Source organism: Phyllobacterium sp. MT110, assembly GCF_058792715.1.
The window spans coordinates 282,641-337,560 of the sequence record NZ_JBXAFE010000002.1; the positions used below are offsets into that span (position 1 = coordinate 282,641).

59 protein-coding genes (2 of these 59 running past the window's edge) are annotated in these 54,920 nt (G+C 59.0%); 38 read left to right on the forward strand and 21 right to left on the reverse strand.

What is annotated here, in order from left to right:
• Window positions 1-746, reverse strand: the 5' portion of a protein-coding gene (curA, locus tag AC1Q5O_RS12935) for an NADPH-dependent curcumin/dihydrocurcumin reductase (protein ID WP_492563478.1). It extends 271 nt beyond the left edge of the window; 746 of the gene's 1,017 nt are visible here — the first part of the coding sequence; the start codon lies at window positions 744-746; the stop codon falls past the left edge of the window.
• A 70-nt stretch (window positions 747-816) separates the two neighbouring features.
• Window positions 817-1,623 (reverse strand): siderophore-interacting protein, encoded by an 807-nt coding sequence (locus AC1Q5O_RS12940; protein WP_492563479.1) that lies wholly within the window; start codon window positions 1,621-1,623, stop codon window positions 817-819.
• A 336-nt stretch (window positions 1,624-1,959) separates the two neighbouring features.
• Between AC1Q5O_RS12940 and AC1Q5O_RS12945 the strand changes: the two genes are divergently transcribed.
• The 12 genes from AC1Q5O_RS12945 (at window position 1,960) to lpdA (ending at window position 15,408) form a co-directional block, all read left to right on the forward strand.
• Entirely contained in the window at window positions 1,960-2,511 is a 552-nt protein-coding gene (locus AC1Q5O_RS12945; protein WP_464663138.1) for a protease inhibitor Inh/omp19 family protein, read from the forward strand.
• Between the two features lie 63 nt (window positions 2,512-2,574).
• Window positions 2,575-3,756, forward strand: coding sequence for a cell division protein ZapE (gene zapE, locus AC1Q5O_RS12950; protein ID WP_492563480.1), 1,182 nt, complete (start codon window positions 2,575-2,577; stop codon window positions 3,754-3,756).
• A 292-nt stretch (window positions 3,757-4,048) separates the two neighbouring features.
• Window positions 4,049-5,011: a malate dehydrogenase gene (mdh, locus tag AC1Q5O_RS12955; RefSeq protein ID WP_130271272.1), complete on the forward strand. Its 963-nt coding sequence runs from the start codon at window positions 4,049-4,051 to the stop codon at window positions 5,009-5,011.
• 65 nt (window positions 5,012-5,076) lie between these two features.
• A complete protein-coding gene (gene sucC, locus AC1Q5O_RS12960; RefSeq protein WP_223613895.1) occupies window positions 5,077-6,270 on the forward strand; it encodes an ADP-forming succinate--CoA ligase subunit beta in 1,194 nt (397 codons plus the stop codon).
• Window positions 6,271-6,281: 11 nt separating this feature from the next.
• Window positions 6,282-6,767, forward strand: a complete 486-nt coding sequence (locus AC1Q5O_RS12965) for a DUF1579 family protein (RefSeq protein WP_492563482.1) — start codon at window positions 6,282-6,284, stop codon at window positions 6,765-6,767.
• 12 nt (window positions 6,768-6,779) lie between these two features.
• Window positions 6,780-7,694, forward strand: coding sequence for a succinate--CoA ligase subunit alpha (gene sucD / locus AC1Q5O_RS12970; RefSeq protein ID WP_105734202.1), 915 nt, complete (start codon window positions 6,780-6,782; stop codon window positions 7,692-7,694).
• Between the two features lie 182 nt (window positions 7,695-7,876).
• Complete coding sequence (locus tag AC1Q5O_RS12975) at window positions 7,877-10,879, forward strand: 2-oxoglutarate dehydrogenase E1 component (protein WP_492563483.1); 3,003 nt, start codon at window positions 7,877-7,879, stop codon at window positions 10,877-10,879.
• 47 nt (window positions 10,880-10,926) lie between these two features.
• A complete protein-coding gene (gene odhB, locus AC1Q5O_RS12980) occupies window positions 10,927-12,207 on the forward strand; it encodes a 2-oxoglutarate dehydrogenase complex dihydrolipoyllysine-residue succinyltransferase (RefSeq protein ID WP_346306098.1) in 1,281 nt (426 codons plus the stop codon).
• A 119-nt stretch (window positions 12,208-12,326) separates the two neighbouring features.
• Entirely contained in the window at window positions 12,327-12,776 is a 450-nt protein-coding gene (locus tag AC1Q5O_RS12985) for a VOC family protein (RefSeq protein WP_464661865.1), read from the forward strand.
• A gap of 2 nt (window positions 12,777-12,778) precedes the next feature.
• Window positions 12,779-13,429 (forward strand): LysE family translocator, encoded by a 651-nt coding sequence (locus AC1Q5O_RS12990; protein WP_492563485.1) that lies wholly within the window; start codon window positions 12,779-12,781, stop codon window positions 13,427-13,429.
• An 8-nt stretch (window positions 13,430-13,437) separates the two neighbouring features.
• Entirely contained in the window at window positions 13,438-13,968 is a 531-nt protein-coding gene (locus AC1Q5O_RS12995) for a hypothetical protein (RefSeq protein WP_464661862.1), read from the forward strand.
• A gap of 33 nt (window positions 13,969-14,001) precedes the next feature.
• Window positions 14,002-15,408 carry a dihydrolipoyl dehydrogenase gene (gene lpdA, locus AC1Q5O_RS13000; protein WP_492563488.1) on the forward strand — a complete coding sequence of 469 codons (1,407 nt, stop codon included), beginning with the start codon at window positions 14,002-14,004 and terminating at the stop codon, window positions 15,406-15,408.
• Window positions 15,409-15,476: 68 nt separating this feature from the next.
• Here the strand turns inward: lpdA and AC1Q5O_RS13005 are convergent, their stop codons facing one another.
• The 3 genes from AC1Q5O_RS13005 to AC1Q5O_RS13015 form a co-directional block, all read right to left on the reverse strand.
• The gene (locus tag AC1Q5O_RS13005; protein WP_492563489.1) at window positions 15,477-15,722 is read right to left on the reverse strand and encodes a hypothetical protein; all 246 of its coding nucleotides are present in this window, start codon (window positions 15,720-15,722) and stop codon (window positions 15,477-15,479) included.
• 139 nt (window positions 15,723-15,861) lie between these two features.
• Complete coding sequence (locus tag AC1Q5O_RS13010) at window positions 15,862-16,929, reverse strand: TraB/GumN family protein (RefSeq protein WP_492563490.1); 1,068 nt, start codon at window positions 16,927-16,929, stop codon at window positions 15,862-15,864.
• A gap of 245 nt (window positions 16,930-17,174) precedes the next feature.
• Entirely contained in the window at window positions 17,175-18,131 is a 957-nt protein-coding gene (locus AC1Q5O_RS13015) for a tyrosine recombinase XerC (RefSeq protein ID WP_492563491.1), read from the reverse strand.
• A gap of 154 nt (window positions 18,132-18,285) precedes the next feature.
• On the opposite strand from AC1Q5O_RS13015, the gene rimM reads away from it, so the two are divergent.
• From rimM to leuC, 7 genes are all read left to right on the forward strand, one after another.
• Window positions 18,286-18,864, forward strand: coding sequence for a ribosome maturation factor RimM (rimM, locus tag AC1Q5O_RS13020; protein ID WP_492563492.1), 579 nt, complete (start codon window positions 18,286-18,288; stop codon window positions 18,862-18,864).
• Window positions 18,861-19,577: a tRNA (guanosine(37)-N1)-methyltransferase TrmD gene (gene trmD / locus AC1Q5O_RS13025; RefSeq protein ID WP_492563494.1), complete on the forward strand. Its 717-nt coding sequence runs from the start codon at window positions 18,861-18,863 to the stop codon at window positions 19,575-19,577. Before rimM ends, trmD begins: the two co-directional genes overlap by 4 nt.
• Before the next feature lie 13 nt (window positions 19,578-19,590).
• Window positions 19,591-20,118, forward strand: a complete 528-nt coding sequence (locus AC1Q5O_RS13030; protein WP_492563497.1) for a GNAT family N-acetyltransferase — start codon at window positions 19,591-19,593, stop codon at window positions 20,116-20,118.
• 193 nt (window positions 20,119-20,311) lie between these two features.
• Window positions 20,312-20,764 carry a 50S ribosomal protein L19 gene (gene rplS / locus AC1Q5O_RS13035; RefSeq protein ID WP_105734617.1) on the forward strand — a complete coding sequence of 151 codons (453 nt, stop codon included), beginning with the start codon at window positions 20,312-20,314 and terminating at the stop codon, window positions 20,762-20,764.
• 206 nt (window positions 20,765-20,970) lie between these two features.
• Window positions 20,971-21,765, forward strand: a complete 795-nt coding sequence (locus AC1Q5O_RS13040; RefSeq protein ID WP_492563499.1) for a basic amino acid ABC transporter substrate-binding protein — start codon at window positions 20,971-20,973, stop codon at window positions 21,763-21,765.
• A gap of 8 nt (window positions 21,766-21,773) precedes the next feature.
• On the forward strand, window positions 21,774-22,592 hold the full coding sequence (locus tag AC1Q5O_RS13045) for an amino acid ABC transporter permease (RefSeq protein WP_492563500.1): 819 nt from the start codon (window positions 21,774-21,776) through the stop codon (window positions 22,590-22,592).
• A gap of 183 nt (window positions 22,593-22,775) precedes the next feature.
• Entirely contained in the window at window positions 22,776-24,185 is a 1,410-nt protein-coding gene (gene leuC, locus AC1Q5O_RS13050; protein WP_464661852.1) for a 3-isopropylmalate dehydratase large subunit, read from the forward strand.
• A gap of 93 nt (window positions 24,186-24,278) precedes the next feature.
• Here the strand turns inward: leuC and AC1Q5O_RS13055 are convergent, their stop codons facing one another.
• The 6 genes from AC1Q5O_RS13055 to AC1Q5O_RS13080 all read right to left on the reverse strand — a co-directional run bounded on the left by AC1Q5O_RS13055 (window position 24,279) and on the right by AC1Q5O_RS13080 (window position 27,467).
• Window positions 24,279-24,704, reverse strand: coding sequence for an OsmC family protein (locus AC1Q5O_RS13055; RefSeq protein ID WP_492563502.1), 426 nt, complete (start codon window positions 24,702-24,704; stop codon window positions 24,279-24,281).
• A gap of 25 nt (window positions 24,705-24,729) precedes the next feature.
• Window positions 24,730-25,164, reverse strand: coding sequence for a preQ(1) synthase (queF, locus tag AC1Q5O_RS13060; RefSeq protein ID WP_374042705.1), 435 nt, complete (start codon window positions 25,162-25,164; stop codon window positions 24,730-24,732).
• Window positions 25,165-25,187: 23 nt separating this feature from the next.
• Window positions 25,188-25,574 carry a 6-pyruvoyl trahydropterin synthase family protein gene (locus AC1Q5O_RS13065; protein WP_464661848.1) on the reverse strand — a complete coding sequence of 129 codons (387 nt, stop codon included), beginning with the start codon at window positions 25,572-25,574 and terminating at the stop codon, window positions 25,188-25,190.
• 54 nt (window positions 25,575-25,628) lie between these two features.
• Window positions 25,629-26,288, reverse strand: a complete 660-nt coding sequence (queE, locus tag AC1Q5O_RS13070; RefSeq protein ID WP_492563504.1) for a 7-carboxy-7-deazaguanine synthase — start codon at window positions 26,286-26,288, stop codon at window positions 25,629-25,631.
• Window positions 26,285-26,995 (reverse strand): 7-cyano-7-deazaguanine synthase QueC, encoded by a 711-nt coding sequence (queC, locus tag AC1Q5O_RS13075; protein WP_223613873.1) that lies wholly within the window; start codon window positions 26,993-26,995, stop codon window positions 26,285-26,287. The genes queE and queC overlap by 4 nt, the downstream gene beginning before the upstream one ends.
• Window positions 26,996-27,062: 67 nt before the next feature.
• A complete protein-coding gene (locus AC1Q5O_RS13080; protein ID WP_492563507.1) occupies window positions 27,063-27,467 on the reverse strand; it encodes a hypothetical protein in 405 nt (134 codons plus the stop codon).
• A gap of 192 nt (window positions 27,468-27,659) precedes the next feature.
• Between AC1Q5O_RS13080 and AC1Q5O_RS13085 the strand changes: the two genes are divergently transcribed.
• The 5 genes from AC1Q5O_RS13085 (at window position 27,660) to AC1Q5O_RS13105 (ending at window position 31,954) form a co-directional block, all read left to right on the forward strand.
• Window positions 27,660-28,133 carry a GNAT family N-acetyltransferase gene (locus AC1Q5O_RS13085; protein WP_105734225.1) on the forward strand — a complete coding sequence of 158 codons (474 nt, stop codon included), beginning with the start codon at window positions 27,660-27,662 and terminating at the stop codon, window positions 28,131-28,133.
• Window positions 28,134-28,514: 381 nt separating this feature from the next.
• Window positions 28,515-28,913, forward strand: coding sequence for a succinate dehydrogenase, cytochrome b556 subunit (gene sdhC / locus AC1Q5O_RS13090; RefSeq protein ID WP_464661840.1), 399 nt, complete (start codon window positions 28,515-28,517; stop codon window positions 28,911-28,913).
• A 13-nt stretch (window positions 28,914-28,926) separates the two neighbouring features.
• Window positions 28,927-29,310, forward strand: a complete 384-nt coding sequence (gene sdhD / locus AC1Q5O_RS13095; RefSeq protein WP_223613870.1) for a succinate dehydrogenase, hydrophobic membrane anchor protein — start codon at window positions 28,927-28,929, stop codon at window positions 29,308-29,310.
• 2 nt (window positions 29,311-29,312) lie between these two features.
• On the forward strand, window positions 29,313-31,160 hold the full coding sequence (gene sdhA / locus AC1Q5O_RS13100; RefSeq protein WP_492563511.1) for a succinate dehydrogenase flavoprotein subunit: 1,848 nt from the start codon (window positions 29,313-29,315) through the stop codon (window positions 31,158-31,160).
• A gap of 14 nt (window positions 31,161-31,174) precedes the next feature.
• Window positions 31,175-31,954 (forward strand): succinate dehydrogenase iron-sulfur subunit, encoded by a 780-nt coding sequence (locus AC1Q5O_RS13105; protein WP_105734229.1) that lies wholly within the window; start codon window positions 31,175-31,177, stop codon window positions 31,952-31,954.
• A gap of 78 nt (window positions 31,955-32,032) precedes the next feature.
• On the opposite strand, the gene AC1Q5O_RS13110 is transcribed toward AC1Q5O_RS13105, so the two are convergent.
• Window positions 32,033-32,470, reverse strand: coding sequence for an OsmC family protein (locus tag AC1Q5O_RS13110; RefSeq protein ID WP_346306078.1), 438 nt, complete (start codon window positions 32,468-32,470; stop codon window positions 32,033-32,035).
• A gap of 292 nt (window positions 32,471-32,762) precedes the next feature.
• Here AC1Q5O_RS13110 and AC1Q5O_RS13115 point away from each other — a divergent pair, with 292 nt between their 5' ends.
• Window positions 32,763-33,800, forward strand: coding sequence for an aldo/keto reductase (locus AC1Q5O_RS13115; protein ID WP_492563513.1), 1,038 nt, complete (start codon window positions 32,763-32,765; stop codon window positions 33,798-33,800).
• Between the two features lie 15 nt (window positions 33,801-33,815).
• On the opposite strand, the gene AC1Q5O_RS13120 is transcribed toward AC1Q5O_RS13115, so the two are convergent.
• Window positions 33,816-35,069, reverse strand: coding sequence for a ubiquinone biosynthesis hydroxylase (locus tag AC1Q5O_RS13120; protein WP_492563514.1), 1,254 nt, complete (start codon window positions 35,067-35,069; stop codon window positions 33,816-33,818).
• 121 nt (window positions 35,070-35,190) lie between these two features.
• Here AC1Q5O_RS13120 and tesB point away from each other — a divergent pair, with 121 nt between their 5' ends.
• The 6 genes from tesB (at window position 35,191) to AC1Q5O_RS13150 (ending at window position 42,716) form a co-directional block, all read left to right on the forward strand.
• Window positions 35,191-36,060 (forward strand): acyl-CoA thioesterase II, encoded by an 870-nt coding sequence (gene tesB, locus AC1Q5O_RS13125; protein ID WP_288192798.1) that lies wholly within the window; start codon window positions 35,191-35,193, stop codon window positions 36,058-36,060.
• Window positions 36,061-36,313: 253 nt separating this feature from the next.
• Window positions 36,314-36,652 carry a P-II family nitrogen regulator gene (locus AC1Q5O_RS13130; protein ID WP_105734234.1) on the forward strand — a complete coding sequence of 113 codons (339 nt, stop codon included), beginning with the start codon at window positions 36,314-36,316 and terminating at the stop codon, window positions 36,650-36,652.
• Window positions 36,653-36,678: 26 nt separating this feature from the next.
• A complete protein-coding gene (locus tag AC1Q5O_RS13135; protein WP_492563515.1) occupies window positions 36,679-38,055 on the forward strand; it encodes an ammonium transporter in 1,377 nt (458 codons plus the stop codon).
• 218 nt (window positions 38,056-38,273) lie between these two features.
• The gene (locus AC1Q5O_RS13140; protein WP_492563517.1) at window positions 38,274-40,901 is read left to right on the forward strand and encodes a DNA translocase FtsK; all 2,628 of its coding nucleotides are present in this window, start codon (window positions 38,274-38,276) and stop codon (window positions 40,899-40,901) included.
• A gap of 210 nt (window positions 40,902-41,111) precedes the next feature.
• Window positions 41,112-41,780: an outer membrane lipoprotein carrier protein LolA gene (locus tag AC1Q5O_RS13145; RefSeq protein WP_464661831.1), complete on the forward strand. Its 669-nt coding sequence runs from the start codon at window positions 41,112-41,114 to the stop codon at window positions 41,778-41,780.
• Window positions 41,781-41,909: 129 nt separating this feature from the next.
• Window positions 41,910-42,716, forward strand: coding sequence for an exodeoxyribonuclease III (locus tag AC1Q5O_RS13150; RefSeq protein ID WP_403180097.1), 807 nt, complete (start codon window positions 41,910-41,912; stop codon window positions 42,714-42,716).
• A 15-nt stretch (window positions 42,717-42,731) separates the two neighbouring features.
• Here the strand turns inward: AC1Q5O_RS13150 and AC1Q5O_RS13155 are convergent, their stop codons facing one another.
• Both AC1Q5O_RS13155 and AC1Q5O_RS13160 read right to left on the reverse strand, forming a co-directional pair.
• On the reverse strand, window positions 42,732-43,190 hold the full coding sequence (locus AC1Q5O_RS13155; RefSeq protein ID WP_464661827.1) for a cyclic nucleotide-binding domain-containing protein: 459 nt from the start codon (window positions 43,188-43,190) through the stop codon (window positions 42,732-42,734).
• A gap of 38 nt (window positions 43,191-43,228) precedes the next feature.
• Window positions 43,229-43,912 (reverse strand): response regulator transcription factor, encoded by a 684-nt coding sequence (locus tag AC1Q5O_RS13160; protein WP_091879514.1) that lies wholly within the window; start codon window positions 43,910-43,912, stop codon window positions 43,229-43,231.
• A gap of 129 nt (window positions 43,913-44,041) precedes the next feature.
• On the opposite strand from AC1Q5O_RS13160, the gene AC1Q5O_RS13165 reads away from it, so the two are divergent.
• On the forward strand, window positions 44,042-44,575 hold the full coding sequence (locus tag AC1Q5O_RS13165; RefSeq protein WP_492563518.1) for a L,D-transpeptidase family protein: 534 nt from the start codon (window positions 44,042-44,044) through the stop codon (window positions 44,573-44,575).
• Between the two features lie 7 nt (window positions 44,576-44,582).
• Here AC1Q5O_RS13165 and AC1Q5O_RS13170 read toward each other — a convergent pair whose 3' ends face one another.
• The 5 genes from AC1Q5O_RS13170 to tsaD are packed head-to-tail and all read right to left on the reverse strand — an operon-like array spanning window position 44,583 to window position 48,084.
• Entirely contained in the window at window positions 44,583-45,254 is a 672-nt protein-coding gene (locus AC1Q5O_RS13170; protein ID WP_492563519.1) for a class I SAM-dependent methyltransferase, read from the reverse strand.
• Between the two features lie 9 nt (window positions 45,255-45,263).
• Window positions 45,264-45,692: an EVE domain-containing protein gene (locus AC1Q5O_RS13175; RefSeq protein WP_105734242.1), complete on the reverse strand. Its 429-nt coding sequence runs from the start codon at window positions 45,690-45,692 to the stop codon at window positions 45,264-45,266.
• An 8-nt stretch (window positions 45,693-45,700) separates the two neighbouring features.
• A complete protein-coding gene (locus AC1Q5O_RS13180) occupies window positions 45,701-45,991 on the reverse strand; it encodes a YciI-like protein (RefSeq protein ID WP_223613856.1) in 291 nt (96 codons plus the stop codon).
• Between the two features lie 30 nt (window positions 45,992-46,021).
• Window positions 46,022-47,008 carry an NAD(P)H-dependent glycerol-3-phosphate dehydrogenase gene (locus tag AC1Q5O_RS13185; RefSeq protein ID WP_492563522.1) on the reverse strand — a complete coding sequence of 329 codons (987 nt, stop codon included), beginning with the start codon at window positions 47,006-47,008 and terminating at the stop codon, window positions 46,022-46,024.
• A complete protein-coding gene (gene tsaD, locus AC1Q5O_RS13190; protein WP_492563523.1) occupies window positions 47,005-48,084 on the reverse strand; it encodes a tRNA (adenosine(37)-N6)-threonylcarbamoyltransferase complex transferase subunit TsaD in 1,080 nt (359 codons plus the stop codon). Before tsaD ends, AC1Q5O_RS13185 begins: the two co-directional genes overlap by 4 nt.
• 96 nt (window positions 48,085-48,180) lie before the next feature.
• On the opposite strand from tsaD, the gene hemC reads away from it, so the two are divergent.
• The 6 genes from hemC to AC1Q5O_RS13220 all read left to right on the forward strand — a co-directional run bounded on the left by hemC (window position 48,181) and on the right by AC1Q5O_RS13220 (window position 54,343).
• The gene (hemC, locus tag AC1Q5O_RS13195) at window positions 48,181-49,110 is read left to right on the forward strand and encodes a hydroxymethylbilane synthase (RefSeq protein WP_492563524.1); all 930 of its coding nucleotides are present in this window, start codon (window positions 48,181-48,183) and stop codon (window positions 49,108-49,110) included.
• Window positions 49,110-49,835: a uroporphyrinogen-III synthase gene (locus AC1Q5O_RS13200; RefSeq protein WP_492563526.1), complete on the forward strand. Its 726-nt coding sequence runs from the start codon at window positions 49,110-49,112 to the stop codon at window positions 49,833-49,835. The genes hemC and AC1Q5O_RS13200 overlap by 1 nt, the downstream gene beginning before the upstream one ends.
• Window positions 49,836-49,926: 91 nt before the next feature.
• Window positions 49,927-51,261 (forward strand): COG4223 family protein, encoded by a 1,335-nt coding sequence (locus AC1Q5O_RS13205; RefSeq protein WP_492563528.1) that lies wholly within the window; start codon window positions 49,927-49,929, stop codon window positions 51,259-51,261.
• 6 nt (window positions 51,262-51,267) lie between these two features.
• Entirely contained in the window at window positions 51,268-52,959 is a 1,692-nt protein-coding gene (locus AC1Q5O_RS13210) for a heme biosynthesis protein HemY (RefSeq protein ID WP_492563530.1), read from the forward strand.
• Between the two features lie 162 nt (window positions 52,960-53,121).
• A complete protein-coding gene (locus tag AC1Q5O_RS13215) occupies window positions 53,122-53,598 on the forward strand; it encodes a tellurite resistance TerB family protein (protein ID WP_492563532.1) in 477 nt (158 codons plus the stop codon).
• A 10-nt stretch (window positions 53,599-53,608) separates the two neighbouring features.
• Entirely contained in the window at window positions 53,609-54,343 is a 735-nt protein-coding gene (locus AC1Q5O_RS13220) for a glutamine amidotransferase (protein WP_492563534.1), read from the forward strand.
• Window positions 54,344-54,348: 5 nt separating this feature from the next.
• Here the strand turns inward: AC1Q5O_RS13220 and AC1Q5O_RS13225 are convergent, their stop codons facing one another.
• Window positions 54,349-54,920: the final stretch of an MFS transporter gene (locus AC1Q5O_RS13225; protein ID WP_346305184.1), read on the reverse strand. It continues 670 nt past the right edge of the window; the window shows 572 of its 1,242 coding nt (coding positions 671-1,242); the start codon falls outside the window, past its right edge; the stop codon is at window positions 54,349-54,351.

Here is a 54,920-nt window from a genome sequence, read left to right on the forward strand (position 1 = left end):
GCGATCAGGCCGCAGACCGGCACGCGCGCGAAGGTGTTGAGCAGCGGGAAAACCGCGTCCCAGACCGCACCGCCGACATTTTCAAAATAAACGTCGATACCAGACGGGCAGGCCTGTTGCAGCTGTTCGGCAAAATCGGGTGCGCGGTGGTCAATCGCGACATCGAACCCCAGTTCGTCGCGGACGAATGCACATTTGTCTGCGCCACCGGCAATACCGACCGCCCGTGCGCCCTCGATTCGGGCGATTTGGCCGACCGTCGATCCCACCGGTCCGCTGGCCGCGGCGACGACGACGGTTTCCCCTGGCTTGGGCTGGCCGATGGTCAGGAGTCCCGCATAGGCGGTAAAACCCGGCATGCCGAGAATGCCGACAGCCGTTGACAGCGGCGCGGCATCCGGATCGAGCTTGCGCAGACCGGCACCATCGGAGAGGGCATAGCTCTGCCAGCCGGAATGGGAAAGAACGATATCGCCGGGCTGGTAGCCGGGATGTTTGCTCTCGATTACCTCCGCAACGGTTCCGCCTTCCATGACCCCGTCAACGGCAACCGGGGTCGCATAGGACACAGCGTCGTCCATACGGCCGCGCATATAGGGATCGAGAGACAGGAACAGAATCTTGAGCAGGATCTCGCCGTCGCCAGGCGCGGGAACCGGTACGGCTTCGATGCGGAAATTGCCCGGTTTTACCGGTCCTTGCGGCCTGGATGCGAGGACGATGCGCGTGTTTTGCGGCTGAGACATGTTGTTGATCCTTATGGGGAGGGCATAAACCCTACCCCAGCGCCGTCAGACCGGCAACGCAAAGATGATGTCAGTGGGGTTCGTGCGCGTCCGCCACGCCGCGCAACCAGTAACCGGCCGCTTTCACCCATTCGCCGTTGAAGCCGCGCTGCTCGACCAGATGGGTTCGGATGGATTTGGATATGCTGCTTTCGCAGGCGATGAAAGCGTAGCAATCACCCTCGGGCAAGGTCAGGCTTTCAATCGTTCGCAGCAACAGGTCATTGTTGCCGGCTTCCGCACCATTGCGGTGAACCCAGACAATTCCGGCGTTGGCGCTGGTCTTGATTTCCTGTTCTTCGGCTTTGTCCTCAACCTCGATCACCGCGACGACGCGGGCCGTGGCCGGCAGTTCTTCGAGGCGGCGCCCGATAGCGGGGAGGGCCGTTTCATCGCCTGCCAGAAAATACCAGTCATAGGCATCGGGAATGATCATCGAGCCGCGTGGTCCGCCAATGACAATCTGCTGACCGGGCTTAGCCTGTGCTGCCCATGTGGATGCGGGGCCATCGCCATGCAGCACGAAATCGACATCGAGGGTTTTGGATGCTGCATGATAGTTGCGCGGTGTGTAGTCCCGCATTTCCGGACGCGGCGTGTCTTCCGGAAAACTGATCCCATCGGGGCCGAGAACGGGAACAATCGGCCCGCTTCCGGCAGGCGGAAAGAAAATCTTGATGTGATCGCCATAACCGGCGCTGACAAAACCTTCCAGCTGGTCGCCGGCAAGGGTGACGCGCACCATGCGCGGTGTCAGATGTTTGACGTCCTGCACATCGAGGAGGCGCAGGCGGGTTTCGTGGCGAATTCGTTGAGGTGTTTTATTTATGAGTGTCATGCTCAAGAAATATCCTTGCCGTTGACGGACTTCAATGGGGCGCCTCACACATTTCCGTCATTACCGCGTATCGCCATCATAAGACTTTATTCACCTTAAAATGGTTGACTTGCGCAAGGTTATGGCTTCCAGCCAAACGGGAACGGCTCTGGATAGTGTGGCGATATTGCCAGTTCAGGGAGTTTTCGATGCTTCTGCCGCGGCGGCAGGCCGGAAACAGGCTTGTTTTGCCGCCTGGCGGGTTGAAATTTCGCCGCGATATCCTTTGTATCGTGGGTAACAATGCCAAGTCGAATCGCATTTTTTCTGTTGGATGCGTAGATGGAGAGTAAGACTATGGGGACTTTGAACGTCAATTTGCTGGCCGTTGCCGCTGTCGGCATGGTTCTGGCAGGCTGCCAGAGTACGCGCTTTGACAATGACGGTATGGACCGCGTTACGCCCCGGCCTGCGCCCTTGCAGTCTGCGCCGTCCGGATCCGTGACCCAGAGCCAATTGCCGCCACCCGGCGGAGCCAATCAGTTTCCGACCGCACCAACCACCGGTAGCGGTGCTGCGCCTACTGGCCAAGGCACGCAGGTCGCGTCGCTTCCGCCGGCAAACGCTCCTGACGTCACCGCCGGCAGTGTTGCCGGTGTCTGGAACGCCTCACTGGCCGGTCAGTCCTGCAAGATCGCTACGCCGCAGACCAAGTTCGGTCAGGGTTATCGCGCCGGTCCATTGCGTTGCCCGGGTGAACTGGCAAATCTTTCGTCCTGGGCCGTGAGCGGCAAGCAGCTCACCCTGTACGATGCAGCAGGCGGCACGGTTGCCCGGCTTTACTCCTCAGGGTCTTCGCGCTTTGATGGCCAGACCTCCGGCGGGCAGAATCTGAGCCTGTCACGTTAAGCCTGAAAGGGGAGTGTGCAGCGCGAATCCAGCTGCTGCACACATCCGGAGACTGCAATCCGCATGTCGCACGATAATCTGAAAGTGTTTCCCTCCGTGCGCGAGCGCTACGATTCGCTGGTGCAGGCGGGGGATATTGCTGTCGATCCGGCACAGGAGCAGCTGGCGGATCGTTTCGACCGGCTGATACGCGAGCTTGCGACAAAGCGGCTTGCCACCAAGTCGAGTGCGCTGGGCTGGCTGTTCAGCCGCCGCTCGCCGCGGCATGAAGTGATCAAAGGTCTCTATATCTTTGGCGAGGTCGGGCGCGGCAAGACCATGCTGATGGACATGTTTCACCAGCTTGTCCCGGCCAAGCGCAAGCGCCGGGCACATTTTCTCGATTTCATGGCTGATGTGCACGAGCGCATCAATGCGCATCGCAAAGCGCACAAGAACGGTGAGACGAAGCAGGACGATCCGATCCCGCCCGTTGCCGATGCTCTGGCGGAGCAGGCTTGGGTTTTGTGTTTCGATGAGTTCACTGTCACAGATATCGCCGATGCGATGATCCTGTCGCGCTTGTTCAGGGCGCTGTTCGAGCGTGGTGTCGTGCTCATTGCCACATCCAACGTGGAACCGGACGATCTTTATCGCGATGGTCTCAACCGCCAGCTGTTCCTGCCGTTCATCGACCTGCTCAAGACCCATGTCGATGTGGTCAATCTAGATGCCCGCACGGATTACCGGCTGGAGAAGCTCAACCGCATGCCGGTTTACCTCTCGCCTTTGTCCGACGATACAAAGCAGAAAATGGATGAAGCATGGCATACGGCAACCGAAGGTGCCGCCGTTTCAGAGGAGCATTTCAAAGTCAAAGGCCACAATGTGGTGGTGCCGCGGGCAGCACGGCATGTCGCGCGTTTCGGTTTTGCCGATCTCTGCTCAAAGCCTTTGGGTGCGCTGGACTATGCGGCCATCATTTCGCGCTACCAGACCATCTTTATCGATGATGTGCCGATTCTCGATTATGCCAGACGCAACGAGGCCAAGCGTTTCATTATCCTGATCGATATTTTGTACGATCATCATGTGCATGTGGTGATTTCCGCGGCAGCATCACCGGACAAGCTTTATGAAGCCAAGCGGGGTACCGAAGCTTTCGAATTTGACCGCACCGCATCCCGGCTTTTTGAAATGCAGAGCGAGGAGTACCTGGCTGAGGCAGCGCAGGCGCAGGAAATGCCGATATCCTCGGAAGCCTGAATGGCTATCAAATGACTGTGATACGGGTCGCCCTTATTTCATCATTTTGATATGTTGCCTATGTTAGATAATGCCAGAAAAACCTTCCCCAAGCTAAATTCAATTGACGTTTACGTAAATCCCATCAAATCTAAACGATTGAATTTATTGAGGGGAAAATTTTTGGTTGAGTTATTTTTGAAAGAGGAATATTCGAACGTCCCAACGCAAAGGCGCATGATCGCGGGCTCTGCCCGACGTCGTCGATGTCCTTTGGCGTCCGTCCAGACTTCAGATCAGGGAAGTAACCAGCATGGCACGTAACAAAATCGCCCTCATCGGTTCAGGCATGATCGGTGGCACATTGGCACATTTGATCGGGCTCAAGGAGCTCGGTGACATCGTGCTCTTCGACATCGCAGAAGGCATTCCTCAGGGCAAAGGGCTCGATATTGCCCAGTCGTCACCGGTTGACGATTTTGACGCCAAGCTCGTCGGCGCCAATGATTATTCGGCGATCGAGGGGTCGGATGTGGTCATCGTGACCGCCGGCGTACCGCGCAAGCCCGGCATGAGCCGTGACGATCTGCTCGGCATCAACCTCAAGGTCATGGAACAGGTTGGCGCGGGCATCAAGAAGTATGCACCCAACGCCTTCGTCATCTGCATCACCAACCCGCTCGACGCGATGGTCTGGGCATTGCAGAAATTCTCCGGCCTGCCGAAGAACATGGTCGTCGGCATGGCCGGCGTTCTCGACAGCGCCCGCTTCCGCTACTTCCTTGCTGACGAGTTCAAGGTTTCGGTGGAAGATGTTACCGCCTTCGTTCTCGGCGGCCATGGCGATTCGATGGTGCCGCTTGCCCGTTATTCGACCGTTGCCGGCATTCCGCTGCCGGACCTCGTCAAGATGGGCTGGACCAGCCAGGAAAAGCTCGACCAGATCATTCAGCGCACCCGTGACGGCGGCGCGGAGATCGTTGGCCTGCTGAAGACCGGTTCGGCCTTCTATGCCCCGGCATCTTCCGCCATCCAGATGGCTGAAGCCTTCCTCAAGGACAAGAAGCGCGTCCTGCCTGTCGCAGCGCACCTCTCCGGCCAGTACGGCGTCAAGGACATGTATGTCGGCGTGCCTGTCATCATCGGTGCCGGCGGCGTCGAGCGCATCATCGAAATCGATCTCAACAAGACCGAAGAAAAGGCGTTCGAAAACTCGGTGGCCTCTGTCGCCGGTCTTTGCGAAGCCTGCATCGCCATCGCGCCGAATCTCAAGTAATTCGGCCTGAACGTTCTGAAACGATCCCGTGCACGCACCGGATTTTTCGTAGAGGAAGTTAACTGATGAATATTCACGAATATCAGGCCAAGCGCCTGCTCCACTCCTTCGGTGCGCCCATTGCCAATGGCGTTGCCGTCTATTCCGTCGAGCAGGCGGAAGAGTGGGCGAAGACGCTGCCCGGTCCGCTTTATGTGGTGAAAAGCCAGATTCATGCGGGCGGCCGCGGCAAGGGCAAGTTCAAGGAACTCGGCCCCGATGCGAAGGGCGGCGTCCGCCTTTCCAGGTCGGTCGAAGAAGTTGTTGCCAATGCCAAGGAAATGCTCGGCAACACGCTCGTGACCAAGCAGACCGGCCCGGCCGGCAAGCAGGTCAACCGTCTCTACATCGAAGACGGTGCGGACATTGATCGCGAGCTCTATCTGTCGATCCTCGTCGACCGCACGGTTGGCCGTCCGGCTTTCGTGGTATCCACAGAAGGCGGCATGGACATCGAAGCTGTCGCGCACGACACACCGGAAAAGATCATCACCGTGGCGATCGATCCCGAAAAGGGCGTGACCGCAGATGATGTAAAGAAGATCAATGACGCTTACGGTCTGACCGGCGAAGCCCGGACCGACGGTGAATCGCTGTTCCCGATCCTGTACAAGGCTTTCACCGAGAAGGACATGAGCCTGCTCGAGGTCAACCCGCTGATCGTCATGACCAATGGCCGCCTGCGCGTTCTCGACGCCAAGGTTTCCTTCGATGGCAATGCGCTGTTCCGTCATCCTGATGTGGTCGAGCTGCGTGACACCACGGAAGAAGATGCCAAGGAAATCGAAGCTTCCAAGTATGACCTTGCCTATGTTGCTCTCGACGGCAACATCGGCTGCATGGTCAATGGTGCAGGTCTTGCCATGGCAACGATGGACATCATCAAGCTGTATGGTGCTGAGCCTGCGAACTTCCTCGACGTTGGCGGCGGCGCCAGCAAGGAGAAGGTGACGGCCGCATTCAAGATCATCACGGCCGATCCGGCGGTTGAAGGCATCCTGATCAACATTTTCGGCGGCATCATGAAATGCGATGTGATCGCCGAAGGTGTGATCGCTGCGGTCAAGGAAGTGGGCTTGAAGGTTCCGCTGGTTGTCCGTCTTGAAGGCACCAATGCCGAGCTCGGCAAGAAGATCATCAATGAAAGCGGCCTCAATGTCGTTTCCGCCGATGATCTCGATGACGCCGCTCAGAAGATCGTCAAGGCAGTCAAGGGCTAAAGAGCACGCCGATGACAACCCCATCGCCCCTTCGACCGGAGCATCAGCGCCTTCAGGCCCTTCTGGGTTCGTTTGAAGGCGAAGAGCAGGTTTCGGCGACGCCCTGGACACGTGCCGGGGCGGCGAAGGGATATCTTTCCGCCGAGAGCGATCTCGGCGGATTGTTTCTGAACCAGACCTATCGTCAAGTTCGCGATGGCCAGACGACATTCGAAGCCCGGAACATTTTCGGCTTCGATGTCAATGACGGCACCTACAAGCTGTATCAGTTCGATACCGTCGGCTTTGTCCCGCCCGCTCCGGCGACGGGGACGTGGTCCGGCGATGAACTGGTTCTGGAAAAGTCGTCACCGCGCGGCAGGGCCCGCAGCCGCTATCAATTCGAAGATCAAGACCGGTTCCGGTTGCGTGTGGAATTTGCACCGGCCGGAAGCGACATCTGGCAGGACGTTGTCAGCGGTATTTACCGCCGCATCGTGCCCGTCGATCACCAATAGAAAAGGTCTCGTATGTCCATTCTCGTCAACAAAGACACCAAGGTTCTCGTGCAGGGCCTGACCGGCAAGACCGGAACATTCCACACCGAACAGGCTCTGGCCTATTACGGTACCCAGATGGTTGGTGGTATCCACCCGAAAAAGGGCGGCGAGACCTGGGAAGGCAAGTTGCCGACCGGTGCCGGTGCCCAGCTCCCGATCTTTGCCTCGGTTGCCGAAGGCAAGGATCGCACGGGCGCCAACGCCTCGGTCATCTATGTGCCGCCGGCAGGTGCTGCCGAAGCCATCATTGAAGCGATCGATGCGGAAATCCCGCTGATCATCTGCATCACCGAAGGCATTCCGGTCATCGACATGGTTCGCGTCAAGGCCCGCCTCGAGCGTTCCGCCTCACGCCTGATCGGCCCGAACTGCCCTGGTGTCCTTACCCCGGAAGAATGCAAGATCGGCATCATGCCGGGCAATATCTTCCAGAAGGGTTCGGTGGGTGTTGTATCCCGCTCCGGCACACTTACCTATGAGGCAGTGTTCCAGACAACGAATGAAGGCCTTGGCCAGACAACCGCAGTCGGTATCGGCGGCGATCCTGTAAAGGGCACCGAGTTCATCGACATCCTGGAAATGTTCCTGGCTGACGAAGCAACCAAGTCGATCATCATGATCGGCGAAATCGGTGGCTCGGCCGAGGAAGATGCAGCTCAGTTCATCGCGGATGAAGCCAAGCGCGGCCGCAAGAAGCCAATGGCCGGTTTCATTGCCGGACGTACGGCTCCTCCCGGACGCACAATGGGCCATGCCGGCGCGGTTATCTCCGGCGGCAAGGGCGGTGCGGAAGACAAGATCGCTGCCATGGAAGCAGCTGGCATCCGTGTGTCGCCATCGCCGGCGCAGCTCGGCAAGACATTGGTTGAAGTCCTCAAGGGCTAATACCCAAGCGGGCGGATTTCCGCCTGTGGCAAAGACCAAGACGGATCGGGGCGGCTGTTCGCCCTGATCAATTCAGGGGGATTTCCCGGCAAGGGCCGGAAACCTCAACCCAGAGTGTTCCGGGGCACGATGTCCTGGACGCTCTCATCAAGGGAGACGGAGCGGGTGCTCCGGTCACACACATGGCACGTCAAGAACAGGCCAACGACATTTTCGCGCTCACATCATTTCTCTATGGTGGCAATGCTCACTATATCGAGGAACTGCATGCGCAGTATGAGCAGGATCCGAATTCGGTCGGTCCCGAATGGCAGGAATTTTTCGCCAATCTCAACGACAGCAAGGCCGATGTCATCAAGAATGCGCAGGGCGCGTCCTGGGAGAAGCCGAACTGGCCGATTGCCGGCAACGGTGAACTGGTTTCGGCGCTCGACGGCAACTGGGGTGAGGTCGAAAAGCACATCACCGACAAGCTGAAGGCAAAGTCGGCCAACGGCGCGGCTGCACCAGTTGCCAAGACTGCTTCCGATGCGGACATCATTCACGCCGCCCGCGACTCGGTGCGCGCCATCATGATGATCCGCGCCTACCGCATGCGCGGCCACCTGCATGCCAAGCTTGATCCGCTGGGCCTGGCCGAGGTCAAGGAAGATTACAACGAGCTGTCGCCCGAGAGTTACGGTTTCTCGCCCGCCGACTATGACCGCAAGATATTCATCGACAATGTGCTGGGTCTCGAATATGCGACGATCCCGCAGATGCTCGACATCCTGCAGCGCACCTATTGCTCGACCATCGGCGTCGAGTTCATGCACATTTCTGATCCCGTGGAAAAGTCATGGATCCAGGAACGCATCGAAGGCCCGGACAAGGGCGTCGCATTCACGCCTGAAGGCAAGAAAGCCATCCTTTCCAAGCTGGTCGAGGCCGAAGGTTTCGAACAGTTCATCGACGTCAAGTACAAGGGCACGAAGCGTTTCGGCCTTGATGGCGGCGAATCGCTGATTCCGGCCCTCGAACAGATCGTCAAGCGTGGCGGATCGATGGGCCTCAAGGAAATCGTTCTCGGCATGGCCCATCGTGGCCGCCTGAACGTGCTCAGCCAGTTCATGGCTAAGCCGCACCGCGCCATTTTCCATGAATTCAAGGGCGGCTCCTATACGCCTGACGACGTCGAAGGTTCGGGCGACGTGAAGTACCATCTGGGTGCGTCGTCGGACCGCGAATTCGATGGCAACAAGGTGCATTTGTCGCTGACCGCCAATCCCTCGCACCTCGAAATCGTCAATCCGGTTGTCATGGGCAAGGCGCGTGCCAAGCAGGATCTCCTCGCCGGTCGCGAACGTGATGATATGGTGCCTTTGTCCGAGCGCGCCAAGATCATGCCGCTGCTGCTGCATGGCGATGCTGCCTTTGCCGGCCAGGGTGTGGTTGCGGAATGTCTTGGCCTTTCCGGCCTGCGCGGACACCGCGTTGCCGGCACGGTGCATTTCATCATCAACAACCAGATCGGCTTCACCACCAATCCGCGCCTGTCGCGTTCCTCGCCCTATCCGTCCGATGTGGCGAAGATGATCGAGGCGCCGATTTTCCACGTGAATGGCGACGATCCGGAAGCCGTGGTCTACGTGGCAAAGATTGCCACGGAGTATCGCATGACGTTCCACAAGCCCGTGGTCATCGACATGTTCTGCTACCGCCGCTTCGGCCACAATGAGGGCGACGAGCCTGCGTTCACGCAGCCGCTGATGTACAAGACGATCCGCGGCCAGAAGACCACCGTACAGCTCTATTCGCAGAAGCTGATCGATGAAGGTCTGGTCAATCCGGCGGAAGTCGATGCCATGCGTTCCGCCTGGCGCGAAAAGCTCGAACAGGAATTCGAAGCCGGACAACACTACAAGCCCAACAAGGCCGACTGGCTGGATGGCGCCTGGAGCGGTCTGCGTACGGCCGACAATGCCGACGAGCAGCGCCGGGGCAAGACCGGGCTCCCGTTGAAGACAGTCAAGGAAATCGGCAAGAAACTGTCCGAGGTTCCCGGCGGTTTCAATGTGCACCGGACGATCCAGCGTTTTCAGGACAACCGCGCCAAGATGATCGAGTCGGGCGAAGGGTTCGACTGGGCAATGGCCGAGGCTCTTGCCTTTGGTTCGCTGGTCATCGAAGGCCACCCGATCCGTCTTTCCGGCCAGGATGTGGAACGCGGTACGTTCAGCCAGCGTCATTCGGTTCTCTACGATCAGGAAACCGAGCAGCGCTACATCCCGCTCAACAACCTGCAGAAGGGTCAGGCCATCTACGAAGTCATCAATTCGATGCTTTCGGAAGAAGCCGTGCTTGGTTTCGAATACGGCTATTCGCTGTCCGATCCGCGCGCGCTGACCCTGTGGGAAGCCCAGTTCGGCGATTTCGCCAACGGCGCCCAGGTGGTGTTCGATCAGTTCATCTCGTCGGGTGAGCGCAAGTGGCTGCGCATGTCCGGTCTCGTCTGCCTGCTGCCGCATGGCTACGAGGGTCAGGGTCCGGAACATTCGTCGGCCCGCCTCGAGCGTTATCTGCAGCTCTGTGCGGAAGACAATATGCAGGTGGCGAACTGCACCACGCCTGCCAATTACTTCCACATCCTGCGCCGCCAGATGAAGCGTGACTTCCGCAAGCCGCTGATCCTGATGACACCGAAGTCGCTGCTGCGCCACAAGCGTGCCGTGTCTTCCATCAGCGATTTCACCGGCGATTCTTCGTTCCACCGTCTGCTGTGGGACGATGCGCAGCTGCTGAAAGATCAGCCGATCAAGCTGCAGAAGGACTCCAAGATCCGCCGTGTCGTGCTCTGCTCGGGCAAGGTCTACTACGACCTCTACGAAGAGCGCGAAAAGCGCGGCATCGATGATGTCTACCTGCTGCGCGTGGAACAGCTGTATCCGTTCCCGGCCAAGGCGCTGATCACGGAACTGTCGCGTTTCCGCAATGCGGAGATGGTCTGGTGTCAGGAAGAACCCAAGAACATGGGTGCCTGGGCCTTCATCGACCCCTATCTGGAATGGGTTCTGGCGCATATCGATGCCAAGCATCAGCGTGTCCGCTATACCGGACGTCCTGCCGCTGCATCGCCTGCAACGGGCCTCATGTCCAAACACCTTGCACAGCTCGAAGCATTCCTTGAAGATGCCCTCGGCGCCTAAACCACAACAAACAGAAGTCATCTGAAGATCAACGGAAGAGCAAGATCATGGCAACCGAAATCCGCGTCCCAACGCTGGGCGAATCCGTTTCCGAAGCGACCATTGGCAAATGGTTCAAGAAAGTCGGCGATGCGATTGCCGTCGACGAGCCTTTGGTGGAACTCGAGACCGATAAGGTAACAATCGAGGTTCCGGCCTCCGCTGCCGGTTCCCTTGAGGAAATCACCGCCAAGGAAGGCGATACGGTCGAGGTTGGTGCCTTGCTCGGCATGATTGGCGGCGCCGGTGCCGCTTCTGCGAAAAAGGAAGAGGCCAAGCCCGAAGCCATTGCCCAGGCATCGGGTGCCGCCGGTGCGTCGTCAACGGCAGAAGCCGAGGACAAGGCTGCTCAGGTTGCCGGCAACACGCCGATCACAGAACGCAAGGAGAGCGAGATGCCTGCGTCCCCCGCAGCATCAAAGCTGCTGGCAGAAAAGGGCGTTTCGGTCTCGCAGGTCGAGGGTTCGGGCAAGCGCGGCCAGGTTCTCAAGGGCGATGTGCTTGATGCTGTCGCCAAGGGCATTGCCGCACAGCCTGCCGCTGCTCCTGCCCCGCAGGCAGCGCGTCCCGCCTCTTCGGCTGATGATGCATCGCGCGAAGAACGCGTGAAAATGACCCGCCTGCGCCAGACCATTGCGCGCCGCCTCAAGGATGCCCAGAGCACGGCAGCGATGCTGACCACTTACAATGAAGTGGACATGTCGGCCGTGATGGACCTGCGCAACCGCTACAAGGAAATCTTCGAGAAGAAGCACGGCGTCAAGCTCGGCTTCATGGGTTTCTTCACCAAGGCGGTCACCCACGCACTGAAGGAAATCCCGGCGGTCAATGCCGAGATCGATGGCACTGACATCATCTACAAGAACTTTGCCCATGTCGGCGTTGCCGTCGGTACGGACAAGGGCCTCGTCGTGCCGGTCGTGCGCAATGCCGACCAGATGTCGATTGCGGAAATCGAGAAGGACATCGGCCGCCTCGGCAGAGCTGCCCGCGATGGCGCGCTGTCCATGGCCGATATGCAGGGCGGTACGTTCACCATTTCCAATGGCGGCGTCTACGGTTCGCTGATGTCTTCGCCGATCCTCAATGCGCCGCAGTCCGGTATTCTCGGCATGCACAAGATCCAGGATCGTCCGGTTGTCGTTGGCGGCCAGATCGTTATCCGTCCGATGATGTATCTTGCCCTCAGCTATGATCATCGCATCGTTGATGGCAAGGAAGCTGTGACCTTCCTCGTGCGGGTCAAGGAAAGCCTGGAAGATCCGGAACGTCTGGTTCTCGACCTGTAAGATTGCGAAGAACGGCCTTGCCGGCAAGGCGGGGCCGTTTTTGCAGTGTGGTGAATTGCACCGGATTGACTTAGTCTTGCGGCCCAATCACAAAATGACGTGATGAAAGGCGATTCAAAATGGCTTTTGCACCGAATTTCCCACCTGTCGAACCCCATATCTGCGTGAAAGGCGGCCTCGAGGCGATCGCCTTCTACGAAAAGGCCTTTGGTGCCGAAAATACCTTCAAGCAGCTGACCGAGGATGGCAAACGCGTGCTGCATGCCAATCTGTCGCTGTTTGGCGGCTCGATCATGCTGCACGACGAATTCCCCGAGTACAAAAACCCGGACGGTGAGAACGATGTCATGTCGCCGGTCACCCGCGGCGGGGCGAGCATTGCGCTGAACATCAATCTCGCCAGGCCTGCCGATGTCGATGCGGCGGTGAACCGTGCGGTGGCGGCCGGTGCGGCACTGATCATGCCCGTCGAGGATACGTTCTGGAATGCCCGCTATGGCCGTATTCGTGATCCCTTCGGTCATGTCTGGGCCTTCAACGCCGCGCTTGAAGCGCCTGCCGGAGAATAAGCATGTCACACTACATGTATGAGTTCCTCGGCCTGATGGCCGTCTTCTCGATCATGATCGTCTCGCCGGGCGCTGACTTTGCCATTGTTGTGCGGCAGAGCATCGTGCATGGCCGCCGCAGTGCCATCATGACCAGCTTCGGCATCGGTGCCTCTTTGCTCTTCCATATCAGCTATACCATTCTTGGCCTTGGCCTCCTGGTGTCCAAATCGCTGTTTCTCTTCGGCATGCTGAAATGGGCCGGCGCTGCCTATCTCTTTTATCTGGGCATCAAGGCTCTACGCGCTCCCGGCATGGAAGCATCTGGGGAAGCACCGGGAGATATCTTGGAAGACGCCGCGGAAAAGAACATTTCCGACTGGCGTTGCTTTCTCACGGGATTTGTCACCAATGCGCTCAACCCCAAGCCGGTTCTTTTCTTCCTGTCGCTGTTTTCAGCGCTGGTTAGCCATGAAACCCCGGCGCTGGTGCAGGCGACCTATGGCCTGTTCATGGCAACCGCGCTGATTGCCTGGTTTGTTGCCGTATCGACGTTCTTCACCATGCAATCCGTACGGGATCGCTTTGTTGCGTGGGGACGCTGGTTCAACCGCGTGACCGGTCTGGTTTTCATCGGCCTTGGTATCAAGCTTGCTACCCAGCAGGCGAGTTAGGAATACCGATGACCGCGTTGCTTCGCCTCCGTCCCGCAAAAAGTGTCACCCTGCTTGCAGCACTCGGCATCATCCTGTCGTCGCCAGCTTTCGCGGCGTGTTTGCAGGACCATGCGGTCTATACGGATCGGGACGATGATTACACGCTGACCTTCAAAAGTGTTCCCGACGATGGCGCAGCGGTCACCTCCGATGAATTCACGATCAAGATGAATGACAGCGATCTGAAGATGGATGGTGTTGTCATGTGGGACAAGGATGGCGGTAGGCCCAATGCCACCATCAGATACAAATGCCCGGCGGGCGATGCGACAGGTGCAGAGCTGCAACAATGCACGGTCTGGAAAGGTGTGGTTTATGCCTTGAAGGAAGGTGCCGATGCCGAGCTCCTGCCAAAGGCCAAGGAGCCTTCGGCCCAGGCATTGCTCTTGCCGGATTTTTCCGGCGCCATGAGCAGCTTCAATTTCAAACTTGAAAAACCCTTGGAGGCTTTCCCGTGGGAAGTCTTCCGTTTCAAAGAATGCGTGCCCGAACAATAGTTTCGCGTTGCGTCAGAACAGAAGGATTGAATCATGTCATATGACGTCGTCATCATCGGAACAGGCCCTGGCGGCTATGTCTGTGCGATCAAGGCTGCACAGCTCGGCCTGAAGACTGCGGTGATCGAAAAGCGCGATACATTTGGCGGCACCTGCCTCAATATCGGTTGCATTCCCTCCAAGGCATTGCTGCATGCTTCGGAAGTCTTCCATGAGGCTGGCCACACCCATGCAAAACTGGGCGTCGAGGTTGGTACGCCAAAGCTCAACCTGAAGGCGATGCTTGCCCATAAGGACGCAACGGTTGAGTCCAATGTCAGCGGCGTGGCCTTCCTGTTCAAGAAGAACAAGATCGACACCTTCAAGGGAACCGGCAAGGTTGTGGCAGCGGGTAAGGTGTCCGTCACCGGCGACGATGGTAAGGTGCAGGAAATCGAGGCGAAGAACATTGTCATCGCCACCGGTTCCGATGTCGCCGGCATTCCGGGTGTCGATGTCAAGTTCGATGAAAAAATCATCGTATCTTCGACCGGCGCGTTGGATTTCGACAAGGTTCCGGAAAATCTGATTGTTGTTGGCGGCGGTGTCATCGGGCTTGAGCTGGGCTCGGTCTGGGCACGCCTCGGCGCCAAGGTTACCGTTGTCGAGTATCTCGACAAGATTCTCGGACCGATGGACGGTGAAGTGTCGCGCCAGTTCCAGCGCATGCTGGAAAAGCAGGGAATCGCATTCAAGCTTGGCGCCAAGGTGACGGGCGTCGAAAAGTCCGGCAACGGAGCCAAGGTGACGTTCGAGCCGGTCAAGGGCGGTGAAGCCCAGACCATCGCGGCTGATGCCGTTCTCGTATCCACCGGCCGCCGCCCCTACACGGACGGTCTGGGGCTCAAGGAAGCCGGCGTTGCCGTCGATGATCGCGGACGGGTGGCAATCAACGAGCATTGGCAGACTAACGTCGCGGGTATCTACGCCATCGGCGACGTCGTCCAGGGCCCGATGCTGGCGCACAAGGCCGAAGACGAAGGCATTGCCGTTGCCGAGATTCTGGCCGGACAGGCGGGACATGTGAATTTCGATGCCATTCCGAGTGTCGTCTATACGCAACCGGAAGTGGCTTCGGTCGGAAAAACTGAAGAAGAGTTGAAGGCAGCCGGCATCGAGTACAAGGCCGGAAAGTTTCCGTTCACAGCCAATGGCCGTGCCCGCGCCATGCTGCAGGCCGATGGCTTTGTCAAAATCCTCGCTGATAAGGCGAGCGATCGTGTGCTTGGCGTTCACATTGTCGGCTTTGGCGCCGGCGAAATGATCCACGAAGCAACGGTCCTGATGGAATTTGGCGGTTCGTCAGAGGATCTGGCACGGACAACCCATGCCCATCCGACAATGTCCGAAGCCGTCCGCGAAGCTGCCCTGGCAACCTTCGCCAAGCCAATTCACATGTAATCTCCAAGCACGAAAATGAGAAAAGGCCCGAAATTTCGGGCCTTTTTGGTTTCCAAAGTACTTTGGAACTAGTTGTTGCTTGGGGCCGAATTGGCGGGAGCAGGCGCTGCAGGTGCTGGCGCCTGCGTTGTTGGTGCTGCCGGTTCCGGGCCATCCATGGTCGAACTGTTGTTCAGATAATAATAACCGCCGATAATCAACGCTGCGATCAGAATACCTGCAATCAGAAAGCCGCTGCCGCCCGATGGAGTTGCGTTGGGCTCACGATCGGACTGGGTATCCACCGGACGCTGCAAATTGGGATCATAGGTCATCATGTCCTCCGTCACACTCTTTGCATTCAGAATGATAAACGGCTCAGAACAGCCTAGGTTCCGAAATCGCCCATCATCTGGCTGACCAGCCTTATATAAGGGCTTGGAATCACTCTGCCAGATGTGACAAAATTTAAGGTTATTGCGCCTCGACCGTAAAGCCCTTGCTGCGCAGCAGAGACACCAGCCCCTTTTCTCCGGGAAGATGCAAGGCTCCCACCGCTATAAAGGCATTGCCCTTGTCGATGATGGGAACCGCATGTTCCGCCATGACGCGGTTGCGAGCATTGACCATCTTTTCCTCGAACGCGGCATAGTTTTCGCCGCTCGTCGTGCCATCGGGAGAGATGGACCGTATCACCGGGAAAATCATGGCTATGTCGCCCCGGGTGTAAAGCAGGGTCATGGTTTCAAACATGTCGGGCAGTTTCGGGGCAAGTGTCAGTGTCTCGACAAGTCCCTCGACATGGAATTTCAGCGGCAGGGATGCCATGGCGCTGAGCTGATCCTTGATGGTTTCAAGCCCCGTGACCGTCTTGCCCTGTGCCTTGGCGTCCTGGGCGAGCTTGACGTCGAGGAAGGCTGTGCCGCTTTTACTGCGCGTCAGCTCGCAGGGAGGCATGGCCAGCATGCTTGTCACGATCCATGGCTGCATCTTGTTGAGCGCCGTCAACGACAGGCCGCGTGCGGCGAGGCCCGCTTTCACATCCTCGAGCTTGTCAGCTGGAATGAGCTTCTCCAGCGTGTTCTCGTCGGTGAACATCATCAATCCCGGATCCTGCGCCATGACTTTCAAGGGCGCTTTTGGATCAAGCACCTCGTCGGTTTCAATGACGACCGTTGCCGCGCCCTGATAGGCTGTTTGAGCCGCGTCTGAAAGCTTGAGCACGCGCGGATCCGTCAAATGCATGGTGCCAAAGAGCCAGGAAGGTTTGGTTCCCGGCTTTCCGATCTTCCAAAGGATGCCTTTGCCGTTCACCGTTGCGGCTGCTTCCTTGCGCAAGGCGGCCAGCTTTGCAGGGTCCGACTTGGCCATTTCGGCGACGAGATCGCGTCCGCCACAGGAGGCATCCTCCGCACGGGCCCGGGTTGCGCCAAACGCCACGACAAGAAATGAGGCGAGCAGAATCCAGCTCAGGAAAGCCAGGAGCCTCAGTGCGCTCTCAGCAATGCGATCAAGAGAAGTGGTGGGGCCGGAATGGGTCATCATCAATGCATATATGGGGTTTGACAAAAAGGCGTTAAAGCTAGTGGAACGAATTTGACATTCGCATCTCATTTGACATCACGCGCAACAAGCGAATGTCAAATTCAAAGTTCCACTAGAATTATATGCTTGCTAGTGGTCCTTTGATTCTGACATTTGCCTGAATGGCTTGTATCGAAGGGATGCAAATGTCAGAATCGGACCACTAGTTTGCAGATTGTTTGTAACAATCAATATGGGACCGTTCAGGCGCGGGGATGTGCCTTGTCGTAGATTTCCATCAGTCTGTCGGTATCAACGCCGGTATAGACCTGCGTCGTTGACAGGCTTGCATGGCCGAGCAGTTCCTGGATCGTACGCAAATCGCCGCCGCGCCCGAGCAAATGGGTCGCGAAGGAATGGCGCAGGGCATGCGGCGTCGCGGTCCCCGGCAGGCCGAGCGCGCCGCGCATTTTCTGCATGTCGCGCTGGATGATGGCCGGATGCAGTTCACCGCCTCGCGCGCCGCGAAACAGCGGCTTGCCCGCTTCCAGTTCGTATGGGCAAAGCGTGCGGTATTCCTCGACCGCCCGGTGCACTATCGGCAGGAGCGGCACCATGCGTGTCTTGCCGCCCTTGCCTGTGATGGGGATGGAACGCGCCGAGGCATCGCGCAAGGCGGCGCCGTCCAGGTTAAGTGCTTCGGAAATGCGCAGGCCGCAACCGTAGAGCAGGGTCAGCACCGCCGCATTGCGCGCGGCAATCCAGGATTCCTCATTGAGCTGTTCGCCTTTTTCCACCACGCGGCGTGCATCGACGGTCGTCAGCGGCTTTGGCAGGGATTTCGGCTGCTTCGGCGCGCGCATGGCAATGGAAGCTGCTGCATTGGCCATGCCCTGCTTTTCCAGATGGCGCAGAAATGAACGAATGCCCGCAAGACCACGCCCGAGCGTGCGCGCGCCGGCACCGTCATTCCGCCGCCGCGCCAGGTAGGATCGCAGATCGGCAATCCGCAAGGTTGCCACGTCCTTCAGGGACGGCGGCTCAGCGAGATGACCGGTGAGAAACTGGAAGAACTGACGGGTGTCGCGCTCATAGGCTTCCAGCGTGTTGGCCGCCAGACGCCGGGTGCTTTTCAGTGATCTGAGCCATTCTTCCCGCGCCGCGATGAGGTCTGGCCGGGCCGAAACAAGAAACTCGGCATTCTGGGGCTGCGCCACCATTGCCATACTCCTTACCGTGTATCGGAGTAGACCATGCCACGACAGTCCTTACGGAGTCGTTTCGCTTTCCCTTGGGGGCTGATCCTTCGCACTTGGCGTTTGGCCAAAGACAGAGTAATTCGTCGGGAAGAGAAGATAGGAATGGAACAGCCCGATGGCAAAATTGAATGATCCAGTGCAACTCGCCGTTATCGGTGCAGCACACGGAACGCGCGGCGAAGTGCGGGTCAAGACGTTTACCGGTGATCCGCTGGCGCTTGCCGATTATGGCCTGCTTTACGATGTGACCGGCAGAAGCTTCGAGATTCTGGCTATCCGCCCGGCCAATACGGTTGTCGTTGTGCGGTTCCGCGGGGTCAATGACCGTAACATGGCCGAAGCGCTGAACGGCACGACGCTGTTCATTGACCGCTCGCAGCTGCCGGAAGAGCTTGAGGAAGATGAGTTCTATCATGCGGACCTGATCGGGCTCGATGCCGTCGACGCAGCAGGCAATCCCTATGGCAAGGTTTCGGCCATGTTCAATTTCGGTGGCGGTGATCTCATCGAGCTGACAATACCGGGGCGCCGGCCGATGCTGATTCCGTTCACCCAGGCCGCCGTGCCACATATCGACATCAAGGCTGGACAGGTCGTTATCGATCCCGCGGCCGCCGGGCTTATTCCTGACGAGAACGAAGAAGAAGACCGGCGCAGGCAGCTGGGTGGTGATGGCGGGAAAGAGCGGCCATGAGCGGCAAGGCTGCCGGTTTCCGGGCGACGGTGCTGACGCTCTATCCGGAAATGTTCCCCGGGCCGCTCGGCGTCTCTCTTGCCGGAAAGGCATTGGCCGATACGGCATGGTCGCTTGAAACAGTACAGATTCGCGATTTCGCCACGGATCGGCACCGCATGGTGGACGACACGCCAGCCGGCGGCGGGGCTGGTATGGTGATGAAGGCAGATGTCCTGGCGCGTGCCGTCGATGCGGTGGCGGATGAGCGGCCGCGGCTCTTCATGAGCCCCCGCGGCAAGCCGCTGAGCCAGGATCGCGTGCGCGAACTTGCTGCGGGCCCCGGTGCAATCATTCTGTGCGGCCGGTTCGAAGGCGTCGACGAACGGTTGATCGAAGCGCGCGGCTTTGAAGAAGTTTCAATCGGCGATTACATCCTTTCCGGCGGCGAGACGGCAGCTATCGTTGTTCTCGATGCGATCGTTCGCCTCTTGCCCGGTGTGATGGGCAATGCCCAGTCGGGCGAAACGGAGAGTTTTGAGACCGGGTTGCTGGAGCATCCGCAATACACCAAGCCGCAGGAGTGGGAAGGGCGCCGCATTCCCGACGTGCTTCTCTCCGGAAACCACGGGGCCATTGAGAAATGGCGCAGGGCCGAAGCGGAAAAACTGACGCAGGAACGGCGTCCGGACCTGTGGGATCGTCATCCGCAGGCCAGGAAGCCGCGTAAATAACAGGATCAGGACAATGCAGTTTCGCAGCGGTGATGCAGGGGATGTGCCTGCTGTCCAGGCCATTGAACGGGCCTCCGCGGTGCGGTTCCGCGCGGTCGGCATGGAAGACATCGCCAATGACGATCCTACATCCGCGTCCCTTCTGCTTGAACGGATAAGTCAGAATCGCCTTCTTGTTGCGGTTGACAAACGGCCGGTCGCCTTCGTGATTTTTGATGTGGTTGATGATCATCTCTATATCGAACAGGTCGATGTGGATCCGGCCCATGCCGGCAAACGCATCGGATCGGCACTGATCGGGCTGGTGGAGGATCGCGCCCGGAACGAGGCCAGGATGGGGCTGCTGTTGTCCACGTTCCGGGATGTTCCGTGGAATGCGCCCTATTACCGGCGGCTTGGATTCACCGATGTTCCCGACGATGCTCTCAGTGCTGCGCTGTTGCATATCCGCCTGGATCACATCGAAAGGGGCCTTGACGAGACACAGCGGGTCTTCATGCGGAAACCGCTTCGTCTCGACTCGGGTGGCAATCGGCGCTAAAAAGAATCGCTGCCAGAGGTGACAAACGGACTTTTATGGTGTATCTGGCCGCGAACTCGGGAAAATCCCAAGTCCGATAATCAATGGATGGTGAATTCGCTCCTGCCTCCTCAGAGGCATAGACATGCGGCCAGGATGCTGCATTGCAAGTGTTGAGCGCTCTGGCTGTTTGAAAAAGAAAAGGATGAAGACGATGACCGTCGATATTATTCGTCAGCTCGATCTCGAACAGAGAGCAAAAATCGAAGCCAAGCGCGTGCTTCCGGATTTCAAGCCAGGCGACACAGTCCGCGTTAATGTTCGCGTGACGGAAGGTACACGTACCCGCGTTCAGGCTTATGAAGGCGTCTGCATTGCCCGCAACGGCGCTGGCATCAACGAGAACTTCACAGTTCGCAAGATTTCCTACGGCGAAGGCGTTGAACGCGTATTCCCGATCATTTCCCCGCTGGTTGAAGGCGTAGAGATCGTCCGTCGCGGCAAGGTTCGCCGCGCGAAGCTCTACTACCTGCGCGGCCTGACCGGTAAGGCTGCCCGCATTGTCGAAAAGAAAGACAACCGCAAGGGCAAAGCCGCTGTTCCGGTCACCGGTACAGCCGAAAAGGTAACGGAAGAAACCGTTGCTAAGGCACCCGCTGCTGAATAAGCGCGATTGTTTTGAGTTTGAAAAGGCGGTCTTCGGACCGCCTTTTTTGTTTCGGGCAAGGCTGTTTCCATTTCCTTGCCCGGTTGAAAAAATCGTGCTTGCGCGATAGCGAATAAAGCAGTTGCATGCCGTTCGGGGATTGACGGGGCCTTCATAAAATGAAATTTGTGCTTCGCTTGATCAAAACGCAATATTAGAGGTCTGACATGAATTTGCGATCCGTTTTTCTTGCGGGGCTTGCACTCGCCATGGTTCCATTTTCCGCGTTGGCGGCTCCCCTTCCCGACCTTGGCGGCAAGAAAGTTGCGGTTGTGACGGAGAATGCCTATCCGCCGCTGCAATTTGTCGATCCCAAAACCGGCAAGCCGGTCGGCTGGGAATATGATGCCATGAACGAAATCGCCAAACGGTTGAATTTCAAAGTGGAATATCTGAATACCAGCTGGGATGCGATGATTCAGGCCGTGGCCGACAATCAGTACCAGATCGGCATGACCGGCATCACCATCAATGACGAGCGCAAGCAGAAGGTGGATTTTTCCGAACCCTACATGCGCTCAGAGCAATTCATGCTGGTTCGCGCTGATGAAAAGCGCTTTTCTGATGCAAAGACCTTTGGTGAAATAAAAGACGGTCTCGTCGGCGCCCAGCCGGGTACGACCAATTTCTACGTGGCCGTCTACAATCTGCTTGACGGTAACGAGCAAAATCCGCGTATCAAGCTGTTCGAAACGTTTGGCGCGACGATCCAAGCTCTCAAGACCGGCGACGTTGACGTGGTCTTGACTGACAGTACGGCAGGCAAAGGCTATGTGGATGCGTCCGGCGGCGCGCTGAAGCTCGTTGGCGGCCCGTTGGGTGCTGAGGATTTCGGTTTCATCTTCGCCAAGGGCTCGGATCTCGTCGGTCCGGTGAATGCCGCCATCGAAGTCTTGAAGGCCGACGGCACGTTCGACGCCCTCAACAAAAAGTGGTTCCTCGACTACAAGCTCGGCCAGTAGGCGGCCGGTTGTCAGTTCCCTCACAGAACAGAAGTCCTTTCGTCAGGAAGGACTTCCCCTGGTGGTTGGCCGTTGCCGCGGCCATCGCTGTTGTGCTCGGCATAGCCATCCTGGTCAGCGATATCTACGGGCAGGTGTTCTCCACGGTCTCGCAAGGCATCTGGATCACCGTCTGGGTCTCGCTCCTGGCATTCCTGCTCGCATCGGGGCTCGGCCTTCTGCTCGCGCTGATGAGCCTCTCGGAACATATCGTCCTGCGGCAGACCGCCCGGTTCTACGTCGAAATCGTTCGCGGAATTCCTCTGCTGGTTCTCCTGTTCTACATCGCCTTTGTTGGTGCGCCGGCAGTTGTCGCCCTGTGGAATTTCCTCACCCATCCGCTTCAGAGCGCCGGCCTGTTCGAGCCCTTGCAGGTGCGGGACTTTTCGCTTCTGTGGCGGGCGATCATTGCCCTGACACTTGCCTATGCGGCATTTCTGGCGGAAATTTTTCGCGCGGGGATCCAGGCCGTCGATGCGGGACAGATCGAGGCGGCCAAGGCACTCGGGCTGAAACGGTTCCAGCGCTTCCGGCTGATCGTGATGCCGCAGGCATTGCGCACCATTCTGCCACCCTATGGCAACGACTTCATCTCGATGGTGAAGGATTCGTCGCTCGTATCGGTGCTTGGCGTTGTCGACGTGACGCAAATGGGCAAGGTCTACGCCTCGGGTTCGTTCCGCTTTTTCGAAACCTATTCCGTCGTTGCCTATGTCTACCTGATCCTGACGATCAGCCTGTCCCTGAGCCTGCGTTGGCTTGAAACGCGGCTGAATGATCGGACATGAGCTGCGCGTGGCTCATAACGATGCCGGGAGAATCGCCTCAAAATCATGGAGAATCGGGTGCCGGTCGCGGCGCTTTGTCGCCGAAATATTACTTTTATCGCTTGTTTCTTGACGTAAGTGGGCACCGAGTGCATATGTCCACGACATAATCTTACAGCACCTACCATTGCCGAGGATATCGCGATGACTGCGCCACGTACACTCTATGACAAGATCTGGGATGATCATCTGGTTGATCAGCAGGCCGATGGCACCTGCCTTCTCTATATTGATCGTCACCTTGTGCATGAAGTGACCAGCCCGCAGGCTTTCGAAGGCTTGCGCCTTACCAACCGCAAGGTCCGTCACCCGGAAAAGACACTGGCTGTCGTCGACCATAATGTGCCGACCTCGCCGGATCGCGTCAACGGCATCAAGAACGAGGAAAGCCGTATCCAGGTTGAAGCATTGGCCAAGAATGCTGCGGATTTCGGCGTCGAATATTATTCCGAGAAGGACATCCGCCAGGGCATCGTCCACATCATCGGACCGGAGCAGGGCTTCACGCTTCCGGGCATGACCATCGTGTGCGGCGACAGCCATACATCGACACATGGTGCCTTCGGTGCGCTTGCCCATGGCATCGGCACGTCGGAAGTCGAGCATGTTCTGGCCACCCAGACGCTGATCCAGTCAAAAGCCAAGAACATGCTGGTGCGTGTTGATGGCGTTCTGCCGGCCGGCGTCACCGCCAAGGACATCATACTTGCCATTATCGGCGAAATCGGCACCGCCGGCGGCACCGGCTATGTCATCGAGTATGCCGGCGAAGCCATCCGCGCGCTGTCGATGGAAGGCCGTATGACGATCTGCAACATGTCGATCGAAGGCGGCGCCCGCGCAGGCCTGATTGCGCCCGACGAAACAACCTTTGCCTATGTGAAGGACAAGCCGCGCGCCCCGAAGGGTGAAGCGTTCGATCAGGCGGTCGAATACTGGAAGACACTGAAGTCCGACGAGGGCGCCCATTTCGATAAGGTGGTCGTGCTCAATGCCGCCGACCTGCCGCCAATTGTTTCCTGGGGATCGTCGCCGGAAGACGTGATCTCGATCACCGGTGCCGTGCCTAATCCTGACGAAATCACCGACGAGAACAAGCGTACGTCGAAGTGGCGTGCACTGGACTACATGGGCCTGAAGCCTGGCACACCGATGACCGAGATCAAGCTTGATCGGGTCTTTATCGGCTCGTGCACCAACGGCCGTATCGAAGATCTGCGTGCTGTCGCCAAGGTTGTCGAAGGCCGCAAGGTTGCGGAAACGGTCGATGCCATGATCGTTCCGGGTTCGGGTCTGGTCAAGGAGCAGGCGGAAGCGGAAGGCCTCGACAAGATTTTCAGGGCTGCCGGTTTTGACTGGCGCGAGCCGGGCTGCTCGATGTGTCTTGCCATGAATGACGACCGGCTGAAGCCGGGCGAGCGCTGTGCGTCCACGTCGAACCGTAATTTCGAGGGCCGTCAGGGTTTCAAGGGCCGTACGCATCTCGTTTCGCCGGCCATGGCCGCCGCCGCCGCAATCGCTGGTCATTTCGTTGATATTCGCGAGTGGAAATAGGCTTCGGCCATTTCTTGTGAAACTCTACAAAAAACGGGGCCACTGGCCCCGTTTTTATAACCTTTTTACCGCGCATTCTCGCCGGAAGGCGGATTAGCTCAGTGTTGTCGTGAAGGCGGGATCGCCGCGCAGCGTATTGCTTACGGTGCAAATCTCGTTTTCTGCGGCCTCGACGATCGCATGCTTTGTCGCGTCATCAATATCGCCGGTGATGGTGAAGGCTATATGGAAATGGTCAACGCGCGAAAGACCGTTCTTGGCCTTGTCGCCCGTAACATGCGCTTGAACCGCCTCCAGCTTGTCGGCAACGCCGAGCCGCGACGCCGCCATTTTGGCGCTGAGCACCAGGCAGGCGGAAAGCGATGCATAGAGCAGATCAAGGGGTGCAAAACCCTGCTCCGAAACCGCGTGGGCGACGTTCAGTACGCCGCCCGTATGGGATGTGACAACGGGTTGACCGCCTCGCTCCAGAACGGCCGTGGCGCCGACATCCCGTGTTCTTACCCTGAGCTCAGCCATTGGATCGTCTCCCTCTGTATCCTGGTCAGCCGCGGCCGCGATAGGTGGGCACGCCCTGGTCCGGCAGCCACAGACCCTCCGGTACCGGCCCGGTCTGCCAGAAGACATCGATGGGGATACCGCCGCGCGGATACCAGTAACCGCCGATGCGCAGCCAGAGCGGCTTGACCGCCTCCACGATGCGTTTGCCGATATTCACGGTGCAATCCTCGTGAAAGGCGCCGTGATTGCGGAAGCTGGTCAGAAAAAGCTTCAGCGACTTGGATTCGACCAGGGCCTGGTCCGGCGCGTAATCGATAACCAGATGGCCGAAATCCGGCTGGCCGGTTACGGGACACAGTGAGGTGAATTCCGGGCAGGTGAAGCGTGCCAGAAACAGTGTCCCCGCCTGCGGGTTGGGGACAGCGTCGAGCAAGGCTTCATCGGGATGATGCGGGATGGGAACATCCTTGCCCAGCATCGTTGCCTGTTCTGCGTAATGACTCATGCCGCTTCCTCCAGTGTTTCAAACTCGCCCTGATATTCACAGCCTTCACCGCAGCTGTCGCGGTAAATGCCGATCTCGGCCAGCGCCGGAAGGTCCGGAGCAATACGCCGCCACAGCCATATGGCGATGGTTTCAAGCGTCGGCAACTCCAGTCCGGCAATTTCGTTGAGATAGCGATGATCCAATGCGTCTTTTGCGCTGTCGACCGTGATCTTGACCGCACCAAGATCGGCGATCAGCCCGGTTTTGGGGTCCGGCCGGCCCTGCAGGCTGACGCGGACGCGAAAACTGTGTCCGTGCAGGCGCTGGTTGACATGCCCGTCCGGAAAAGAGTGCGGCAGATGGTGAGCCGCTTCAAAATTGAAGTCGATAAAGATTCTCATGGTTTTTCCCGTCAGCTCTGGCGCAATACAGGCGCCCGCCAAAAAAGCCTGCCCTCAGGGCAAGCCGATCAGTTTATGTGTCTGCGTGCTCAGCCGCCAAAGCGGATGGGCGAGGCAATAGGCCGCTGCAGATGCCACATGCCGGGCGGTTTGCGCCGGATCACCGATGACGTCAAGAGGCTGCAAATAGAAATGCTGAAAGGAAAGGCGTTCGAAATGGGCCGGATCGGTTCGGGCTTCCGCCTGGGGATAGACAAGCTTGAGCTCGTGACCGCTGGTCTGGACAAGTGTGGTATCGGCCTTTGGCGACACGCAAATCCAGTCAATGCCATCAGGCGCTGCAATCGTGCCGTTGGTCTCGACGCCGACTTCGAAGCCTCTCGCGTGGAAGGCGTCGATCAACGGCTTGTCCAGCTGCAGCAGCGGTTCGCCGCCGGTGCAGATGACATAGGGCTTGCCCTTGGAGCGAGCGCTTTTTGGCCACGCGTCGGCAACGGCATCGGCAAGCGCGTCGGCGGTTTTGAACTTCCCGCCGCCGGGGCCATCCACGCCAACGAAATCCGTATCGCAGAACCGGCACTGGGCGTCCGCCCGGTCGCGTTCAAGCCCGGACCAGAGATTGCATCCGGCAAAGCGCATGAACACCGCGGCGCGGCCGGTATGGTTTCCCTCGCCCTGCAGCGTCAGATAAATTTCCTTGACGGCATACGTCATGCGGCTTCCGCCTTGAATTTGGACCAGCCGCCGGAACGCAGGGCGCAGGCCGGGCAGGTGCCGCAGCCATAGCCCCAGGCATGGCGGGCCGAGCGGTCGCCGAGATAGCAGGTGTGGGTGTTTTCAATGATCATATCGAGCAGCGGTTCGCCGCCTATGTCGCGAGCCAGTGCGAAGGTTTCAGCCTTGTCCAGCCACATCAGCGGGGTTTCGATGGTGATGCGGCGATCCAGTCCCAGCGAAAGGGCGACCTGTTGTGCCTTGAGCGTGTCGTCGCGGCAGTCGGGATAGCCGGAATAGTCCGTCTCGCACATGCCGCCGACGATGACGCGCAATCCGCGCCGGTAGGCGAGGGCAGCGGCAAGCGTGAAAAACAAAAGGTTACGGCCGGGCACGAATGTGTTGGGCAGGCCGTTCTCTGCCATCTCGATGGCAATGTCTTCGGTCATCCCGGTAGCGCCGAGCTGGCCGATGACGCCTGCATCAAGCCGGTGATCGTCGCCAAGGCGTTCCGCCCAATCGGGAAACCGGTGGATCACTTCGGCGCGGAAATCATTGCGCACATCCAGTTCCACCCTGTGGCGCTGGCCATAGTCGAAGCCGACCGTCTCCACCCGGTCAAACCGGGAGAGCGCCCAGGCAAGACAGGTTGCAGAATCCTGCCCGCCGGAAAAAAGGACGAGTGCGCCGTCAGCATTACGAGCCATGAATGAACCTCTTCAATGAAGCGGCCCCCTTACAGGGCGCGGACCAGCGAGGCAAATCAAATGTGGGCTATTGGCAGCCTGGAAGCCCGAGAATGGGCGTTTCGCCACGGTTGATACCATACATGTAGCCGCGACCGCGCACGACAATCGGGCCATCACAGCGTGTGTTGGGTGGCGGAATAACCCCCACGACATAGGGATCGCCGGGTGGAGAGATGATCGCCGGTCCCTTGGCCCGCTTGTAGACGGCAACCTTCTTGCGGAGTTCGCGGGCGAGCCTGTCCGATTTGGCGGCTGTCGCGCCGACAAAGATCATCTTCGGTCCATTGGGGTCCTGCACGATGATGTTGCCATATTCGTCGCCATAGGCATCACGCAGGTTGATGTCGTAGGCAGCAGCGCTGTACGTGGCTGCGACAACAGTCAGGCCCGACAACAAAAGCGCGGCCGTGTGTTTGCGGAAGGCGAACATGGACAAGCTCCTTGGTTGAATGGGCTGCAGCAGTCCAAGCATTAACCTTTTATTAACGCTTGTCATCCGTCAAAACGCCTTTGAATCGATTTTTGCTGCGGTCCGCCGGTTGACGTGCGGTGCGCAATCAACCAATCCTCAACACAGCGAGGCAGCCGGAAGTGCTGCCGGAGTGAAAGGGATGATGCGACCATGACGACAAAGAGCCCGGATGAACACGCCGTCGACATTTCTCTGCTGCATCTGAACGATGCCCACGAGTTCGCACCTCTTCTGGCCAGCTATGCCCAGGCGCTGAAGCGCGGCGCGCCCCGCCGCCCAGACGATTACTACGCGGAAAACCTGCTGCGGGACCGTGCCGCGGAGATAGCCGGAGCGCGACTCGACGGCCACCTGGTGGGCTTTGTGATTTTCTATGATCTGCCCGAGCCTGTCTCCGGCATGCGTGCCGGGCAGGTGGATCACATCTATGTGCATCACGACCATCGCGGCAAGGGTATCGCCAAGGCGCTGATCGATGTTCTCGCCGACAAGGCGGAAGAACGCGGCTGGACAAAACTGTCACTCAACGCGCCGCGTCTGCCGGAAGATGGCCGCAAACTGTACGAACAGATTGCGGCGCCTGCCGACTGGACCAGTTTCATCATCCGTTTTGGCAATCAGTAGAACGGACCTGTCCCTGCACCCTGAAGATGCGCGGGACATTCTGGGAACGACTCGGAATGTCCCGTTCGCGTTGCACAATTGAGGGTCGCGATGCACTGAAACCGGTTAAACCGGACAGACTCACTCAAATAAAATTGATTGCCGATTTGACGTGAAATACGGGCCTTTGGGGCTCTCTATGGCGCTTTAAACGATTGAATTTTCTAAAGAAACCTTATGGACTTGCGTTTGTTGCCAATTCGCCGCATGAGGGGGGTGAATGGGCCTTTGACGCAGTGCAAAAACGGGACTAAAACCCTTCTAAATTTGCCTCTATCCAGCCTTTCGGCCCTGCCCGTCAATCAAGGTTCAAATGGCGCGGCGCTTATCATTGGGGACGCTATGAGCAAGACAAACCTGCATGCAAACCGGCCGCTGTCGCCGCATTTGCAAATCTACAAACCAATTCCCACCATGGTCATGTCCATCGTTCACCGCATCACCGGCGGCGCGCTGTATTTCGGCACGCTGCTGGTTGCCTGGTGGTTGATCGCGACCGCGACCAGCGAGGCGCAGTTCAACCTCGTCAGCTGGGTATTCGGTTCATGGATCGGTCTTCTCGTTCTGCTCGGCTACACCTGGGCGCTTGTTCACCACATGATCGGCGGTATTCGCCATCTCATCTGGGATACGGGCCGCGGACTCGACAAGAACACCACCACGAAGATGGCCATCGCCTCGCTCGTTGTCTCCATCGCGTTGACGATCCTGATCTGGATCGCGGCGTTCACGGTTTTGTAAAGGAGGCGGGACAATGAGTGAAATGCGCACACCGCTCAAGAAAGTCCGCGGACTGGGTTCCGCACACGAAGGGACCGAGCATTTCTGGCGCCAGCGGCTGACAGCCGTTGCCAACGTGCCGCTTATGCTGTTTTTCATCGGTCTGATCATTTACCTGCATCGCGCAAGCTATGCGGAAACCCGGGCTGCTCTTTCCCATCCGCTGACCGGGCTGGTGCTGTTGATGGTGATCATTTCGGGTCTCTATCACATGCGCCTCGGCATGCAGGTCATTATCGAAGACTACGTAACCAGCGAAGGCAAGAAGATCGCCTGTCTGATGCTCAATACGTTTTTCACCCTTGTGGTGGGCGTTGCCTGCGTCTTTGCGATCATCAAGCTGAGCTTCGGAGGCTAATCTTGGCAACTACAGACAAGAACGGGACCGCCGGCAAAGACGGCAAGGCCTATACATTCGTTGACCACAAATTTGATGTGGTTGTGGTGGGTGCCGGCGGCGCCGGTCTGCGCGCGACGCTTGGTATGGCCGAGCAAGGCCTGAAGACAGCCTGCATCACCAAGGTTTTCCCGACTCGCTCGCACACCGTTGCGGCACAGGGCGGTATCGCTGCTTCCCTGAGCAATATGGGCCCCGACTCCTGGCAGTGGCACATGTACGATACCGTCAAAGGGTCGGACTGGCTCGGCGATACGGACGCCATGGAATATCTCGCGCGTGAAGCGCCGGCGGCGGTCTACGAGCTGGAGCATTACGGCGTGCCTTTCTCGCGTACCGAAGCGGGCAAGATTTACCAGCGCCCCTTCGGCGGCCACATGATGAACTATGGCGATGGTCCGCCCGTCCAGCGCACCTGCGCGGCTGCTGACCGTACGGGTCACGCCATCCTGCATACGCTGTATGGCCAGAGCCTGCGCCACAATGCGCAGTTCTTCATCGAGTATTTTGCACTGGATCTCATTCAGGATGCGGACGGCACCATTACCGGTGTCGTCGCCTGGAACCTCGATGACGGCACGATCCATCGTTTTGCCGCCAAGATGGTGGTGCTGGCAACGGGCGGCTACGGCCGGTCCTACTTCTCGGCAACGTCAGCCCATACCTGCACCGGTGATGGCGGCGGCATGGTGGCGCGCGCTGGTCTGCCCCTGCAGGATATGGAATTTGTTCAGTTCCATCCGACCGGCATTTACGGTGCCGGCTGCCTGATTACCGAAGGCGCACGCGGTGAAGGCGGCTATCTCGTCAACTCCGAGGGCGAGCGCTTCATGGAGCGTTATGCGCCATCGGCCAAGGATCTGGCATCGCGCGACGTCGTTTCGCGCTGCATGACCCTGGAAATCCGCGAGGGCCGCGGTGTTGGCAAGAACAAGGATCACATCTTCCTGCATCTCGACCATCTCGATCCGGCCGTGCTGCACGAGCGTCTGCCCGGTATTTCCGAATCGGCCAAAATTTTTGCCGGCGTGGATCTGACCAAGGAACCGATCCCGGTCCTGCCGACGGTTCACTACAACATGGGCGGTATTCCAACCAACTACTGGGGTGAAGCGCTCAATCCGACCAAGGATAATCCGGACCGCATCCAGCCGGGCCTGATGGCTGTCGGCGAAGCGGGCTGTGCTTCGGTGCATGGCGCCAACCGGCTTGGCTCGAACTCGCTGATCGATCTCGTGGTCTTCGGCCGGGCGGCGGCCATTCGTGCCGGTCAGGTGATCGATCGCAATGCCAAGATCCCGACGATCAACGAGGCGTCGGTTGAGAAGATCATGGAGCGCTTCAACCGCCTGCGTCATGCCAATGGCAGCACGCCGACAGCGGTCCTGCGTGAAAAGATGCAAAAGACAATGCAGGAAGACGCTGCGGTGTTCCGCACGTCGGAATCGCTGAAGTCAGGCGTCGAGCGCATGGAGAAAATCTGGAGCGAACTGCCTGATATCAAGGTCACGGACCGCTCGATGATCTGGAATTCCGACCTGGTGGAAACGCTGGAACTGGAAAACCTGATGGCCAATGCGCTGACCACGGTGGTTGCCGCCGAAGCGCGCAAGGAAAGCCGTGGTGCCCACGCCCATGAGGATTTCCCCAACCGCGACGACATCAACTGGCGCAAGCACAGCCTTGCCTGGCTCTCGCCCGAGGGTGAGGTCAAGCTCGACTATCGTCCCGTTCACCTTGACCCGCTGGTCAAGGAAGAGGACGGCGGCATCAGCCTCGCCAAGATCGCGCCGAAAGCGCGTGTGTACTAAGGGATCAGAGCATCATGGTTGAACTTGCACTTCCCAAGAACTCGAAGATGCGTCCCGGCAAGACCTGGGACCGCCCGCAGGGTGCCAACAATCTTCGGGAATACCGCATCTATCGCTGGTCGCCCGATGATGGCGAGAATCCGCGGATCGATACTTATTACGTCGATCTCGACGATTGCGGCCCGATGGTTCTCGATGGCCTTTTGTGGATCAAGAACAAGATCGATCCGACGCTGACGCTGCGCCGCTCCTGCCGCGAAGGCATTTGCGGCTCCTGCGCGATGAACATCGACGGAACCAACACGCTCGCCTGCACCAAGGGCATGGACGAGATCAAGGGCGCGGTCAAAATCTATCCCTTGCCGCATCTTCCCGTGGTCAAGGACCTGGTGCCGGACCTGTCGAATTTCTATGCCCAGCATCGATCGATCGAGCCATGGCTCAAGACGGTTTCGCCGGAGCCGGCCAAGGAATGGCTGCAGAGCCACGATGATCGCGCCAAGCTTGACGGGCTCTATGAGTGCATCCTGTGCGCCTGCTGCTCGACATCCTGTCCTAGCTACTGGTGGAATGGCGATCGCTATCTCGGACCGGCGGTTCTGCTGCAGGCCTATCGCTGGCTGATCGACAGCCGCGACGAGGCAACGGGTGAACGCCTCGACAATCTGGAAGACCCCTTCCGGCTCTATCGCTGCCACACGATCATGAATTGCGCACAGACCTGCCCGAAGGGATTGAACCCCGCCAAGGCAATCGCCGAGATCAAGAAGATGATGGTCGAACGCCGGGTCTAGGCGATTGGTCACGCAAGATGATTGCATAAAAACGGGCGCTTTGAGCGCCCGTTTTGTTTGGCACGTTTGACGTGTTGCTCAGGCCAGCTTTGCGTCGAGTGTGACCTGAATGGCGCCGAGTGCCTTTGACAGCGGGCAGGACGCCTTTGCCTGTTCGGCCAGTTTTGAAAAGGTCGCGGCGTCGATACCGGGCACGTCGCCAATGAGCGTGATGGCGCTCTTGGTGATTTCGAAACCGCCACCAGCAGCCGGATTGATACTGACGGTTGCCTTGGCATCGAGTTTCGCGGCCGGTGTGCCGTTTTCAGCCAGGAAATGCGAAAGCTGCATGGCGAAGCAACCGGCGTGGGCGGCGGCGAGAAGTTCCTCCGGATTGGTACCCGCTGTGCCGCTTGCGTCCTCGAAACGGGCCTTGAAATTATAGGGAAGCCCCTTCAGTGCGCCGCTTTGCGTATCAAGGGTACCTGCACCGTCTTTCAAGGCGCCCTTCCAGATTGCAGTTGCCTGTCTGTCCATTGAACACTCTCCCTCGGTTGATTGATTAGGTTAAGACTGCTTGCATCCTGTCCGTAACGCCGCAGGGTTGCAGCAGTTCCGCATCATAGGCCCGGCGGCGGAATTTGCCAGAATTGATCGTTTTGTCGTGCTGTCTGCGAAACGATATGGAAAAGCGGGATTTGATTGCTATGGTGGCGGGGTCCACTGGCGCCGCTCAAACCTCCCTTGCTGCGGCCAGTGTGTCCGAAAGCTGCAGCAGAAGCTCGGCTTCGAAATCGAACATTCGTGAATTCAAAACAGGAAAATCCCCGTGAAACTGAAAAAGCTTGGCCGGACGGATATTGACGTCACGGAAATTTGCCTTGGTACCATGACCTGGGGCGTGCAGAACACCGAAGCGGATGCCCATGCGCAGATCGATCATGCGCTGGAAGCCGGAATCAACTTCATGGATACAGCCGAGATTTATGCGGTTCCGCCGACCGCCGAAACCTATGGCAAGACCGAAACCTATATCGGCAATTGGTTTGAGAAGACCGGCAAGCGCGACCGCTTCGTGCTGGCGACGAAAATTGCCGGCGGCGGACGCAACAGCTGGATCCGCGGCGGCAGCCTGATGAGCAAGACCACCATCGCGGAAGCGGTTGAAGGCAGTCTGAAACGTCTGCGGACGGACTATATCGACCTTTACCAGGTGCATTGGCCGGTTCGCGGACATTATCACTTCGGCAATGGCTGGGAATATGCGCCGCATCAGCAGAACCGGGCCGAGGTGGCTCAACAGATCGAGGAAGCGCTCGATGGCCTTGGTGACATGGTGAAGGCGGGCAAGATCCGCCATATCGGCCTTTCCAATGAAACGGCCTGGGGGATTGCGCAATGGCTGAAGCTAGCCGAGCGCAACGACCTGCCGCGCGTTGTCTCTGTTCAGAATGAATACAGCCTCCTGCAGCGGGCCTTCGACCTGGATCTGGCGGAAGTCAGTCACCATGAAGACGTCGGGCTCCTTGCCTATTCATCCCTGGCCTCAGGTGTCCTGACCGGCAAGTATCTGGATGGAAAGGTGCCGGCGGGAACCCGCGGTGCGCTGCAGGATCTTTGGCGGAACAACGTGCATGCCGATCCGGCCGTCAGGGCCTATATTGCGCTTGCGCACAAGCACGGTCTTGATGTTGCGCAACTGGCGATTGCCTTTGCATTGAGCCGGCCGTTCGTCACCTCGGTCATCATTGGCGCAACATCGCTTGAACAGCTGAAGACCGATATCGGTGCTGCGGATGTAACGCTGACGCCGGACATCCTTGGTGAAATCCAGGCTATCCATCGCACCTATCCCCGCCCGCTCTGAGCGGGGAAAGCTGCTTCAGATCGGTTGACCCTGAAGCAGCTTCGGCGATGTGGTCGACAATCCCGCGGCTTGACGGATGAAAAATCCTTTGAGCCGCGGCATGCGTTCGACAAGGCCCAGCCCGAAGTCGCGCAGGGCCCGCACCGGCACATTGTCGTTGGAGAACAAACGGTTGAGGACGTCGGTGGTCACGCCCATCTGCACCGTGTCGAAACGGCGCCAGGTCTGGTAGCGTTCGAGCACCGCGATGGAGCCGATGTCGAGACCGAGACGGTCGGCATCGACAATGGTCTCGGCAATCGCCGCTGCATCCTTGAAGCCGAGATTGAGGCCCTGACCCGCAATGGGGTGAATGCCATGGGCCGCATCGCCGATGAGCGCAAAGCGCGGTTTGACGAAATCGCGTGCCAGTGTCAGACCAAGCGGGAAGGCCTTGCGCGGTCCTTCGATCCGCAATTCTCCCAGTTTCAGGCCAAAACGCTGTTCGAGCTCGGCTTCGAACACGAAATCATCTTCCCTGATCAACCGCTCCGCGTCCGCAGTGCGCTCGGTCCAGACAAGCGAGGAACGGTTGCCGCTGAGTGGCAGAATGGCAAACGGGCCCGCGGGGAGAAAATGCTCTTCCGCGCGACCGTTGTGCGGCCGTGCATGGGCGACCGTGCAGACGATACCCGACTGGCCGTATTCCCAGTTCACGGTTTTGATGCCCGCCATATCGCGCAGCCGCGATTTGACGCCGTCGGCCGCGAGCAGCAGGCGCGTGCGCAGCGTCTTGTCATCGCCGTAGCGCACCGTGAGGTGCACGTCGCCATTGTCAAAACCATGGACGGGTGCCCCCTCGACAAAGGTGACGCCGATCTGTTCGGCTTTCGAACGCAAGGCGGCGTTGAGGTCGCGGTTTTCCACCATATGGGCGAAGGGTTCACCAGGCTCGACTTCGCCATTGAAGGTCAGGAAGACCGGGCGGACCGGATCGGAGGTGCGCGAATCCGTGACTATCATCTCGTTGATCGGTTGTGCCTTCGGCAGGATTTCCTCCCAGCAGCCGAGCCGGTCGAGCATGCGGCTCGCAGCGGCGGCGATGGCCGAGGCGCGGGTGTCTTTGCGCCAGACACCGGCCGGCGCCGCGTCGATCACCGTGACAGACAGGTGCGGCGCAGAGGATTTGAGTGCAACGGCGGTCGCCATGCCGACATAGCCGGCGCCCGCAATCACGATATCGGTGCTGCCAGGGACTTCTGTTGTGTGTGTACGGGTTCTTTCAGCCATGATTGCCTCCGGTTTCCCTTTGCTCTTGCGCCGACGTGGCGCTTGACTTGTTCACCTGTTCCTGTTGCAAGCGGATTCAGGCACTATTATGCCGACCGTACGAACAGGAGTCGCGCCCGTCATGTCTGATGCCATGAAAGAGCTTTTGTCCATACTCGACCTTGAGACACTTGAACACAACCTGTTTCGAGGTCGCAGTCCGCAGGTCGGTTGGCAGCGGGTGTTTGGCGGGCAGGTCATCGGTCAGGCTTTGGTGGCGGCGCAGCGCACGGTCGATCCCGAGCGTCACGTCCACTCCCTGCACAGCTATTTCATGCGTGCGGGCGATCCGAAAGTGCCGATCATCTACGAGGTGGATCGCATCCGCGACGGCGCGAGTTTCACCACCCGGCGCGTGGTGGCGATCCAGCACGGGCATGCGATTTTTTCGCTGGAGGCTTCATTCCAGATCGAGGAAAAAGGACTTGAGCACCAAAAGCCGATACCTCTCGATGTTCTCGCGCCGGAAAAGCTGATGAGCGACAAGGACCTCAAGGAGCAGTATCTGCAGAATGCGCCAGCCAATGTGCGCAAATATTGGGAGCAGGACCGTCCCATCGAGATGAAGCCGCTGTCCCTGACCCATTACTTCACGCGGGAAAAGCTGCCGCCGGAGCAGAACGTCTGGATCAGGACAACGGGCCCGGTTCCGGATGACCGTGCCCTGCAGGCGGCGGTTCTGGCCTATCTCTCGGATATGACATTGCTGGATACCTCGCTCTATGCCCACGGCCGCTCGATTTTCGATAAAGATTTGCAGGTCGCGAGCCTCGATCACGCCATGTGGTTCCACCGCCCCTTCAATTTCGATGATTGGCTGCTTTATACGGCAGACAGCCCGAGCGCTGCCGGTGCCCGTGGCTTCAATCGAGGCGCCTTGTACAGCCGCGATGGCACTCTGATTGCCTCCACGGCTCAGGAAGGCCTAATTCGTGTGCATCCGGCCGAGTGAAAATCGACCACGCAGATTGAAATGCCTAATTTTTAGGCATGTTGCCGGATAATGTATTGTGCACTGCCGAACTGATAAAAATATCCATATATAATCAATGCCTTAGTATTATCTTTCGAGTCTGGCACGGAACTTGAATACTCCTCACCAGTCGCCAAGGGCCATCAAGGCTTAGGGGATGGGTTCAACGCGGGTTGCTGCCGTTCAGGTAATTCCACCTGAGGGGTGCCGCGCTAGCGCAGGGGTATAGTCAATGAAAATTGTGATGGCCATCATCAAGCCGTTCAAGCTGGACGAAGTGCGCGAAGCACTTACCGCTGTCGGCATCCAGGGCCTGACCGTCACCGAGGTGAAGGGTTATGGCCGCCAGAAAGGACACACCGAGATTTATCGTGGCGCGGAATATGCCGTCAGCTTTCTTCCCAAACTGAAGGTGGAAGTGGCTGTCGCGTCAGAGCTCGTCGACACCGCCGTTGAAGCCATCACCACGGCCGCCAAAACCGGCCAGATCGGTGACGGGAAGATTTTCGTTCTCAGCATTGATCAGGCCGTCCGTATCCGTACGGGCGAAACTGACACCGATGCGCTTTGAGTAATTTGGGGTTTAAGGAGAAAATAATGAAAATTCCAACCAGTCTGACATCCGCGGTGCGCAGTACCCTTCTGGGTTCGCTGGCGCTGACCGCATTCGGTTCGCTGGCCGCACTCGCTCAGGAAGCGGCGCCTGCGGTAGCGGATGCCGCCGCAGCCGCTGCGCCGACTGTCAACAAAGGGGATACCGCCTGGATGATGATCTCCAGCGTCCTCGTCCTGTTCATGATCGTTCCGGGCCTTGCCCTGTTCTATGGCGGTCTCGTCCGTGCCAAGAACGTGCTTTCCGTCCTGATGCAGTGCACCGGCATTGCTGCCGTCGTCATGATCATCTGGGTTTTCTACGGATACTCCTTCGCCTTCGGCGGCGGCACCAGCCCTTACTGGGGCGGTCTTGGCAAGATTTTCCTTTCCGGCGTGACGCCGGCTTCGGTTGCCGCAACCTTTACCAAAGGCGTTGGTATTCCCGAGTATGTGTTCATCTGCTTCCAGATGACCTTTGCCGCCATTACGCCGGCACTGATCATCGGTGCTTTTGCCGAACGCATCAAATTCTCGGCAACGATCCTGTTTGTCATTCTCTGGGTCACATTCGTCTATTTCCCGATCGCCCATATGGTCTGGGATTCCAATGGCCTGATCTACGGCTGGGGCGCGCTTGATTTTGCCGGCGGCACGGTCGTTCACATCAATGCCGGTATTGCTGGTCTCGTTGGTGCTCTCGTCATCGGCAAGCGTGCCGGTCTTGGCCGTGACATGATGGCGCCGCACTCCATGCCGCTCACCATGATCGGTGCCTCGATCCTGTGGGTCGGCTGGTTCGGCTTCAACGCCGGTTCGGCTCTCGAGGCCAACGGTATTGCGACGCTGGCGATGATCAACACCTTCACGGCAACGGCCGGTGCGATTGTTGCGTGGGTTGTGATCGAAGCGCTCGCCCGCAAGACGGCTTCGATGCTCGGTGCCGCATCCGGCGTTGTTGCCGGTCTGGTTGCAGTAACGCCTGCTGCCGGAACCATCGGTCCGGTTGGCGCCATCCTCCTTGGCGCCATTGCCAGCATCATCTGCTATTACATGGTGGCCGTGGTGAAGCCGAAGCTCGGCTATGACGACAGCCTCGATGTCTTCGGCGTGCATGGTATCGGCGGTATCATCGGCGCCATCGGCACCGGCTTCTTCACCAGCACGGCGCTTGGCGGCGTCGGTTATGCGGAAGGCGTTACCATGGGCGCGCAGGTGTTCGTGCAGATCAAGGCCGTGCTTGTCACGCTGGTCTGGAGCGGCATCGGTTCGCTGATCCTCTACAAGATCGTCGATGTCGTTGTTGGCCTGCGTCCGACCGCTGAAGCCGAATCCATCGGTCTCGACCTCACCTCCCACGGTGAAGCGGCCTACCACAATTAATGGACGGCTTTTGACAGGAACTGAAAAGGGCCCGGTTTTCCGGGCCTTTTTTGTTGCGGCTGGCAAGCTTGTCGAACCCGGGATGGCAACTCCGCCAATGTAATTTCGCTCGGGCTCGCCATGGTTAATGCCCCCTTAACCATCCGCGCCGTAACGTGGGAATCGAATCTGCGGTTACTCACGACCGCCGTGCGTGCGTTTACTTAGGGCGAGATTTCATGCGTCAAGGATATTCAGCCTCCTATGCGATCGAAGAAAACCGGCACGGGTTGACGACCCTTTTCCGCAGACAGATCCAGATTGTCTGGGGATTGGCGCTGTTTTGTTTCGTTGCCTTTGCCATTGGCAGTCTTGCGACATGGAACGTGATCGATCCGAGCTTCAGCCACGCCACTTCCAATCCGGTTCGTAATGCCCTTGGCTATGCCGGCGCGGTCTTTGCCGACCTCGGCATGCAGTTCTTCGGCCTTTCGACGGTTGTCGCGCTCATGCCGGCCCTGTTCTGGGGTGGTCTGATGCTGACCGGCCGTGGCGTCGACCGTTTGCCGCGGCGGGCGATTGCCTGGTTCGGCGCATCGCTGATGGCGGCGGCCATTGCCGGCTGTTTCACCATTCCCGCAAGCTGGCCGATGCCCATCGGCCTGGGTGGTGTTTTTGGCGACATGGTTCTCAAAATCCCGGCGATCTTCACCGGAACATTTCCGCGCGGCGGTCTGGCCATGATCCTGGTCGCCGTTCTCGCTTTGCCGACGCTGTGGGTGTTCGGCTTTGCCTGCGGGCTGACCTATCGCGACAGCGAGCCGGTCGTCGCCAAGAAGTCCGGCCGTCATGTGGCGCAGGAAGAGGACTTTGACGACGAGGACGAGGATGACGAGGAAAGCGAAGGCGGCCGCTGGCTGGCGCTTGGCGCATTGACCCACTGGTTCCTCAGCATCAAGGCGCTCTTCCGCCGTCTGTTCGGGCGCAGCGCCGGGCTTTACAGCAGTGCGCGCAGTGCGGCGGCACGGCACAATGATGACGATCTCTTCGCCGATGCCCCTGTTGCGCGGCAGAACGGGGCACGCCGCGAGCCAGGTTTTTATGACGAAGCGCCACGCATTGAGGCGCCGTCAATCGACATCGGCAATGACGGTTTCGGACACGAACCCGATGACTACGATCCGATCGCTTTCAGCGAAGACGATGAGGTGGACGATTGGGCGCCGCAGGCAGCGCCCGCGCGCCCGACAGCAATACCCGGCGGCAAGGCGCGGATCGCCACGCCAGCCCCGGCACCCCGGACCGGCGCGCGCGTGCAGCGCGAAGCCCAGACATCCCTGATCAAATCCGACGAATTTGAAATGCCGCCGCTGCATTTCCTCAGCGAACCGAAGAACGTTGTCCGCAACCCAAGCCTTTCGAAGGAAGCGCTTGAGCAGAATGCACGGCTGCTGGAAGGCGTGCTTGAAGATTTTGGCGTCAGGGGTGAAATCATCCATGTGCGCCCGGGTCCCGTCGTAACGCTGTATGAGCTGGAACCGGCTCCGGGCATCAAGTCGTCACGTGTCATCACGCTGGCCGATGACATTGCCCGCTCGATGAGTGCCATTGCAGCGCGTGTTGCCGTCGTGCCGGGCCGCAATGCCATCGGTATCGAACTGCCGAACCAGACCCGCGAAATGGTCTTTCTGCGGGAATTGCTGGCCAGCCGGGATTTTGAGCAGACCAAGACCAAACTGGCGCTGGCGTTGGGCAAGACCATCAATGGCGAGGCGGTCATCGCCGATCTGGCGAAGATGCCGCATCTGCTCGTTGCAGGTACTACCGGCTCGGGTAAATCCGTTGCCATCAACACCATGATCCTGTCGCTGCTTTACCGCATGACCCCGGAACAGTGCCGCCTGATCATGATCGATCCGAAGATGCTGGAGCTGTCGATCTATGACGGCATTCCGCATCTGCTCACGCCCGTCGTGACCGATCCGAAGAAGGCCGTCGTAGCGCTGAAATGGACCGTCAAGGAGATGGAAGACCGCTACCGCAAGATGTCCAAGGTCGGCGTGCGCAACATCGACGGCTTCAACCAGCGGGTTGAACAGGCGCAGAAGAAGGGCGAGCGGATTGCCCGGACCGTGCAGACCGGCTTCGACCGGGCAACGGGCGAGGCGGTTTACGAGACGGAAGAACTCGATCTGCAGCCCATGCCTTACATCGTCGTGATCATCGACGAGATGGCCGATCTGATGATGGTCGCGGGCAAGGATATCGAAGGTGCGGTGCAGCGTCTGGCGCAAATGGCGCGTGCAGCCGGTATTCACGTGATCATGGCGACACAGCGTCCGTCGGTCGACGTCATTACCGGCACGATCAAGGCGAACTTTCCGACCCGCATTTCCTTCCAGGTCACATCCAAGATCGATTCGCGCACCATTCTGGGTGAGCAGGGCGGCGAACAGCTGCTCGGCATGGGCGACATGCTCTACATGGCGGGCGGCGGGCGTATCCAGCGCGTGCACGGACCGTTTGTCGGTGACGACGAAGTGGAAAAGATCGTCAATCATCTGAAACTGCAGGGCGTCCCCGAATATCTCGATGCGATCACGGAAGAGGACGACGAAGACGATATGGGCGGTGGCCCGGCCGGGACATCCAATCTGGAAGATTCGGATGATCCTTACGATCAGGCTGTTGCCGTGGTGCTGCGCGACAAGAAGGCGTCCACCAGTTATATCCAGCGCCGCCTCGGCATCGGTTACAACAGGGCGGCCTCGATCATCGAGCGCATGGAGCAGGAGGGCATCGTCGGCCCTGCCAACCATGCGGGCAAGCGCGACATTCTCGTGCCGACACAGGACGATGATTTTTAAGCGCCGTTACGTAGCATTTTCGCCTGCGCGTCCTGTAACGGGCGCAATGAATGACTACATAACGGCATGATCCAGCGTTACGTAACCGACGTGTATGCCGATGCGTCACGAATTTGAGGAACAAGTTGCGGTTTCCCGCCGTTTCTCGGCCATAGTCAGGTCAAACTGACCGGGTATACAGCAAGAGAATAAGACAGGAGACATAACACCATGACAACGACCAAAGCTTCGTTTCGCACGATTGGCACCTTTGCCCGGACATGTGCTGCGGCTTCCGTGGTTGGCATGGGGCTGCTTCTTGGCGCGACTGGCATTTCCGGACAGGCAAACGCTCAGGCGGCACCTGCCGCCATCAATGGCGCCCAGCAGATCGCCAACCAGTTTTCCAGCGTGAAGACGATGACCGGTGACTTTGTTCAGTTCGGTCCGCGCGGTGAGCAAACCGAAGGCACGTTCTATATCGAACGTCCAGGCAAGATTCGCTTCACCTACAACAAGCCATCGCCGATCCGTGTTATTTCCGACGGTGAATCCGTCGTGATCAACAACCGCAAGCTCGACACATGGGATCTCTATCCCCTGTCGAAGACACCGTTGAAGCTGCTCCTCGCCGACCAGATCGACCTGACCGGCGACCGGGTGAAATCCGTGAAGGAAGAGCCCGACATGACCACGATCGTCCTCGGCGACAAATCTGTCTTCGGCAACTCGACCATCAAGATGATGTTCGATCCGAAGACCTATGAGCTGCGCCAGTGGACGATCACCGATGCGCAGGGCCTTGATACGACGGTCATGATCACCAATGTCCGCAAGGACGTGAAGTTCGCCAAGGACATGTTCACAATCGACTACACGCGCATCGCCATGAAGCGCTGACCGCGTTCACCGTTCCCAGGGCCGCATCGTTGCACCAATCGCGTGTGGACGAGCGGCCTTTCGATTTTCAATCGCAGCAGAGATGGTCTAGTCTCGCGTCAATCCATTCTATCGCGAGATTCCTTCCCCATGCCTTTCTCCGTTGCCACCTGGAACATCAATTCCGTGCGCCTGCGTCTTGATCTGGTCCTGCAATTCCTGCGGGATCACCAGCCGGACGTTCTGTGTCTGCAGGAGACGAAATGTCCCGATGATCTCTTTCCGCGCGAGGCCTTCCATATGGCCGGCTATGAACATATCGAGATCAGCGGCCAGAAGGGATATCACGGCGTTGCCACGCTCTCACGCCGGCCGTTGTCGGAGCCGGCGCGGGTGGGTTTCTGCAACATTGCCGATTGCCGTCATCTGAGCACGATTGTCACGGCCGGATCGAAGCGGCTGCGCATCCATAATTTCTATGTGCCTGCGGGCGGTGACGAACCGGATCCGGTCATCAATCCGAAATTCGCGCACAAGCTCGGCTTTCTCGAAGAAATGAAGGCGATGAATGCCGTTTATGGTGATGGCCATGCCTCGTTGCTCGTGGGTGATCTGAACATTGCACCGCTCGAAACCGACGTGTGGTCGCACAAGCAACTGCTGAAAGTGGTCAGCCATACGCCGATCGAGACGGAAACCTTCGAGGCCCTGCGCAAGAACGGCGGCTGGAGCGATCTGATGCGCCATTACATTCCGCCGCACGAAAAGATCTATACGTGGTGGAGCTACCGCGCCGCTGATTGGGCTGCGGCTGATCGTGGTCGCCGTCTCGATCACATCTGGGGGTCACCGGATCTGGAAAATGATCTTGCCAGCATCACCGTCCTGCGCGAAGCGCGCGGCTGGGACCGTCCGTCCGATCACGTGCCGGTCATTGCCCGGTTCAATCTGGATTAAAGATTGCTTGGGCCGTTACTGGCTGCCGAACAGATGCTCATATCGGCTGATTGCCGCGATCATCTCGCTCAGATCTGCGGAAATCTGGGTATGGAGTGCGGCGGCAATTTCCGGGTACTCCTCAAGAATACGCCGGAACAGCGAGCGATTGAGCCGGATGACTTCGGTTTCCGTGTCCGCCATGGCGCTGGTGAGGCGCTTGGTCTGGGCAATGATCGCCATTTCGCCGAGAACCGCGCCTGGGCCCACACTCTTGAGCACGACACGCCCGGACTGGCCTTCGCGGAACAGCGAAATGGTTCCCCGATCGATCACATAGGCGCAGTCGGCGGACTGGCCTTCGCGGTAGAGCTCGCGGCCTTCCCTCAGGACGAGGCGTTCTGTCCCAAAGGCAAGCAGACGCAACTGGTCGCGGGTGAATGTCCCGAACAGTCCCACTGTTTCCAGAATGCGAATATCATCTTCAATTGCCATGTAAGAACAGACATATACCTAGATTGACCTGATCGGCATCAAGGAATGAGTTTGTATCCCCCGCTTTCGGTAACAAGTATGCTTGAATTCGACGGGTCGTGCTCGATTTTTTGTCGCAACCGGTAGACGTGGGTCTCCAGCGTGTGGGTCGTCACACCGGAATTGTAGCCCCAGACCTCTTCCAGCAGCACGTCACGGGTGATGACCTTGCCGCCGGCACGGTAAAGATACTTGATAATCGCGACTTCCTTTTCCGTCAGCCTGATCTTGCCGCCCTTGGCGTCGATCAGCATTTTCTGGCCGGGTTTGAAAGTGTACGGGCCGACAACGAAGGTCGCGTCCTCGCTCTGTTCGTGCTGGCGCAATTGCGCGCGGATGCGTGCCAGCAGCACGGCAAAGCGGAATGGCTTGGTGACATAGTCGTTGGCGCCTGATTCGAGGCCGAGGATCGTATCCGAATCAGTGTCGTGGCCCGTGAGCATGATCACGGGTGCCTTGAACCCGCCTTTGCGCAGAAGCTTGACCGCTTCCCGCCCGTCCATGTCGGGAAGGCCCACATCCATGATCAGGAGATCGACGACGCCGTTGCGCGCGGACTGGATACCCTTGGTCGCATTGTCTTCCTCGATGATCTGGAACTCTTCATAGAGGCTCAGCTGCTCGACCAGGATGGCGCGAAGATCAGTATCATCATCGACGATAAGAATGGTGCGTGCTGTCATATGGTTTCCCGCCCGTGCAAAGAAGTGGTTGGAATTTAAGTCGAATTGTTCCGGAAAGAAAGAGGACTGGCTTGATATTGCTTATGCGGCGCATCAGTCTGACATAAAAATGCTTTTTATGAGGCAAGTATGAGTCGCACTGCGTTGAAAATGATCGATGTTCGCCGCAAACCCGGCCACCGCAGCCGCGGGCAATTGATCGCTGGCCAGATGGTTTTGCATTGCGCCCTGGGAAAGGGCGGGATCACCGCCTTCAAACGCGAGGGCGACGGGGGAACGCCATTGGCGCGCATGCGGCTGCTCTATGGCTTCAAACGCCCCGACAAACGGGTGATCGCGCCGACTGGCCTCAACTTGCACGCATTGCGCCGCATCGACGGCTGGTGCGAGGTGGGTGATGACCGCAATTACAATCGCAAGGTACGCATTCCCTACGACGCCAGCCATGAAACCATGTGGCGCAAGGACGATCTCTATGACGTCTGCATCGTCATGGACTGGAACATCAGGCCAAGGCGGCGTTCCCGCGGCAGTGCCATCTTCTTTCATCTGGCGCGGCCCGGTTATACCCATACGGAAGGCTGCATCGCCCTGAACCGGCGGGATATGGACCGGTTGCTGCCATTTCTGTCACGAGAAACGGTTATCCGGGTCTTGCGCTAGAGCGCTGCTAGCGGCGGAATCGCCAGACAGTGGTGCGTTTCACTTCCGAATCTTCGAGAATGCGCGTGACCGGCACCGCATAGACCGCCAGTTCTTCCAGCAGGTTTTTCGGGAAATATGAGCGGCCGGGATCGCCGACAATCACGGTTGCCCCGCGCGCGGCGAGCGCGGTGAACCATGGGACGAGCCGGTCCGCCAGCGGCTTTTCATAGAAGACGTCGCCGGCCAGGACGACGTCCCAATCATGGTCCGTATCGATCAGGTCGTGAATGAGGGTTTCGACCGCGACGCGGTTGGCATCGGCATTGAGAAGGATGGCCGGGCGGGTAAAGGGGTCGATGTCGCAGGAGGTGACACGTGCCGCACCGGCCATTGCAGCGGCGATGCCGACAAGACCGGAACCGGAAGCGAAATCGAGAACGGTCCTGTTCTTCACCGTATCAGGATGATCGAGAACGTAACGTGCAACGCCCTGGCCGCCAGCCCAGGCAAATGCCCAGAACGGTGGCGGCAGGCCAATGGTCGCCAGTTCCTCCTCCGTCTTGTGCCAGAGATCATGGGCTTCATCGGCCAGATACAGATTTATCTCCGGCACATGTGGCGGCGCCTGCAGCGTGGTATTCGCCCGAACAAAGCGCCGGTAGCGTTCGCTGTTGGGATCAAGCGCCTGCTCATCCATGACGGGCGATCATTGGGGCGCGGGAACAAGCCCGGCCATACGGCAGACTTCCTCCCATTCGTCCGGAGTAACCGGCTGCACGGAAAGGCGCATCGAGGTGACGAGGGCCATTTTTTCCAGCTTGGGGTTTGCCTTGACGTCCTTGAGCGTCACCGGTTTCGGCACGTCCCTGACCGCACGGATGTCAACGCACTCCCAGCGGGGATCGTCCGTGGTCGAATCATGATGCACCAGCGCGCAGACCTCGACGATGCCGACGACTTCGAGACCTTCATTGGAATGGTAGAAGAAACCCTTATCGCCCAATTGCATGGCGCGCATATTGTTGCGCGCGAGATAGTTGCGCACGCCGGTCCATTCGGTACCCTTGGCGCCCGCTTCCTTCTGTTTCTCCCAGGACCATGCATCGGGTTCGGATTTGAAAAGCCAGAATGCCATGTTTGAACCTATTTGCTGTCTGGATTCTTGATAGCCCAATTCCATGGGCGGATATCGACCGATGCAAACAGACCAGCCTTCGCATAGGGGTCGTTTGCGGCGATTTCCCGGGCACCGGCGACATCAGAAGCTTCGATCACAACCAGACTGCCGTTGGGCTTGGAATCTTCCCCGAGGAAAGGCCCTGCGAATTTCAGGCGGTCGCCAAGGCCATTGAGATAGTCAAGATGCGCGGCGCGGGTATCGAGACGCACCTGCAGATGGCCGGGCTTGTCGTTGCAAAGTAGAGCGTAGAGCATTCGGTTTCTCCGATACGGACAATCAGATTTCTAATCTTCGTTTTTCAGTGGTCTTGCAAGCAGAGCTTCGACCGCCTCGTCAATGGTAATACTGCGGTCCAGAATGCGAGCAACCGCTTCGATGATGGGAGCTTCGATGGAGTGCCGGGCGACCAGCTCCGCGGCAATAGCCGCCGTCGCCACGCCTTCCGCCAGCGGCCTGCCGGTTAGGTCATCGCCCCGGCCGAGGGCCAGGCCGTAGGAATAGTTTCGTGACTGGGAGGTCGAACAGGAGAGCAGCAGATCGCCGAGGCCGGACAGGCCCATGATCGTCTCCGGCCGGGCACCCAGTGCATGACCCACCCGCCGCAATTCGACAAATCCGCGCGTGACAAGCGCCGCCTGCGCGCTGGCGCCAAAACCCCGGCCAATGGCCGCACCGGCGGCAATGGCAAGCACGTTTTTCAGGGAGCCGCCGATCTCGACGCCGACAAGGTCGTCCGTTGAGTAACAGCGAAATGTCGGACCCGAAAGGGCCAGCGCAATGCGGTCTGCCACGGCCTGACTTTCGGCAGCAACGGTTACGGCGGTTGGCAGGCCGCGGGCGACATCGCTGGCAAAGCTGGGCCCGGACAACGCCGCGATCAGTTGATCCGGGATGATTTCCCTGACCAGACTGGACATCAGCAGCCCGCGTTTGCGATCAATGCCCTTGGCGCAGATGATCAGCGGCACTGCCCTCGGGATCAGGGGCTTCAACTCCTCGAGAGCGCCCGCCATGGCCTGCGCCGGAATGACGCAAAGAATGAAATCGCTGCCCGAAAGAACGCTCGCTGCGTCTGTGCTGGCAGTCAATGGCGCTGGCAGGTCAATGCCCGGCAGGTAGGTTTCATTGCGGTGAAGCGTATTGATGGAATGAACGATGGCGGCGTCGCGGGCGTAAAGGCGCACATCATGTCCATTGTGCGCTGCCATGGCGCCAAGAGCCGTGCCCCAGGCACCTCCGCCGAGGACTGCAACGTGATGTCTGGAACTCATGCCTTGGCTCCCCGGCGCCCGGCACCGATCAGAGGAGCGGATTGCATGTCCAGCGGCCAGCGCGAACGCGGCGCGATATCGAGCGAATCAGCGGCCATATGCCCGGCCCGTTCCACCCCGGCCCAGGCGATCATCGCCGCATTGTCGGTGCACAGCGCCATAGGCGGCGCAATGAAGCGGAAGCCGTTGCCGGAGCACAGGTCCTGCAGGCAGGTCCGCAGGACCTTGTTGGCGGCAACACCACCGGCGACGACCAGCGCGGGTTCCTTCACATCAGGAAATCTGGCGCGGAAACGGGCAAGCGAGCGCGATACGCGGTCACTCAGCGTATCGGCAACGGCCGCCTGAAACGCGGCGCAGATATCGTTCACATCCGTCTGCGACAGCGGTTCCAGCGTGGTTGCCAGTTGGCGCACGGCCGTCTTCAGGCCGGAGAAGGAGAAGTCGAGCCGCTCCTCGCCCTTGAGCGGCCTTGGCAGGGAAAAGCGGCTGGAATCGCCGGATTGTGCCGCCTTTTCCACTTCGGGACCGCCGGGATAGGGCAAGCCAAGCAGTTTTGCTGTTTTGTCAAAGGCTTCGCCGAGGGCATCGTCGATGGTCGTGCCAAGCCGTTCATAATCGCCGAGGCCCTTGACCAGCACCATCTGGGTATGGCCGCCGGAAACAAGGAGAAGCAGATAGGGAAAATCGATCTGGTCGGTCAGACGGGGGGTCAGGGCATGACCTTCGAGATGATTGATGGCGTAAAACGGCTTTTGCGCGGCCATGGCAATGGCCTTGCCGGTCATGAGGCCGACGATCAGCCCGCCGATCAGGCCGGGACCAGCGGTTGCTGCCACCGCATCAACCTCATCCAGGGTCATGTGGGCCTCATGCAGCGCCTGTCCGATCAGCCGGTCGAGCACTTCCACATGGGCACGCGCGGCAATCTCCGGCACGACGCCGCCATAGGGCGCATGGTCGTCAATCTGGCTCAGAACCACGTTGGAGAGAATCCGTCCGTGACCGTTGTGATCGCGCTCAACGACCGCAGCAGCCGTTTCGTCACAGCTTGTTTCTATGCCCAAAACCCGCATCGATGACCCTGACATCCTTCGCCGCATTGCCCGTTGCACAAAAGCCCGTTAGTTAGGGCCGGATAATTCAAACTCGCGTAACACGGACTGCGACTAATGCAAACAAAAACGCTCAAGATCGGTACACGTGGGAGTGCGCTTGCACTCGCACAAGCCCGTGAGACGTGTGATCGGCTGGTTAAAGCCCATGGCCTGCGCGAAGACGACATCGAGATCGTGGTGATTTCGACCAGCGGCGACCGGATTCAGGATCGTCCGCTGTCGGAGGTTGGCGGCAAGGGGCTGTTCACCCTTGAAATCGAAGAGCAGCTGGCGGATGGCCGCATTGATCTGGCCGTGCATTCGTCCAAGGATATGCCGACTTTCCTGCCAGAGGGGCTGCATCTCTCGGTTTTTCTGGAGCGCGAAGATCCGCGCGATGCCTTCATCGGCCGTACCGTGAAAACGCTGGCGGAATTGCCTTTGGGCGCGGTTGTCGGCTCCGCCTCGCTGCGGCGCCAGGCCTTGATTCTCAAATCGCGGCCGGATCTGAAGGTTGTGAACTTTCGCGGCAATGTGGAAACGCGCCTGCGCAAGCTGGCCGATGGTGATGTGGATGCCACTTTCCTGGCCTATGCGGGTTTGCGCCGCCTTGGTCTTGGCGATGTGGCGACCGCCCTGATGGACGTGGCAAGCTTTCCACCAGCACCCGGACAGGGGGCGATCACGCTGGAAACCCGAATCGGCGATGCGCGAATTGACGCGCTGGTCGCGCCGCTCAATCATTTTGCAACCTCGACGGCGCTGGCCTGTGAACGCGCGTTCCTCGGTACACTCGATGGTTCCTGCCGCACACCCATCGCCGGTCTTGCGACGATTTCCGGCAACACCCTGAGCTTCCACGGCATGATCCTGCTGCCGGATGGTTCGGAAGCGCATGAAGTGACCGGCGAGGGCGATGTGGCGGATGCAGCCGCCATCGGGCGGGATGCGGCTGCCCGCGTCAGGGCAAAGGCTGGAGCGCATTTCTTTACGGATTGGCTCTGATGGAAAAAACTGTTCTGGTTACACGGCCCCTGCCAGCTGCGACCAGAACCGCCGACCGGCTGCGCGTGCAGGGCTATGTACCCATGCTGCTGCCGCTCACGGAAATTGTTCCCCTGAACCCGGCCGTGCCTGAAGGCACGTTCAATGCGTTTGTCGCGACAAGCGCCAATGCGCTGGTCCACGCGAGCGAAGCGTTGCTTGCGCCGTATCTCCAATTGCCCTGTTTCACCGTGGGTGAGGCAACCGCGGATGCGGCACGTGCCCGCGGCTTTGAGACGGTGACAACGGGCGATGGCGATGGAGAATCGCTGGCGGAAACGATCATTGAAGAGCTGTGTTCAAATGACTCCCTGCTTTATCTGACTGGTCAGGTGAGGTCGCCGGGCTTTGAGCGCGCCGTGGCGAAAGCAGGGTTCCGTTGCGCTACCATATCGGTCTACGACACAATTTCAGTCAGTTATACAACTGAGTTTCTGAGCAAAACGCTCGGCTCAAGAAATATTGATTGCTGTCTGCTGTATTCGCGCATGAGTGCAGGCGTCCTGTCAACTCTAGCCGAAGCCGCCGGATTGACGCATCTCTTTGATAATACGCTCTTTTTATGCCTGTCTCAGCGTATTGCCGATGATCTCAAGGGCTTCAACAAACCGTCGGTCAGGATCGCCCGCAGGCCGGATGAAGGCGCACTGTTTGACCTCCTGGAAGAGATGCAGGACGATAGGTGAATGGCATTCGTCGCTGCATGACGTTTCCGAAGCGGAACTTCCCTGCTAGCTTGGGGTTTCAGTCAACCCAATTGTTCTGAAGAGAGTGTCCATGGCCAAATCATCCGTTCCCCGTCATTCCAAGTCAGCCCGGAAGCCTGTGACGATAGAACTGGAGCCATCGGATATTGTGAAAAGTGCCCCGGCCGGTGCGAATGTGCCACCGCCGGAGCCGGTCGGCTTCAGCCCGAAGACGGATGCCAAGCCACAGCCGCGGAAAGACGAGCCGGTAGAAGCGGCTTCCACAGCCAGCGCTGAAAAGGTGAAGGCAGAAGAGACATTGCAACAGGGCACGTCGTTCGGCCGGTCGCCATCTGGCGAAGCGTCAACACCAGCGGCTCCTGCATCTGCGGCCGTGCCGCCCAAGACGGGTGATCCGCTTGGACGTTTGACGGCCGGACTCATCGGCGGCGTGGTGGCCTTGCTTGGTGCGGCCGCGCTGCAATGGGCTGGCATATTGCCATCGCCCAAAGCCGACCTTTCAACTGTGGAGCAACAGATTGCCGAATTGCGCACCGCCGCTCCGGCGAAGCCCAGTCTCGATGAAGGTGCACAGGTTGCATTGAACGGCGCCGTGGAAAATGCCAAGCAGGCCCTGGGTCAAGTGTCTGGCATTGCCGCCGACGTAAAAGCCCTGAAGCAAAATCTGGCGGATGCCCAAACTAAGGCCGCAGGCACAGGTGGTTCTGTTGACACCAGTGCTATCGATGCGCGTATCGCATCGCTCGAAACGCAACTGACCGCCAGTCAGCAGAAGGCAGAGCAAGCCGCCGGCGCACTCGCGGGGGAGGCACAGACATCAGCAGCCTTGCAAACGCGGCTCAATGCGCTGGAAACCAGGGTGCAGGACAATGCCGGCCAGAACACCATGGCACTGGCTATCGCCGCTACCGGCCTGAAGTCGGCGATTGACCGGGGCGGGCCTTTTGCGGCGGAACTCGACACATATCTTGCTGTCGCGCCGGCCTCGGCTGACGCCGAGGGGTTGCGTAATGCCGCTTCGGCTGGTGTTCCGACCGTCAGCATGCTGGCGAGCCAGTTCGGCGACGTGGCAACAAAAATCATTGCGACGACGCGAACGGTTGATCCCAATGCGGGTATTGTCGACCGGCTATGGGCAAGCGCCAGCGCGCTGGTGGAATCGCGCCCTGTGGGCCTTGTCGAGGGTGAAGGCGTTGCTGCCATCACCGCGCGCATAGAGGCGTATCTCAATGGCGGTGATCTGCCTGCGGCCATTGCCGAATGGGACAAGCTGCCCGAATCGGCCAAAGCCGTCTCGACCGATTTCGCCAATGCAATGCGCGCCCGTCAGAAGGCAGGCGAGATCGTTTCCAAGGCGCTCTCCAATGCATTGACCGGCATGAAGACGCCGGCGACGGCGCAGTAAGGGAAGATGACCATGATCAAAGTTCTGTCCTTCCTTGTCGTCGTTCTGGTGCTGGGGTTTGGTTTTGCATGGCTCGCCGACCGGCCCGGCGATCTCGTCGTCACCTTTGCCGGGATGCAGCACAAGGTCAGCCTCATGGTGGCCGCGTCCGCCATCGTGGCGCTTGTAGCCGCTGTCATGCTGGTCTGGTGGATCATCAAGAGCGTTATTGGCTCGCCTTATGCCCTGCGCCGCCATTTCCGGGCCCGCAAGCGTGATCGCGGCTATCAATCCCTGTCCACCGGTCTGATTGCAGCGGGTGCGGGGGACGGGCAAACGGCCCGGCGCATGATCAAACAGGCAGAAAAACTCCTTAACGTCGATCAGGAGCCGCTGATCAAGCTTCTGGACGCGCAGGCTGCCATGCTGGAAGGCCGTTCGGACGATGCCAGGGCAAAATTCCAGGCGATGCTGGATGACCCGGAGACCAAGCTGCTCGGCCTGCGCGGGCTTTATCTCGAAGCGCAACGCCTTGGTGCGCGGGATGCGTCGCTGCAATATGCCGAACAAGCAGCGCTTCTGGCACCCAACGTCGAATGGGCCTCTACGGCGGCCCTTGGCCAAAAAACCGCCCATGGCGATTGGGATGGTGCGCTGGAATTGCTGGAGAGCCAGAAAGCCACCAAGCAGATCGACAAGGATACGGCAAAGCGGGAACGTGCCGTTCTTCTGACCGCCAAGGCGCTCGACACGTTCGAAAGTGATCCGGTCGGATCGAAACCCATTGCCATCGAGGCGAACAAGCTTGCGCCCGATCTGATCCCGGCCGCCATTATCGCAGCAAAAGTGCTGTTCCAGCAGGCCGATCTGCGCAAGGGTTCGAAAATTCTGGAGCATGTGTGGAAGAAGCAGCCACACCCGGAAGTGGCGGAAACCTACGTGCATGCGCGCCTGGGAGATTCCGTGTTCGATCGTCTGAAACGCGCCCGCCATCTGGCTTCGCTCTATCCGCACCATGCGGAATCGAACCTCGCCATAGCCCATGCGGCGCTGGCCGCCGGCGAGTTGAAGGAAGCGCGCGAGGCCGCCGAGACCGTGTTGCGCACGGCGCCGCGCGAAAGTGCCTATCTGCTGCTGGCCGATATCGAAGAGGCGCAGACGGGCGATCAGGGCCGCGTGCGCCAGTGGCTGTCACGGGCCGTCAAAGCGCCCCGCGATCCCGCCTGGACCGCTGACGGCTACGTTTCGGAGCGCTGGGCTCCCGCTTCGCCGGTCACCGGCAAGCTGAATGCGTTCGAGTGGAAGGTTCCCGTTGAGCAATTGGGAACGGTAGTCGATGCACGCGATGATTTTGACAGCGCGCTGGCAGCCAAACCCGTCCAGTCTCCGCCCGGGCGCGAGGCCGCAGAGCCATTGATCCCGGCGAAGTCCGTGGTGGTATCTGCCGAAAAACCGGCGGCACGTGTCGTTGAAGCGGATGCCGATATTGTGGACGCGGAAATTGTACCCGTAGAGCCTGCGGTGAAGCCCGTGGCGGCAAAACCGGAAGAGCCGCATGCCCATGAACGCATTGCGTCCGTCCTGCCGTCTTTGACGGAAACGGCGCCTGCTGCTATGCAGCGTGAGGAAGAAAAACTGGTCATTCCGGTGCCGGATGACCCGGGTGTGCTGGCTGAAGACGAGGAAGACCGGCCCAACAAGAAGTTCCGTCTTTTCTAGAGCTTTTTCCGGTCGGCGTGGCCGGAAATGCTCCGGTGTGTCGATCCTAACACATTAATTTCAATAGCGGTCTTTGCGGCAAGATGCACAATGGCAGGGCCGTGTCAGCCAAGCTATCAGTTGATTCGGCTCATTGATAACAACGCTGAGAGATCTTTATTGATGCTGGACCGCCTTGTCACCTTCTTCAAAGCTTTGCCTTCAGGCGAAAGCGGGAAAGGCCATTTTTCCAGGAATGATCCGCGCCTTGCGGCGGCCGCGCTGATGTTTCATGTCATGGATGCGGATGGCGAGCGGCGCAAGGTGGAACGCAAGCGCCTGTCACAGCTGATTTCCGAAGCCTACGGGCTCAAAGGCGAAGCCTTGAAGCGTCTGCTCGAGGACAGTGAGCAGGCGGATCAGGAAGCCGTCGATCTCTACAGCTTTACCAGCGTGCTCAAACGCAATCTTGACGAAGCGGCTCGAATTCACTTCATTGAACTGATGTGGGACGTGGTTTTCGCCGATGGATCCGCGCATGAGCTGGAAGAAAATGTTGTCTGGCGGGTTGCGGAACTGATCGGGGTCTCGTCCCGTGACCGGGTCACGATGAAGCAGAAGGCAGCCCATCGCGCCAAGCAGGCGGTGCAAGAGGAATAGGATCAGAAGCATGTTCCAGACAGGCTGGATGGAGAACAGGCAAGTGAAACGCCCGAAAATCCTCACGGTACTGCATCAGGAACGTTCAAGCCCCGGCCGCGTCGGCCAGTTGCTGCTGCAATCCGGCTTTGATCTCGATATCCGCCGCCCGCCGCTTGGCGATGAGCTGCCCGAGACGCTGGAGGACCATGCGGGCGCTGTCATCTTTGGCGGCCCCATGAGCGCCAACGACCCCGATGAATTCGTTGACCGGGAAACCGACTGGCTGTCCGTGCCGCTTGCGGAAAACAAGCCATTTCTTGGCATTTGCCTTGGTGCGCAGATGCTCGCCAAGCATCTTGGCGGCACGGTCGGTCCGCATCCGGAAGGACTGGTGGAAATCGGCTGGTATGAACTCGAAGCCACCGAGGCCGGCAAGGCTCTGATGGACTGGCCACCCATGGTGTATCATTTTCACCGCGAGGGCTTTGACCTGCCGCGCAGCGCCACGCTTCTGGCAACGGCCAAGGCCTACCACAACCAGGCTTTCCGCTACGGCGAAAATGCCTGGGGGGTGCAGTTTCATGCGGAACTGACCCGCGCCATGATGCAGCGCTGGGTGGTGCGTGGCTCGGAACGCTTCACCATGAACAATGCCCAGCACGGCCGCCAGCATCTGGAAGGCCGACTGGTCTATGACGCGGTGCTGAAAGCCTGGCTCCAGCGCTTCCTTGGCACGATCTTCGGCGCGCCGGTTCCGGCTTAGGCCGTCTATGTCCGGCCCTGCAGGTTGCGTGCCTTGCGCAATTGCGGGAACCGGTAAGCCCACAGGCCCGCGACGGCAATCGTGCCGACACCGCCGAAGACGACGGCAGGGATCGTGCCGATCAGCGATGCCATGATACCGGCGCGGAACTCACCCAACTCGTTGGACGCGCCGACAAAGACCATGTTGACCGCATTGACGCGGCCGCGGACGTGGTCTGGTGTCCAGAGTTGCAGGAGGGTTTCCCGGATGTAGACGCTGATCATGTCAGCCGCGCCCATCAGGGCCAGCAGGGCGATGGAGAGCCATGCGAGGTTGGATACCCCGAACATGACGGTGAGCAAGCCGAACAGCGCGACAAACAGGAACATGATCATGCCGGCATGGTCGCGAATGGGATGGCCGGCCAGCCAGAGCGCAGTCAGAATGGCGCCGATGCCCGGCGCTGCCCGCAACATTCCAAGCCCCCAGGGGCCAAGCTGCAGGATATCGCGGGCATAGACCGGCAGAAGCGCCACGGCACCGCCGAGCAGGACGGCAAACAGATCGAGCGAAATCGCGCCGAGAACGACTTTCT

Coding starts and splice junctions, on each gene's coding strand:
- AC1Q5O_RS12940 (WP_492563479.1), bottom strand. CDS start 1,623: ATGACACTCATAAATAAAACACCTCAACGAATTCGCCACGAAACCCGC.
- AC1Q5O_RS12945 (WP_464663138.1), top strand. CDS start 1,960: ATGGGGACTTTGAACGTCAATTTGCTGGCCGTTGCCGCTGTCGGCATG.
- zapE (WP_492563480.1), top strand. CDS start 2,575: ATGTCGCACGATAATCTGAAAGTGTTTCCCTCCGTGCGCGAGCGCTAC.
- mdh (WP_130271272.1), top strand. CDS start 4,049: ATGGCACGTAACAAAATCGCCCTCATCGGTTCAGGCATGATCGGTGGC.
- sucC (WP_223613895.1), top strand. CDS start 5,077: ATGAATATTCACGAATATCAGGCCAAGCGCCTGCTCCACTCCTTCGGT.
- AC1Q5O_RS12965 (WP_492563482.1), top strand. CDS start 6,282: ATGACAACCCCATCGCCCCTTCGACCGGAGCATCAGCGCCTTCAGGCC.
- sucD (WP_105734202.1), top strand. CDS start 6,780: ATGTCCATTCTCGTCAACAAAGACACCAAGGTTCTCGTGCAGGGCCTG.
- AC1Q5O_RS12975 (WP_492563483.1), top strand. CDS start 7,877: ATGGCACGTCAAGAACAGGCCAACGACATTTTCGCGCTCACATCATTT.
- odhB (WP_346306098.1), top strand. CDS start 10,927: ATGGCAACCGAAATCCGCGTCCCAACGCTGGGCGAATCCGTTTCCGAA.
- AC1Q5O_RS12985 (WP_464661865.1), top strand. CDS start 12,327: ATGGCTTTTGCACCGAATTTCCCACCTGTCGAACCCCATATCTGCGTG.
- AC1Q5O_RS12990 (WP_492563485.1), top strand. CDS start 12,779: ATGTCACACTACATGTATGAGTTCCTCGGCCTGATGGCCGTCTTCTCG.
- AC1Q5O_RS12995 (WP_464661862.1), top strand. CDS start 13,438: ATGACCGCGTTGCTTCGCCTCCGTCCCGCAAAAAGTGTCACCCTGCTT.
- lpdA (WP_492563488.1), top strand. CDS start 14,002: ATGTCATATGACGTCGTCATCATCGGAACAGGCCCTGGCGGCTATGTC.
- AC1Q5O_RS13005 (WP_492563489.1), bottom strand. CDS start 15,722: ATGACCTATGATCCCAATTTGCAGCGTCCGGTGGATACCCAGTCCGAT.
- AC1Q5O_RS13010 (WP_492563490.1), bottom strand. CDS start 16,929: ATGACCCATTCCGGCCCCACCACTTCTCTTGATCGCATTGCTGAGAGC.
- AC1Q5O_RS13015 (WP_492563491.1), bottom strand. CDS start 18,131: ATGGTGGCGCAGCCCCAGAATGCCGAGTTTCTTGTTTCGGCCCGGCCA.
- rimM (WP_492563492.1), top strand. CDS start 18,286: ATGGCAAAATTGAATGATCCAGTGCAACTCGCCGTTATCGGTGCAGCA.
- trmD (WP_492563494.1), top strand. CDS start 18,861: ATGAGCGGCAAGGCTGCCGGTTTCCGGGCGACGGTGCTGACGCTCTAT.
- AC1Q5O_RS13030 (WP_492563497.1), top strand. CDS start 19,591: ATGCAGTTTCGCAGCGGTGATGCAGGGGATGTGCCTGCTGTCCAGGCC.
- rplS (WP_105734617.1), top strand. CDS start 20,312: ATGACCGTCGATATTATTCGTCAGCTCGATCTCGAACAGAGAGCAAAA.
- AC1Q5O_RS13040 (WP_492563499.1), top strand. CDS start 20,971: ATGAATTTGCGATCCGTTTTTCTTGCGGGGCTTGCACTCGCCATGGTT.
- leuC (WP_464661852.1), top strand. CDS start 22,776: ATGACTGCGCCACGTACACTCTATGACAAGATCTGGGATGATCATCTG.
- AC1Q5O_RS13055 (WP_492563502.1), bottom strand. CDS start 24,704: ATGGCTGAGCTCAGGGTAAGAACACGGGATGTCGGCGCCACGGCCGTT.
- queF (WP_374042705.1), bottom strand. CDS start 25,164: ATGCTGGGCAAGGATGTTCCCATCCCGCATCATCCCGATGAAGCCTTG.
- AC1Q5O_RS13065 (WP_464661848.1), bottom strand. CDS start 25,574: ATGAGAATCTTTATCGACTTCAATTTTGAAGCGGCTCACCATCTGCCG.
- queE (WP_492563504.1), bottom strand. CDS start 26,288: ATGACGTATGCCGTCAAGGAAATTTATCTGACGCTGCAGGGCGAGGGA.
- queC (WP_223613873.1), bottom strand. CDS start 26,995: ATGGCTCGTAATGCTGACGGCGCACTCGTCCTTTTTTCCGGCGGGCAG.
- AC1Q5O_RS13080 (WP_492563507.1), bottom strand. CDS start 27,467: ATGTTCGCCTTCCGCAAACACACGGCCGCGCTTTTGTTGTCGGGCCTG.
- AC1Q5O_RS13085 (WP_105734225.1), top strand. CDS start 27,660: ATGACGACAAAGAGCCCGGATGAACACGCCGTCGACATTTCTCTGCTG.
- sdhC (WP_464661840.1), top strand. CDS start 28,515: ATGAGCAAGACAAACCTGCATGCAAACCGGCCGCTGTCGCCGCATTTG.
- sdhD (WP_223613870.1), top strand. CDS start 28,927: ATGAGTGAAATGCGCACACCGCTCAAGAAAGTCCGCGGACTGGGTTCC.
- AC1Q5O_RS13105 (WP_105734229.1), top strand. CDS start 31,175: ATGGTTGAACTTGCACTTCCCAAGAACTCGAAGATGCGTCCCGGCAAG.
- AC1Q5O_RS13110 (WP_346306078.1), bottom strand. CDS start 32,470: ATGGACAGACAGGCAACTGCAATCTGGAAGGGCGCCTTGAAAGACGGT.
- AC1Q5O_RS13120 (WP_492563514.1), bottom strand. CDS start 35,069: ATGGCTGAAAGAACCCGTACACACACAACAGAAGTCCCTGGCAGCACC.
- tesB (WP_288192798.1), top strand. CDS start 35,191: ATGTCTGATGCCATGAAAGAGCTTTTGTCCATACTCGACCTTGAGACA.
- AC1Q5O_RS13130 (WP_105734234.1), top strand. CDS start 36,314: ATGAAAATTGTGATGGCCATCATCAAGCCGTTCAAGCTGGACGAAGTG.
- AC1Q5O_RS13135 (WP_492563515.1), top strand. CDS start 36,679: ATGAAAATTCCAACCAGTCTGACATCCGCGGTGCGCAGTACCCTTCTG.
- AC1Q5O_RS13140 (WP_492563517.1), top strand. CDS start 38,274: ATGCGTCAAGGATATTCAGCCTCCTATGCGATCGAAGAAAACCGGCAC.
- AC1Q5O_RS13145 (WP_464661831.1), top strand. CDS start 41,112: ATGACAACGACCAAAGCTTCGTTTCGCACGATTGGCACCTTTGCCCGG.
- AC1Q5O_RS13150 (WP_403180097.1), top strand. CDS start 41,910: ATGCCTTTCTCCGTTGCCACCTGGAACATCAATTCCGTGCGCCTGCGT.
- AC1Q5O_RS13155 (WP_464661827.1), bottom strand. CDS start 43,190: ATGGCAATTGAAGATGATATTCGCATTCTGGAAACAGTGGGACTGTTC.
- AC1Q5O_RS13160 (WP_091879514.1), bottom strand. CDS start 43,912: ATGACAGCACGCACCATTCTTATCGTCGATGATGATACTGATCTTCGC.
- AC1Q5O_RS13165 (WP_492563518.1), top strand. CDS start 44,042: ATGAGTCGCACTGCGTTGAAAATGATCGATGTTCGCCGCAAACCCGGC.
- AC1Q5O_RS13170 (WP_492563519.1), bottom strand. CDS start 45,254: ATGGATGAGCAGGCGCTTGATCCCAACAGCGAACGCTACCGGCGCTTT.
- AC1Q5O_RS13175 (WP_105734242.1), bottom strand. CDS start 45,692: ATGGCATTCTGGCTTTTCAAATCCGAACCCGATGCATGGTCCTGGGAG.
- AC1Q5O_RS13180 (WP_223613856.1), bottom strand. CDS start 45,991: ATGCTCTACGCTCTACTTTGCAACGACAAGCCCGGCCATCTGCAGGTG.
- AC1Q5O_RS13185 (WP_492563522.1), bottom strand. CDS start 47,008: ATGAGTTCCAGACATCACGTTGCAGTCCTCGGCGGAGGTGCCTGGGGC.
- tsaD (WP_492563523.1), bottom strand. CDS start 48,084: ATGCGGGTTTTGGGCATAGAAACAAGCTGTGACGAAACGGCTGCTGCG.
- hemC (WP_492563524.1), top strand. CDS start 48,181: ATGCAAACAAAAACGCTCAAGATCGGTACACGTGGGAGTGCGCTTGCA.
- AC1Q5O_RS13200 (WP_492563526.1), top strand. CDS start 49,110: ATGGAAAAAACTGTTCTGGTTACACGGCCCCTGCCAGCTGCGACCAGA.
- AC1Q5O_RS13205 (WP_492563528.1), top strand. CDS start 49,927: ATGGCCAAATCATCCGTTCCCCGTCATTCCAAGTCAGCCCGGAAGCCT.
- AC1Q5O_RS13210 (WP_492563530.1), top strand. CDS start 51,268: ATGACCATGATCAAAGTTCTGTCCTTCCTTGTCGTCGTTCTGGTGCTG.
- AC1Q5O_RS13215 (WP_492563532.1), top strand. CDS start 53,122: ATGCTGGACCGCCTTGTCACCTTCTTCAAAGCTTTGCCTTCAGGCGAA.
- AC1Q5O_RS13220 (WP_492563534.1), top strand. CDS start 53,609: ATGTTCCAGACAGGCTGGATGGAGAACAGGCAAGTGAAACGCCCGAAA.